Genomic DNA, 56,172 nt, shown 5'->3' with positions numbered 1-56,172 from the left:
CCGGAAAGGATATGCCCCGGACCGGGTCCGGCTCGCCCAAAGCCTCTCCCGATCCCGGCTTCATACATTCATGGATAATCTCTGCCGTCCCTGATCGGGCGGCATGGCTCCGAGAACCCAGAGCGACCTCCCTTTGCAGGCCACAACGCGTCCGGTTCCCTCAGATTTCGTGAAGAAGCGGCAGCGCCGGTCGGCTTCGCGCGGCCGGTTTTCCGTCATCCTGGGCCTGTTCGGCGTCGCATTCATCTTCCTCACCTTCGGCTACATCGCCTGGGAGCAGCGCAGCCGCCTGCTGCAGCGCCATGAGGAGGATACGAGGAGCAACGCCTTCTTCCTGGCGGACCACGCCGCGCGCCTCTTCGAAGTCACCGATCTGACCCTCAAGCAGACGGCAGCCCTGGTCGAGGACGAGAGCTGGTACACCATCGAGCCTTCGCGGAGGCTGTGGGAGCAGATCCGGGCGATCAAGGAAGCGCTCCCCTACATCGACAACATCTGGCTGAACGACGCGACCGGACGGTTGCGGATGACGTCGGCGCAGTTCCCGACGCCGGAATCCAACGTGGCGGACCGGGATGCGTTCTACGCCCAGTACGCCACGGACAAGGGACTGTTCGTGGGCGAGCCGATCATCGGGCGGGTCACGAAGGAGCCGACCTTCATGGTCAGCCGCCGCCTGCAATACCCGGCGGGCTCCTTCCGCGGCATCGTGTCGGTGACGGTGTCCCTGTCCTATTTCAGCAATTACTGGGGAACTCTGCGCCTGCCGAAGGGAAGCCGGATCACCCTGCTGCGCGGCGACGATTCGAAGGTTCTCGCCCAGTTCCCGGCCCCTAAGGATCTGGCATTCGTCGCCAGCGACAGGGAGGCATTCGAGAACGCGCTCGTCCGCAACAGCCGTGCGGGCACCTACACCTTCCTCAGCGAGGGGAGGGAGCGCATCGGCTCCTATCACCGGGTCGGGGATCTTCCGCTCTACATCCGGGTCAGCATTCCACAGGACGCCTACTGGGCGCCCTGGATCGCGCAGACGCGCCTTTACGGCGCCTTCGCGCTGATCGCCCTCCTGGCGCTTCTGGCGCTGACGGCCCTTGCCTCGCAGCAGTTCCGGGAGCAGGCGGCGAGCGCCGCCTTTCTGGAAAAGGAGGTGGCGGAGCGGACCCGGGACCTCCAGTCGGAGACCAACGCGCTCGAAATCCTCAACCGGACCGGTGCGGCCCTGTCGGCCGAGCTCGACCTCGACCGCGTGGTGCAGAGCATCACGGATGCGGGCGTGGTGCTGACCGGCGCCCAGTTCGGGGCGCTGTTCTACAACGTGGTCGATCCGGGCAACGACCGATATACGCTCTACGCCCTCTCCGGCGCGCCGCGCGAGAAGTTCTCGCAGTTTCCCATGCCGCGCAACACCAAGGTCTTCGGGCCCACCTTCGAAGGGTCCGGCATCGTGCGGTCCGACGACATCACGACGGATCCCCGCTACGGCCAGAACGAACCTCACAAGGGAATGCCCGAGGGGCATCTGCCGGTCAGGAGCTACCTCGCCATTCCGGTGGTCTCGCGCACGGGCGAGGTCTATGGCGGCCTCTTCTTCGGGCACGAGAAGCCGGGCGTCTTCACGGAGCGCGCCGAGCGTCTCATGGTGGGCCTTGCGGCCCAGGCCGCCATCGCCATCGACAACGGCCGCCTGTACCAGGCGGCGCAGCATGAGATCGAGGAGCGCAAGCAGGCCCAGACGCAGCAATCCCTTCTCATCCGCGAACTGCATCACCGGGTGAAGAACACCCTCGCGACCGTTCAGGCCGTGGTCGGCGCCACCGCCCGCTCGACCTCCAACATCGACGAGTTCTACGAGGCCTTCGTCGGCCGCATCATTTCCCTCGCCAACACCCATTCCCTCCTCACCGAGGCGGTGTGGCAGACCGCGTCCCTGCGGGAGATCCTTGAAAAGGAGCTCAGCCCCTACCGGCACGATTCGGGCGAACGCATCGTCCTGGAGGGGCCTGCCGTCGAGCTGCCGTCCGAGGCGGCCGTGCCCATCGGCATGGCGATTCACGAACTGACCACGAACGCCGCGAAATACGGCGCCCTGTCAGTGAGTTCCGGGCGCGTCACGGTGCGCTGGACGTCGGAGCCGCAGGCGGAGGGCGTGCGGTTGAAGCTCTGCTGGACCGAGAGCGGCGGTCCTCCCGTCCAGCCGCCGAAGCGCCAGGGTTTCGGCTCGCGTCTGCTGCACCGGGTGCTCACGACGCAGCTCAATGCCAAGGTCGATATGGAATTCGAGCAGGCCGGGCTGCGGGTGTCCATCGACACCATCCTCAAGGAAGCGACCCTTCTCGATCCGGCCGCGTGACGCCCGAAGATTTCCCATTGCCGTGACACGCCATCACGTTGGCGGAAACAAGCGAAACGATTATCTAGAAATCCTGCAATGAGCGCCGCCGGGTGTCCGGCCCGGCCAAGGGGTGTCCGATGAACGAAACAGTGAAGCTGGCCGATCTCCGGCAGGGCGTGCGCCCGGTGGATCATCCCACCGTCAAAACGGGGCGGGTCGGCGTGCTGCTTCTCAATCTCGGGACGCCCGAGGGGACCAGCTACTGGCCCATGCGGCGCTACCTGAAGGAGTTCCTCTCGGACCGGCGCGTCATCGAAACCCCGCGCCTCCTGTGGTGGCCGATCCTGAACCTGATCATCCTGACGAAGCGCCCCGGCCCCAAGGGCCGCGACTACGCGTCGATCTGGAACAACGAGCGCAACGAAGGCCCCCTCAAGACGATCACCCGAGGCCAAGCCGAGCAGCTCGCGGAGCATCTCAAGGGCATCGCCGGCGACAAGATCACGGTCGACTGGGCCATGCGCTACGGCAAGCCGGAGGTGCGCGAGCGCATTCAGGCCCTGCTCGACCAGGGCTGCGACCGCATTCTCCTCGTGCCGCTCTACCCGCAATACTCGGCCGCCACCTCGGCGACCGCCTGCGATCAGGCCTTCCGGGCCCTGATGGAGATGCGCTGGCAGCCGACCATCCGCGTCTCGCCGCCCTACTACGACGACCCGGTCTATATCGACGCGGTGGTCTCCTCGATGAAGCGGGATCTGGCGAAGCTGCCCTTCGAGCCGGAGGTGATCCTGGTCTCCTTCCACGGCGTGCCGAAGGAGTACCTGCTCAAGGGCGACCCCTACCACTGCCACTGCGTGAAGACCTGGCGCCTGATGCGCGAGGCTTTCGGCTGGCCGGCGGACAAGTTCCGCATGAGCTTCCAGTCCCGCTTCGGCACGGCCGAATGGCTGCAGCCCTACACCGACAAGACCGTGCAGGCGCTGGCCGAGAGCGGCGTGAAGCGCATGGCCATCGTGGCCCCCGGCTTCTCGGCCGACTGCCTGGAAACCCTGGAGGAGCTCGACGGCGAGAACCGCGAGATCTTCATGCATCACGGCGGTGAGGAATTCGCCTATCTGCCCTGCCTCAACGACAGCGAGGACGGGATGCGGGTGATCCGACACGTTGTGGAGCGGGAGCTGCAGGGCTGGCTCTAGCCCTAGGCGTCGCCGCGGCTTTCGGATAAATCTGGGCTTCGCGCAACAGGGTGGCGTTGCCCGGAGGCCTCATGCCGTTTGGTTTCGATCTTTTCGTGGTGGCCTTCGTGATCGTGGTGATCGTGACGGTCGCCATGGGTGTGAGGACCGTGCCGCAGGGCTATGCCTATACGGTCGAGCGGTTCGGGCGCTACTCGCGAACCCTCGGTCCCGGTCTCGGCCTGATCCTTCCCTATGTCGAGCAGATCGGCAAAAAGGTGAACGTCATGGAGCAGGTGCTCGACGTTCCGAGCCAGGAGGCCTTCACCCGCGACAATGCGGGCGTCACCATCGACGCGGTGGCGTTCTTCCAGGTGCTGGATGCCGCCCGCGCATCCTACGAGGTTTCGAACCTCAATCAGGCTCTCCTCACGCTGACCATGACCAATATCCGCACGGTGGTCGGCTCCATGGACCTCGACGAGCTTCTGTCCCACCGGGACGAGATCAACGAGCGCCTCCTGCGCGTCGTCGATGCAGCCGCGTCGCCCTGGGGCGCCAAGGTCACCCGGGTCGAGATCAAGGACATCGTCCCGCCGGCGGATCTGGCCGGTGCCATGGCGCGGCAGATGAAGGCGGAGCGCGAAAAACGCGCCGCCGTGCTGGAAGCCGAGGGGCTTCGTCAGGCCGAGATCCTGCGTGCCGAGGGTGAGAAGCAGTCCCAGATCCTGTCCGCCGAGGGGCGCAAGGAGGCGGCCTTCCGGGACGCCGAGGCTCGGGAGCGTCTGGCCGAAGCCGAGGCCAGGGCGACCGCGATGGTGAGCGAGGCCATCACCCGGGGCGACCTGGCGGCCGCCAACTTCATCGTGGCGGAGAAATACATCGACGCGATCCGCGCCCTGGCCTCGGCGCCGAACCAGAAGGTGGTGATCGTTCCCATAGAGGCCGCAGGCCTTGCCGGAACGCTCGGAGGCATTGCGGAGCTCACCAGATCGGTCTTCGGCGAGGGAGCGGCCTCCCCGAAACAACCGCGTAGCGTCCCGAGCGTCGCCGGCCCGTCGGAGCGCCCATGATCGCGGATGCCGTCGCCGGGCTCGGAGCCTGGATCTGGATCATTCTCGGGCTCGTCCTGATCGGCCTCGAGCTCCTGCTGCCGGCCAGCTTCTTTATCTGGCTCGGCCTTGCAGCCATCCTGACCGGGCTGCTCGATGCCGCCCTGTCCCTCTCCTGGCAGGCTTGCGCGCTGGTCTTTGCGGCCCTGTCCCTGGCGGCCGCCATCCTGGGGCGGATGATCATGCGTCCCGGCACTCAGCCCGACACGCAGGCGGACCGGCTCAACCAGCGGGGGCAGTCCCTCGTGGGGCAGGTCTTTACGCTGGAGACGCCGATCAAGGGCGGGGAGGGGCGCATCAGGGTCGGCGACAGTTCCTGGCGCGTTACCGGCGCTGACCGGTTCGCGGGCGCAAGGGTGCGCGTCGTCCGGATCGAGGGGACGACCCTCGTGGTGGACGATCCCTGATTGCAGCCGTCTTGAACACATGGTCGGGAAATTGCGAGACCCGGCGCAAGGGCTTGTATGTTCTTCGAAAATCGTCCCGGTTCGATGACCTTGCGTAACATCCCTTTAAGAATACTGGTCTAGTTCGGCCCACCAGCGGGATGCGCCGTCTTTCGCGGTACAAGGCATCTCATATGGGTGGGCGTAAAACATGAAATTTCTCCGGAATCTCTCGATTCGAACCAAACTCATCGGCGCCTTCGCGTTCCTGGCCCTGCTTCTTGCAGGGCTCGGCGGCCTCGGCCTGCGCGGGCTCCACCAGATCAACAAGCAGACGCACGAGATCGCCGACAACTGGCTCGTGGCCGTGCGGGAAATCGGTGCCCTCAACAACGAGGTGACGAAATTCCGCACGCTCATCCTCAGGCACGTGATCGCCTCGGCCGACGAGGCGACGGCGATCGAGGGGCAGATCGATGAAGGCCTCAAGACGATTGCGGAGGCAGAACGCGCCTACTCCAAAACCGTCGTTCAGGACGAGGACCGGAAGCAGGTCGAGCAGTTCGACGCCTTGTGGCAGGCCTACGTGAAGGAAGCCAAGGCGATCCTCGCCCTTTCCAGCAACGGCGAGACCGTCGCGGCGCGCGAGCTCATCTCCGGGAAGGCTGTCCCGCTGGCCCAGCAGATCGACGAGGTTCTGACCAGGCTCGTGAAGTGGAACAGCAGCGAGGCCGATGAAGCCCGGCAGAACGCAGCCAATGTCTATTCCTCGACCTGGAACCTGACGATCGGCGTTCTTGCCGCGGGCCTGGCGCTCACCGTCGCCCTTGCATTCCTGATCGTGCGCTCCGTGTCGAGCGGGATCTCGTCGGTTGTGGCGCCGATGCGGGCTCTGGCGGCGGGGGATCTGAGCACGGCTGTGCCGCACCGCGGCGAGCGCAACGAGATCGGCACCATTGCGGATGCGGTCCAGGTGTTCAAGGAGGCGATGATCGCCAAGCGCGAGGCCGACGAGGCGGCGGCGCTCGAAGCCGATGCCAAGATGCGCCGGGCGCAGCGCCTGGACGAGCTCACCAAGCGCTTCGAGGCCAATGTCTCCGCCCTGACGCAAGGGCTTGCCTCCGCCGCCACCGAGATGGAGGTGACCGCCCAGGGCATGACCGGCATCGCCGACCAGACCACCCGCCAGTCCGTGAGCGTGGCCTCGGCCGCCGAGCAGACCTCAGCCAACGTGCAGACGGTGGCGGCCGCCACCGAGGAGATGTCGATCTCGATCCGCGAGATCGCCGCCCAAGTGAACCAGTCGTCGCAGATCGCCGAGCGGGCGGTGCAGGGGGCGCAGCGCACCAATGCCACGGTTCAGGCCCTGGCCGGGACCGCCGAGAAGATCGGCAACGTGATCGCGCTCATCAACACCATTGCGGGCCAGACCAACCTGCTGGCGCTCAACGCCACCATTGAGGCGGCCCGCGCGGGCGAAGCCGGCAAGGGCTTTGCCGTGGTGGCGAGCGAGGTCAAGGAGCTGGCGACCCAGACCTCGAAGGCGACGGACGAGATCGGCAGCCAGATCGCCAGCGTCCAGCAGGCGACCCAGGAGGTGGTGGCGGCGATCCACGAGATCGCGCAGACCATCGGGGAGATGTCGCAGATCTCCACCACCATCGCGGCCGCGATGGAGGAGCAGGGGGCGGCGACGCAGGAGATCTCCCGCAATGTGCAGGAGGCGGCCCGCGGCACCGAGGCGGTGACGGGCAATATCGGCGAGGTGCGTCAGGGTGCGGGCGAGACCGGGGCCGCCGCATCCCAGGTTCTGGGAGCGGCGCAGGAACTGGCGCGCCACTCCGAGGAACTCGGCCACGAGGTCGCCAGCTTCCTCGCCGGCGTCAAGGCCGCCTGAACCCCACCAATCAGGCATGAAACGCGAGCGGCCGCCGGAGACACCCTCCGGCGGCCGCTCGTATTCCGGAGGCGGGGTTTCTTACGCCGCCCCGGCGCGCAGAAGGTCGAGATAGTGCACGAGGCCGATGGGCCGCCGGTTCTCGACCACGATCAGGGCGGTGATCTTCGAGGTTTCCTGGATTTCGAGCGCCGTCGCGACGAGTTCGTCCGGTGCGATGGTGCGCGGCGTGCGGGTCATGATGTCGGAGACGGGGAGCGTCCGCAGGTCGGGGCGCAGGTTGCGGCGCAGGTCGCCGTCCGTGACGATGCCGGCGAGGGTTCCGTCGGCATTGACGACGATCACCGAGCCGAAGCCTTTCCGGCCGATCTCGTCGATGGCCTCGTCCATGCGCGCGTCGATCCCGACGATCGGCAGGCGCTCGTTCTTGTGCATGATGTCGCGGACGAGCTTGAGCCGCGCCCCGAGCTTGCCGCCCGGATGGAAGACCCGGAAATGCTCCGCCGTGAAGCCCCGCTTCTCCAGAAGCGCGATGGCAAGGGCGTCGCCCAGGGCCAGCTGCATGGTGGTGGAGGTGGTGGGCGCCAGCCCGTTGGGGCAGGCCTCCTTCGCCTTGGGCAGGGTCAGGCACAGGTCGGCCGCATGGCCCAGGGTCGAATCGGCGTTCGACGTCAGGGCGATGAGGGGCACCCGGAAGCGCTTGGCATAGCCGATGAGGTCGGCGAGCTCCGCGGTCTCGCCCGACCAGGACAGGGCGATGATCACGTCGTCCGGCTGGACCATGCCGAGGTCCCCGTGGCTGGCTTCGGCCGGATGGACATAGTGCGAGGGGGTGCCGGTGGAGGCGAGGGTGGCCGCGATCTTGCGGGCCACATGGCCCGACTTGCCCATTCCGGAGACGATGATCCGGCCCGGGGCCGCGGCGATCCGGTCGACGGCGGCCGTGAAGACGGGCCCGAGGCCGTCGCCGATGGCGGCCATCAGGATGGTCAGCCCGTCCCGCTCGGTGGCGAGGGTCCGCAGGGCCGATGAGACGGCCTGGTCGGGGGAGGGGTTCGTCGGTTGTGCAAGTGCCATGGCCGCCCTCTAGCACAGAGCGGCGGCCACGCGGAACCCGGAAAACCGGCTTACTTCTGTCGCAGGAACGCCTCGAGCTCCTGGCGGAAGGCGGGGCCGAGGTCCTCGCGCTCCAGGGCATAGGCCACGTTCGCCATCAGGAAGCCCACCTTCGAGCCGGTGTCGTAGGTGCGGCCCTGGTACTTCATGCCGTAGAATTTCTGGTCCTTCATCAGGCGGATCATGGAATCCGTGAGCTGGATCTCGTTGCCGGCGCCGCGCTGCTGGTTGGACAAAAGATCGAAGATCTCGGGCTGGAGGATGTAGCGGCCGGAGATGATGTAGTTGGAGGGCGCGGTGCCCTTCGGGGGCTTTTCCACCATGCCGGTGATCTCGAAGGTCTGGCCGAATTCCTCGCCCACGGACACGATGCCGTATTGATGGGTCTGGTCCTCGGGGACCTCCTCGACCGCGATGACGTTGCCGCCATGCCTGTCGTAGGCGGCGATCATCTGTTCCATGGAGCCCCGGCTCAGCATGTCGGGGAGGAGAACCGCGAAGGGCTCGTCGCCCACGAGATCCCGGGCGCACCAGACCGCGTGGCCGAGCCCGAGGGGCTCCTGCTGGCGGGTGAAGCTGGTCTGGCCCGCCTGCGGCTGGTCCCTCATCAGGGATTCGAGCTCCTTCGTCTTGTTCCGCTCCGCCAGGGTGCGGTTCAATTCGTAGGCGATGTCGAAATGGTCCTCGATCACCGCCTTGTTGCGGCCGGTGACGAAGATGAAATGCTCGATTCCGGCGGCACGGGCCTCGTCCACCACATGCTGGACCACGGGACGGTCGACGACGCAGAGCATCTCCTTGGGAACGGCCTTGGTGGCCGGAAGAAACCGGGTCCCGAGACCGGCGACAGGAAGGACTGCTTTGCGGATGCGCTTCATTGAGGGAGCCATGGTGAGCAGGAACTTTGGATACTGAAGGAAGGTGGGGATGCAGAAACTGTCAAGGTTCGATCTCTATAACGCTCGAAGGCCGGCCTTGTTGCATTGCATCAGTCTCAACCTAGCGGGTATGGACCTGAATTGAAGCTGAAGCGTTGTGGTTAGCTGCTCGGAAGCGGCGGTTCAGGAGGACATGGGAAATGGCGGTACTGGTGACGGGTGGGGCTGGCTATATCGGCAGCCATATGGTTCTCGAACTCCTCGATGCCGGCGAGAAGGTGGTCGTCCTCGACGATCTGTCCACCGGGTTCCGCTGGTCGGTCCCGCCCGAGGCGACCCTGGTCGTAGGGGATGTGGGCGATCAGGCTCTCGTCTCCCGCATCGTCGACGAGCACGGGATCGAGAGCATCCTTCATTTCGCGGCCAAGATCGTCGTGCCGGAATCGGTTGCGGATCCGCTGACCTACTACCTGAACAATACCGTCAAATCCCGGGCCCTGATCGAGGCCGCGGTCACGACCGGTGTGAAGAACTTCATCTTCTCCTCCACGGCCGCCGTCTACGGCAACGCGGAGGCCGAGCTTCTGTCGGAGGACGTGCCCGTCTCCCCCATCAATCCCTACGGGCGCACGAAGCTGATGACCGAATGGATGCTGGAGGATGCTTCCCGGGCCCATGGCCTGCGCTATGCGGTCCTGCGCTACTTCAACGTGGCCGGCGCCGACCCGAAGGGCCGCTCGGGCCAGTCCACGCCCCAGGCCACGCACCTGATCAAGGTGGCGGCTCAGGCGGCCCTGGGCCAGCGCCCCCATCTCGAGGTGTTCGGGACGGATTACGACACGAAGGACGGCACCTGCGTGCGGGACTACATCCAGGTCACCGATCTCGCCCGCGCCCATCTGGCGGCCCTGCGTCATATCCGCCACGGCGGCGACTGCATCACCATGAATTGCGGCTACGGCCACGGCGCCTCCGTCCTCGACGTGATCAACGTGGTCAAGAAGGTCTCAGGAAGCGATTTCGAGGTCCGCTACAGCCCGCGCCGCCCGGGCGATCCCGCGGCCCTCGTGGCCAAGGTGAGCCGGATCCGCAGCCTCGGCTGGGAGCCGCAGCACGACGATCTCGAGGAAATCGTGGATCAGGCCCTGCGCTGGGAGCGGTCCCTGGCGGAACGGAAAGCCGCATAGACCCCCTCTATCAACGGCCTGTTAACCCTCTTAATGTCGCATGGCAGGACGAAAACCCTGTCCTGTCCATGAGCGACCCATATGCAGCAGCCGATTCGATTGGCGCGCAGCCTCTGCAGCGCCCTCATTCTTGGTCTGAGCCTCAATCTTGGTCTGGGTGCCGGCACTTCGCCCGCTCAGGCCCAGGGGACCTCCCAGGCCGACTTCCAAAGCTTCGTCCAGAGCCTCTGGCCGGCGGCCAAGGCGAGGGGGGTCTCGCGCGGAACCTTCGAGGAGGCGTTCCGCGGGGTCACTCCTGACCCGAAGATCATCGCCCTCACGAAGAAGCAGTCCGAATTCGTCCGGCCGATCTGGGATTACATCAACGGCGCCATCTCGGCCCAGAGGCTCGACCGGGGCCGGAAGATGGCGGCCGAATGGTCCAAGACCCTGGCGGCGGTGGAGCGCACCTACGGCGTTCCCCGCTCCATCGTGCTCGGGGTCTGGGGCATGGAGACGAATTTCGGCAGCTTCACCGGCTCGATCTATGCGGTCCGGGCGCTGGCGACCCTGGCCCATACGGGCTATCGGGGCGAATTCTTCCAGGAAGAGCTGCTGACGGCGCTGCAGATCCTGGAGCAGGAGCATGTGAGCCGCGACAAGATGCTCGGGTCCTGGGCCGGCGCCATGGGGCACACGCAGTTCATGCCGTCGAGCTACATGAAGCACGCGGTCGACGGCAACCGGGACGGGGTGCGCGACATCTGGACCTCGGTGCCGGACGCGCTGGCCTCGACGGCCAATTACCTGCGCCAGCACGGCTGGCAGCCCGGGCTTCCCTGGGGCTTCGAGGTCAAGATCCCGCAAGGGTTCGACTTCCGCAACCTGCGGCAGGGCTTCGCCAGCTGGCAGGGCCTGGGGCTGCGCCGCATGGACGGCAAACCCATGCCCCGCTCGGGAGAGGCGACCCTGTACCTGCCGGGCGGCGCCGGCGGACCGGCCTTCCTGGTCACGGACAACTACAACGTGATCAAGGCCTACAACTCGTCGGACGCCTATGCCATGGGCGTGGCCTATCTCGGCGACCGCCTCATGGGCGGGAGGCCGATTCAGGGTTCCTGGCCCAAGAACGAGCCCATGCTGGACAAGGACCAGCGGCAGGAGCTGCAGAAGCGGCTGGCGGGGCTCGGGTTCTACGACGGCGAGGCGGACGGGAAGTTCGGCTCCAAGACCCGCGAGGCGGTGAGGAACTTCCAGCTCAGGCGCGGCTTGATCCCGGACGGCTATGCCGATTTTGCGGTGCTGCGAGAATTGCGTTCAGCCCGCTGACTAAATTCCGGCACAACTCTATTGTAGGGCCAGTCGGGACGAAGTGGAGTTTCCCATGCGCTTGACGCTGATCCTACGCTCGCTCTTGTTGGCCTTGCTGTTCGTGGCAGGCGGCGGCGCCCCCGTGCTGGCGCAGCCGGGCTACTATCAGCAGCGGCCGCAATATGGCTATTCGCAGCCGCAGGGGTATCGCAATCCCCAGGCCTATCCGCCTGGCTACTATCCCGGAAAGCTGGTCCAGCCGGCGCAGCCGCAGCAGGGCTTCAGCATCCGCCGGTTCTTCGGCGCGCCGGAGGAGCCGCCGCCGCCGTCCCGCAAGCCGGTCGCCAAGCCGCGCAAGCGGGCTCCGCCGCCGGTGGCCACGGCCAAGCAGGAAAAGCCCAAGACGAACCCGACCGTCCACGTGGTCGTGTTCGGGGACGTGCTGGCCGACTTCGCCGGCCAGGGCCTCGACGACATGTTCTCCGATGATCCGGACGTCGCGGTCGTCCGCAAGGTCAAGGCGGAGGGCGGCCTTGCCCGGGGCGAGGCCGACGACTGGCCGGCCTTCATCAGGGAAACCCTCGACGGAGGCCAGAAGGCGACCGTGGCCGTGGTGATGTTCGGGGCCAACGACCGGCAGGCCATCAGGAACGGGGAGCAGAACCTCGAACTTCTCTCCGAACGGTGGAAGGACGCCTACCGGCAGCGGGTCGACGGCGTCCTGCGCACGCTCCAGGAGCGCGCCGTTCCCGTGGTCTGGATCGGCCTTCCGCCCATGAAGAACAGCAAGCTCACGGAAGACCTGCTCGCCATGAACGAGATCTACCGGGAGAGCGTGCAGCGCCACGGATCCGCCTATGTGGACGTCTGGCCCGGATTCGTGGACGAGGACAACCGCTACACCGCGACGGGACCGGACGTGGATGGGGAGCCTGCGAGGCTGCGGACGAACGACGGCGTCCTGTTCACCAAGGCGGGCGCCCGCAAGCTCGCCCATTTCGCCGGGACGGACATCAAGCGCATCATCGCGAACGGCCCGCCCGCCGTAGCAGCCCAGCCTCCGCCGGCGAACGGCGCCGTCGATCAGGCATCCATCGAGGCCGCGCTTCCGGCGCCGCCCGACCCGGCGACTCCGGCCTCGTTGCCGTCGAAGCCGCTGGTCGGGCCCGTGCTTCCGCTGACCCGGCCCGAGGTCGCGCCCGGAGGCGCGCTCGTATCCGGTACGCCGAAGCTGAGCGGCGACCATGCCTATCCGGTGCAGCGCGCCTACCGGGCCGGAATCGCGCCGAGCGCGAGGCCGGGACGGGCGGACGACTTCCGCTGGCCGGCGTCCCAGTCCCAGTAGGGCAGGGCGGCGCCGGTCAGACCGGCAGCGTGCTCGAGCCCATCAGGTAGGTGTCGATGGACCGGGCCGCCTGCCGGCCTTCGCGGATGGCCCAGACCACGAGGGACTGGCCGCGACGCATGTCGCCCGCCGCGAAGACCTTCTCGCTCGAAGCCCGGTAGTCCCTGTCGTTGGCGACCACGTTGCCGCGCCGGTCCATGGCGACGCCCGACTGCTCGAGCAGCCCTTCCTTCACCGAACCGGCGAACCCGATGGCGAGGAAGACGAGATCGGCCTTGAGCATGAATTCGGTGCCGGGGATGGGCTGGCGCCTCTCGTCGACCCGGGCGCATTGCACGCCCACGACGCGGCCCTTCTTGCCCTCGATGCCCAGGGTCGCGGCCTGGAACTCGCGCTCCGCACCCTCGGCCTGGCTCGACGACGTGCGCATCTTGGTCGGCCAGTACGGCCACACGGTGAGCTTGTCCTCCTGCTCCGGCGGCTTGGGCCGGATGTCGAGCTGGGTGACCGAGAGGGCGCCCTGGCGGAAGGCGGTGCCGACGCAGTCCGATGCGGTGTCGCCGCCGCCGATCACGACCACATGCTTGCCCCCGGCCAGGATCGGCTCGTCCGTCACCTCTTCGCTGCCGACGCGCTTGTTGGACTGGGTCAGATAGGGCATCGCGTAATGCACGCCGGCCAGATCCTGGCCCGGCAGGTTCGGATTGCGCGGGTCCTCCGCGCCGCCGGCGAAGAGCACGGCGTCGAACTCGTTGTGCAGGGACGCGAAGGACTTGGTCACGCCCACGTTGACCCCGCAATGGAAGGTGACGCCCTCGGCCTCCATCTGCTTCACGCGGCGGTCGATGTGGTACTTCTCCATCTTGAAGTCCGGGATGCCGTAGCGCAGCAGCCCGCCGGGCTTGGCCTGGCGCTCGAACACGTGCACCTCGTGGCCTACGCGGGCGAGCTGCTGGGCCGCCGCCATGCCGGCGGGGCCCGCCCCGATGATGGCGACGCGCTTGCCCGTGGTCACCGAGGCCGGTTCCGGCTTGACGAAGCCCATCTCCCAGGCCTTGTCGGCAATCGCCTGCTCGATGGTCTTGATGGTGACCGGCTGGTTCTCGAGGTTGAGCGTGCACGCCTCCTCGCACGGAGCCGGGCAGATGCGGCCGGTGAATTCCGGGAAATTGTTGGTGGAGTGCAGGTTGCGCGCCGCCTCCTCCCAATCGCCCTGCCAGACCAGATCGTTCCAGTCCGGAATCTGGTTGTGCACCGGACAGCCGGTCGGCCCGTGGCAGAAGGGGATGCCGCAATCCATGCAGCGCCCCGCCTGCTTCTTCAGGTCGTTGTCGTCGAGCGGCAGCGTGAACTCGCGGAAGTGGCGAACGCGTTCGCCCGCGAGCTGATACTTCTGCTCCTGGCGGTCGTATTCGAGAAAGCCTGTGACCTTGCCCATGGATCTGCCCCTTTGTCCTTACTCTGCCGCCTGCAGGGTTCTCAGGCGGTCCATTTCCTGGAGCGCCCGGCGATATTCGACCGGCATGACCTTCACGAACTTCGTCCTGTAGGCCGCCCAGTTGTCGAGGATCTCCTTGGCGCGCGTGGAACCCGTATAAGTGTGGTGGTTGGTGATGAGCTGCATCAGGCGCTCTTCATCGGGACCGGACATGTTGGCCAGGATGTCGATGCGGCCCTTGGTCTCCAAATCGCCGCCATGGTGGTGGAGGCGGCGCATCAGGTCCTCCTCCTCCTCGACGGGCTCCAGATCGACCATGGACAGGTTGCAGCGCTTGGCGAAGGTGCCGTCCTCGTCGAGCACGTAGGCGATGCCGCCCGACATGCCGGCCGCGAAGTTGCGGCCGGTCTGGCCGAGCACGACCACGAGGCCGCCGGTCATGTATTCGCAGCCGTGGTCGCCCGTGCCCTCGACGACCGCGATGGCGCCGGAATTGCGTACGGCGAAGCGCTCGCCCGCGACGCCGCGGAAATAGGCCTCGCCCGCGATGGCGCCGTACATCACCGTGTTGCCGACGACGATGGAATGCTCCGGAACGGCCCGGGAATCCGCCGACGGCCTGATGATGAGCTTGCCGCCCGACAGGCCCTTGCCGACATAGTCGTTGGCCTCGCCCTCGAGGGTGAGCGTCACGCCCGCGGCGAGCCATGCGCCGAAGCTCTGGCCGGCGGTGCCCTTCAGGTTCACCGTGATGGTGTCGTCGGGCAGGCCCTCGTGGCCGTAGCGCTTGGCGACCTCGCCGGAGAGCATCGCGCCCACCGTGCGGTCGGCGCTGCGCACCCCGGCCTCGATCGTGACCGGCTCGCCCTGCTCCAGGGCTGGTCCGGCCTGGGCGATCAGGGTGTGGTCGAGCACGTCCGCGATGGGATGGACCTGGCGCTCCACGTGGCGGACCGGCACGTCCGGACCGACCTCCGGCTTGTGGAACAGCTTGGTGAAGTCGAGTCCCTTGGCCTTCCAGTGGTCGATGGCCTCGTTCTTGTCGAGGAGCTGGGACTGGCCGATCATCTCGTCGATGGTCCGGAAGCCCATCAGGGCCATCATCTCGCGCACTTCCTCGGCGACGAAGAAGAAGTAGTTGATGACGTGCTCAGGGAGTCCCTTGAAGCGCTTGCGCAGCACCGGGTCCTGGGTCGCGACGCCGACCGGGCAGGTGTTCAGGTGGCACTTGCGCATCATGATGCAGCCGGCCGCGATCAGCGGAGCGGTTGAGAAGCCGAACTCGTCGGCGCCGAGCAGCGCCGCGATCACCACGTCGCGGCCGGTGCGCAGGCCACCGTCCGCCTGAAGAGCCACGCGGCCGCGCAGGCGGTTGAGCACCAGGGTCTGCTGGGTCTCGGCGAGGCCGAGCTCCCAGGGCGAGCCCGCATGCTTGAGGGACGTGAGCGGCGAAGCGCCCGTGCCGCCCTCGAAGCCGGAGATCGTGATGTGGTCCGCCCGCGCCTTGGCGACGCCCGCCGCGACGGTGCCGACGCCGACCTCGGAGACGAGCTTCACCGACACGTCGGCCGCCGGGTTCACGTTCTTGAGGTCGAAGATGAGCTGGGCCAGATCCTCGATGGAGTAGATGTCGTGGTGCGGCGGCGGCGAGATCAGGCCGACGCCGGGAGTCGAGTGGCGCACGCGCGCGATCTTCGCATCGACCTTGTGACCGGGCAGCTGGCCGCCCTCGCCGGGCTTGGCGCCCTGCGCGACCTTGATCTGCATCATGTCCGCGTTGACGAGGTACTCCGTCGTCACGCCGAAGCGGCCGGAAGCGACCTGCTTGATGGCGGAACGCTTGGAACGTCCGTCGGGGAGCGGCCGGAACCGGTCCGGCTCCTCGCCGCCCTCGCCGGTGTTCGACTTGCCGCCGATGGCGTTCATGGCGAGCGCCAGGGTCTCGTGCGCCTCGCGGGAGATCGAGCCGAAGGACATGGCGCCGGTCGAGAACCGCTTCACGATCTCGTTCGCCGGCTCCACCTCGTCCAGGGCGACCGGCGCGCGGCCGGCTTCCTCGGCGAGTTTGATGCGGAACATGCCGCGGATGGTCTTGAGCTCGTTCTCCTGGTCGTTCACGAGCCGGGCATATTCGCGGTAGCGCTCCTGGGCGTTGAGGCGCACCGCGTGCTGCAGGGTTGCGACCGTGTCCGGGTTCCAGGCATGGGCCTCGCCGCGCAGGCGGTAGGCATATTCGCCGCCCACGTCGAGTGCGGTGCGATAGACCGGCGCATCGCCGAAGGCGTCCCGGTGGCGGCGCACGGTCTCCTCGGCGACCTCGTCCATGCCGATGCCCTCGATGATCGTGGCGGTGCCGAAGAAGTCCCGGTTCACGAAGTCGGAGCGCAGGCCCACGGCGTCGAAGATCTGCGCGCCGCAATAGGATTGGTAGGTCGAGATGCCCATCTTCGACATGACCTTGAGCAGGCCCTTGCCGATGGACTTGATGTAGCGCTTGATCGCCTCGCCCTCGTCGACCTCGCCGGGCAGTTCGCCCGCCTCGTGCATGGCCGCGATGGTCTCGAAGGCGAGGTAGGGGTTGATCGCTTCCGCGCCGTAGCCGGCAAGGCACGCGAAATGGTGGATCTCACGCGGCTCGCCGGATTCCACCACGAGGCCGACCGAGGTGCGCAGCCCCTTGCGGATCAGGTAGTTGTGCACCGCCGCGGTGGCGAGCAGCGCCGGGATCGGGATGCGGTCCGGGCCGACCATGCGGTCGGACAGGATGATGATGTTGTAGCCGCCATGGACCGCCGCCTCGGCGCGGTCGCACAGGCGGTCGAGGGCGCCGTCGAGCGCCGCGGCGCCCAGCTCCGACGCATAGGTGATGTCGAGCGTCTTGGTGTCGAACCGGTCCTCGAAATGACCGATGCAGCGGATCTTCTCCAGGTCCTCGTTGGTGAGGATCGGCTGGCGCACCTCCAGGCGCTTGCGGCGCGAGGTGCCCTCCAAGTCGAGGATGTTCGGGCGCGGGCCGATGAACGACACCAGGCTCATGACGAGCTCCTCGCGGATCGGGTCGATCGGCGGGTTCGTCACCTGGGCGAAGTTCTGCTTGAAGTAGGTGTAGAGCAGCTTCGACTTGTCGGAGAGGGCCGAGATGGGGGTGTCGGAGCCCATGGAGCCGACCGCCTCCTGGCCCGTCACCGCCATGGGCTGCATGAGGAGCTTGAGGTCCTCGGCCGTGTAGCCGAAGGCCTGCTGGCGGTCGAGCAGGGACACATCGGTGCGGGACTCGCGCGCCTGGACGGGCTTGAGGTCCTCGAGCACGATCTGGGTGCGCTTGAGCCACTCCTTATAGGGGTGGGCCTGGGACAGCTGCTGCTTGATCTCGTCGTCGGAGACGATGCGGCCTTCCTCGAGGTCGATGAGGAGCATCTTGCCCGGCTGCAGGCGCCACTTCTCGACGATCCTCTCCTCCGGGATCGGCAGCACGCCCATCTCGGAGGCGAGCACCACGAGGCCGTCGTCGGTCACGAGGTAGCGGGCCGGGCGAAGGCCATTGCGGTCGAGGGTCGCGCCGATCTGCTTGCCGTCGGTGAAGCACACGGCCGCGGGGCCGTCCCACGGCTCCATGAGGGCGGCGTGATACTCGTAGAAGGCGCGCCGGTCCTCGTCCATGAGCGGGTTGCCCGCCCAGGCCTCGGGGATCAGCATCATCATGGCGTGCGAGAGCGTGTAGCCGCCGCGCACGAGGAATTCGAGGGCGTTGTCGAAGCAGGCGGTGTCGGACTGGCCTTCGTAGGAGATCGGCCAGATCTTCGAGATGTCGTTGCCGAAGAGCTCCGAATCCACGGAGGCCTGTCGCGCCGCCATCCAGTTCACGTTGCCGCGCAGCGTGTTGATCTCGCCGTTATGGGCGACCATGCGGTAGGGATGCGCGAGCTGCCAGGTCGGGAAGGTGTTGGTGGCGAAGCGCTGGTGAACGAGGGCGATGGCGCTCTCGAAGCGCGGGTCCTGGAGATCCTTGTAGTAGCCGCCGAGCTGGCCCACGAGGACCATGCCCTTGTAGACGACGGTGCGCGAGGACAGGCAGACCGGGTAATAGCCGGCCGTGCGCGGGTCCTTCATGTCGTAGACCGCGTTGGAGATGACCTTGCGGGCGAGGAACAGGCGACGCTCGAACGTCTCCTGGTCGTCCATGCCCTTACCCTTGCCGACGAAGATCTGCCGGTGCTGGGGCTCCGAGGCCTTCACGCTCTCGCCGAGGTCGCTCGAATCCACCGGCACGTCGCGCCAGCCGAGAAGCTGCAGGCCCTCGTCCGCGATGGCCTTCGTGACGATCTCCTCGACGAGGGCGAAACCCTCGGGATCGCGCGGCATGAAGAGGTGGCCGACGCCGTACTCGCCCTCGTTGGGGAGCCAGATGCCGAGCTTGGCGCATTCGGCGGCGAAGAACTTGTGCGGGATCTGGACCAGGATGCCGCAGCCGTCGCCGGTCTTCGGATCGGCGCCGACCGCGCCGCGATGGTCCAGGTTCAGGAGGATCTGCAGGCCCTGCTCGACGATGGCGTGGGTCTTGCGGTTCTTCATGTCGGCGATGAAGCCGACGCCACAGGAATCCTTCTCATGGGACGGATCGTAGAGGCCCTGAGGCGCGGGAAGGGCCGGATCGCGCACGATCCTCACCGTATCCGCCTTGGCGGCCGTGCGGGTCGAGGCTTCGATTTCCAGGCTCTTTTTCGACACGTCGCTCATGCCAGATCCTCACATCCATTCGAACACGTCATCAGGGTTCATTGAGGCGGCTTTTGGGTCCGCCGGATGATCGGATCGTCCGGATGCCCACCGCTTCTTGGTTTTTGAGGCTCGGGTCCTGTCGGGAGCCCGCTCCTCGCGGGCATCCTCGGCTGAAGTTCAGCCGCGATAAGCCCGCTCCGCCCACGTTTTGCGGGCAGGTTTTTTGGTATCTCGTTTCGTTCGCGTCTGGCGAAGCATCAAGAAAACCTCGGGCCGGGGGTGCGGGCACCCCAAATGGGACAGCATCGCTGTCCTAATGCGGGCAAACTGCCAGAGAATAGCTCCCCACACAAGGGGGATTAGAAAGATTTTAGACAAAAGTTTCACGGCGGAGCGTCCGTCGGCAACAAAGCTATGTTTTGCCGCAGCGGAGACGAAAGTCTTCTCCGATAGGTCAATGACCTTGACATGAGCGCTCCGGTCGGGAGGCTGCACGCCAAGGAGATGATTCATGAATTTTGCGAGCGACAACATCGTGGGCGCCAGCGCCCCGGTCCTGCAGGCCATCGTCGATGCCAACAACGGCGCGCTGCCGGCCTACGGCAACGACGAGATCACGAAGCGCATCAAGGCGCGCTTCGCGGAGATCTTCGAGCACGAGGTGTCGGTCTTTCTGGTGACGACCGGAACGGCCGCCAATGCGCTCGCGCTCTCGTCGGCGGTTCCCCCGTGGGGTCTGTGCGTGTGCCACCAGGAGGCCCACGTGATCGACGACGAGTGCGGCGCGCCGGAATTCTTCATGCACGGGGCCAAGCTCGCGGGTCTTCCGGGCGTGGGAGGCAAGCTCGTCGCGCAGGACGTTTCCGCCTATCTCCGCAGCCTGCCCAAGGCGGTGAAGCAGATGCCGCCCAAGGCGCTCTCGATCTCGCAGGTCACCGAGTGCGGCACGGTCTACAGCCTGGACGAGATCGCCTCCTTGAGCGCGGTCTGCCGCGAGCACGTCCTGTCGCTGCACATGGACGGGGCCCGCTTCGTGAACGCGCTCGTGTCCCTGGGTTGCACGCCCGCCGAGATGACCTGGAAGCAGGGCGTCGACATTCTCTCCTTCGGGGCCACCAAGAACGGCTGCCTGATGGCCGAAGCCATCGTGGTGTTCAAGCCGGAGCTCGCCGAGGCGCTGGACTACCGGGCGAAGCGCGCCGGGCAGATCATCTCCAAGGGGCGTCTCATCGCGGCGCAGCTCGAAGGCTACTTCGCCAATGACCATTGGTACGACAATGCCCGCCACGCCAATCGCATGGCGAAGCTTCTCTCGGAGGGGCTGCTGGGGCTTCCGGGCGTGCGGATGGCATGGCCGACCCAGGCCAACGAGGTCTTCCCGATCGTCCCGAAGGCCGTGGACCAGGCCCTGAAGGCGGCCGGGCTCCAGTACCTCCACTGGACGGAGGCGAGCCTTCCCGAGGGTGAGGCCGTCGGGCCGGACGAAGCCCTGATTCGCCTCGTCGTCTCCTTCGCCACGAAGGAAGAGGAGATCCGGCAGGCCCTGGAAATCGCCCGTTCGGCGCTGTCCCGGCAGGCGGCAGAGTGAAATTAGCGGCGGCTTTGCCCTATCCGTGCCGCATTCTCCCCCGATCTATCCCTCGAGACCGTTGACCAAAGGGGTGTCCTCCAAGCCCCCGCGGGACTTCAAGGGACCAGGTTTCAAACAATAAGAAAGCGCCCCGGACGAACCGGAGCGCTCTTTTTTTGCTCTCGAAGACGGGTTACGCGGCCTTCTTGGCCTCGATCGTCCGAGCGCTGTCGGTGGAAATCGGGATCAGCTTCGGCTTCTTCGTCTCCGGGATCTCGCGCACGAGGTCCACGTGGAGAAGGCCGTTCTCGAGGCTCGCGCCGACCACCTGGACACCGTCGGCGAGCTGGAAGCGACGTTCGAAGGTGCGCGCCGCGATGCCCTGATACAGGACGTCGGACTTGCGCTCTTCGGCATTCTGCTTCTCGCCGCGGACGGAGAGGGTGTTTTCCTTCACCTCGATGGTGAGATCACGGTCGGTAAAGCCGGCGACGGCGACGGAGATGCGATAGGCATTCTCGCCGGTGCGCTCGATGTTGTAGGGCGGGTAGCTGGGGGCCGCATCGACGCCGACGAACTGGTCGAGCATCGAGAAAAGGCGGTCGAAACCGACCGTATTGCGGTACAGGGGAGCAAGATCGTACTGACGCATGGCATATCCTCCGAGTGAAGCAACATGCAGAAGGTCCACCTCGACAGGCTGGACCGTTGGGTTCGTACCGCCGTCATGGCCGGTACCAACTTGATGTGGGAACGGGCATTTTTACTGTCAAGGGACGCATGGCAACGGCCGTGAATGCCCTATAAAGGGCATGAAGTCCGTTCGATCGAGATCCAGTTCCGTGCAGCTCTACGAGACCGCCGACAACCCCATCCCCGCCGAACCGACGCTCAAGAGCGTGACGACGGAGGACGGCCTGACCCTGCGGGCGGCCTACTGGCTGCCCGACGGCGAGACGCCGAAGGGCACCGTCTGCATCCTCCAGGGCCGGGCGGAGTTCATCGAGAAATATTTCGAGGTGGTCGGGGAGCTGCTCGGGCGCGGTTTTGCCGTGGTGGCCTTCGACTGGCGGGGGCAGGGCCTCTCCGGCCGGCAGGTACGCAACGCGCGCAAAGGGCATGTCCGGCGCTTCTCCGATTACCGGCGCGACCTGGATGCCATCCGCGACCAGATCCTCGTTCCGCACCTGCCGGAGCCCCATTTCGGCCTGGCCCATTCCATGGGCGGGGCCATCGCCCTGAGCGCGGCTCATGAAGGCTGGCTCCCGTTCAGGCGCCTCGTCACCACCACGCCCATGATCGGCCTGTGCATCGTCAAGCACTCGCTCGCCATCGTCGGGACTGTGCGGATCCTGAAATATCTCGGCTTCGGCAAGTCCTTCGTGCCGGGCGGCGGCGAGACCTCGATTTCGACCCTGCCCTTCAAGGGCAACCGGCTGACGAGCGATCCGGTGCGCTACGCGCGCAACGCCCAGGTCGCCCACACCATCGGGGAAGGGGCCGTCGGGGCGCCGACGGTGTCCTGGCTCGATTCCGCCTTCCGCTTCATGAAGCGCTTCACCGATCCGCGCTATGCGCTGAGGATCCGCCTGCCGACCCTGGTCCTCGCCGCCGGGGCGGACCCGGTCTGCGCGACGCCGGTCACCGAGCGCTTCGCGGCGCGCCTGAAGGCTGGGCACGCCATCGTCATCCCGGGCGCCCGCCACGAGATCCTGATGGAGACGGATGCGATCCGCGAGCAGTTCTGGGCCGCCTTCGACGCCTTCGTCCCCGGCAGCCCCGACCGGAGCCCCCGGGAGGAGCCGGAGGCCGCGAAGCCGGAATCAGCGGCTGAGCAGCTCGACGGCGGCGGCGTGGACACGGCGGTCGCCCGCAGCGACGATGCGCCCGCCCTCAGCGGCTGAACCGCCGTCCCAGGCGGTGACGATGCCGCCCGCTCCCTCGATGATCGGGATCAGGGCCACGATGTCGTAGGGCTTGAGGCCCGATTCGACGACGAGGTCGATATGGCCTGCGGCCAGCATGCAGTAGGCATAGCAGTCGCAGCCGTAGCGGGCGAGGCGGGCGACGCTCTCCACCCGGTCGTAGGCCCGCAGGTCCTCGCCGGCGAAAAGCTTCGGGCTCGTGGTGGAAATGACCGCATCCCTGAGGGAGGCGCAGCGGCGCGTCATGAGCTTGCGCTCGCCGCCGGGCCCCCTGTAAGTGGCGCTGCCGCCATCCCCGAAGAAGCGCTCGCCGGTGAAGGGCTGGTGCATCATGCCGAAGACGGGCCGGCCGTTGCGGGTCAGGCCGATGAGGGTGCCCCAGGTGGGAAGTCCGGCGATGAAGGCCCGGGTCCCGTCGATGGGATCGAGCACCCAGACATATTCCGCATCGGTCCGCTCGGACCCGAATTCCTCGCCGACGATGCCGTGGGTCGGGAAGGTGCGCTTGATGAGCTGGCGCATGGTCGCCTCGCCCGCGCGGTCCGCTTCCGTCACCGGATCGAAGGCGCCGCCGCGGGACTTGTCCTCGGTGGCGATGCTGGTGCGGAAGAAGGGGAGAATCGCCTGGCCCGACAGGGTCGCGAGCTCGTTGACGAAATGCTTGAAGTCGATGAGCCCCATACCGTCTGATATCCTCTGTCATTCTTGCGGGCGGTCTTGGCGACCCGTTCCCGATCCGCTTTTATCAACCGCTCTTCGCGCGGCAAGCGATTCCAGCACAAGACGCCGCTTTCGCCTGATCGGACATCGCACGGCATGAATTCTTCCTCCAGCGTCGCCCCGGCCCGCTCCGAAACCGCTCTCCTGCTGATCCTGGCGCTCATCGCGATCTATGCCGTGAGCCAGTTCCTTCGGAACTCCATCGGCGTGATCGCGCACGATCTGGCCCGGCAGCTCGACCTTACGGCAACCCAGATCGGCCTTCTCTCCAGCACCTTCTTCTTCTCCTTCGCCGCCGCCCAGATCCCCGTGGGCATCGCCATCGACCGCTACGGGCCGAAGCGGACGATGCTGGCGACGGCGGTCCTGGCGGTGGCCGGAACCGCGCTCTTCGCCATGGCGCCCTCCGCCGCCACGCTGATCGCCTCCCGGGCCGTCATGGGGCTCGGCTGCTCCACTTTCTTCATGGCGCCGCTCGTGATCTACGCCCGCCGCTTTCCGCCGGAGCGTTTCGCCGGGCTGACGAGCCTGCAGATGGGCTTCGCCAATATCGGCACCCTGTCCGCCACGGCGCCGCTCGCCGCCTCGGCCGCGTTCTTCGGCTGGCGCGCCTCCTTCCTCGGGGTCGCCGTCCTGACGGCCCTCGTGGCCCTGGCCATCGTCTGGGCTGTGCCGAAGGACACGGTTGCGGGCCGCGGCGAGCAGGAGACCTGGGCCTCGACCTTCCGCGGCGTGGGCAAGGCCCTCAGGGTGCGCTCGTTCTGGCCGGTCTTCTTCGTGCACCTGACGGCCTATTCTTGCTTCGCGACCATGGTCGGCCTGTGGGGCGGCCCGTGGCTGACGGACGTGCACGGGGCCGATCTCACGGCCCGGGGCAACATCCTCCTCATCGGCGCGGCGGCGCAGATGATCGGCCTCCTTCTGTGGGGCGTCATGGACCGCTATTGGGGAAGCTACAAGCGGCCCGTGCTGTTCGGCGGCGGCGCCACGGTGCTCCTGCTGGCCATCGTGACCCTTTTCCCCCTCGACAGGACGTCGGCCACGGTCTGGTTCGGTCTCTTCGGCCTGTTCGTGGCCTTCACGCCGATCCTGACCGCGCACGGCAAGTCCCTGTTCCCGCCGGAACTGACGGGGCGGGGCATCACGCTCATGAATATCGGCTCGATCGGCGGAGCCTTCCTGTCCCAGAGCGTGACCGGCCTTCTCATGGATGCGGTCGGCCGGGCGGAGAACGGGGTCTATCTGCCGGAGGGGTATCGCGTAGTCTTTGCCTCTTTGGGAGGCTGGCTGCTTCTCAGCCTGCTCTTCTACAGGGGCGCCATCGATCCACATCCGAGCAGGCATGCAGCGTGAGCATGACAAAAAGCCGGATTTACTGTTGCAAATTGTGCGGCGCGGTGTAATTGTTGCAGTGCGATATGGCGATGGCGTCGCCGTATCGCTGCCCTTCTTGGGCGTTTCCTCCCTAAACTTTGGGCCGCTGGCAACAGCGGCCTTTTTTCTTATCTAGGGCGCGACGGAACGTTTCAAAGTTACTCGGCGGCGATCTGGCGGGGCATGAGATCGCCGGAGAGTTCCGCGATCACCTGGGCGAAGGTCTCGGTCATGTCCGCCGCGACCGTAGCGAAGCGCGGCTTCTTCTGCAGGGTGCGCTCGTCCATGTAGATGGCCCGATTGATCTCGATCTGCAGCGCGTGCCGCCCCAGGGCCGGCTCTCCGTAATGCTCGGTGATGAAGCCGCCCGCATAGGGCTTGTTGCGCACCACCGTATAGCCGCGGCCGCGCAGGGCCGCCTCCACCAGATCGATCAGGATAACGGCGCAGCTGGTGCCGTAGCGGTCGCCGAGGACGATGTCGGCCTTGGCGCCGTCCTCGCGGCTCACGCTGCTCGAGGGCATGGAATGGCAGTCGATCAGGATGGCGTGGCCGAAGCTCTGCGAGGTCCGGCGGATCATCTGGCGCAGCACGCGATGATAGGGCTTGTACAGCCATTCGATGCGGTGCAGGGCCTCCTCGACCGGGAGGCGTCCGCGGTAGATCTCCTGTCCGTCCGCCACGATGCGCGGGATCGTCCCCAGTCCGCCGGCCACCCGCATGGAGCGGGTATTGGCGAAGGGCGGCAGCCTTCCATCGAACATGCGGGAATCGAGTTCGTAGGGTTCGCGGTTCAGGTCGAGATAGGCCCGCGGGAAGCGCGCCGTCATGAGAGGGGTCCCGAGCTCCACCGTGGAGGCGAACAGCTCGTCCACGAAGGCATCCTCGGAGCGGCGCAGCGCCATGGCGTCGAGGCGCGATTCCGCCAGGAAGGAGGCCGGGTAGACCGCGCCCGCATGGGGCACGTTGAACACGAAGGGAGCCGTCTGCCCCGAAGGCTCGACGACGATGTAGGGGGGATCGAACTCGTCAGCGATAACTGGCCGCATCAAGCTTCAAATTCTGCCGGAGAGTGGAAAACAAGAGACCGGAGCAGTGTAAGGCAGCCCTTGCGTGTGTCCATGACTATATCGCCTATAATCTGCGTCCTTCTTTCACGGCTTATTTACCGTATGGGCGCATGAAGTCTCACAGACATCCGCCACGATTCGGGGTTGGCAACCGATGAAGATTCTTCTCGCCGAAGACGACAACGACATGCGGCGCTTTCTTGTGAAGGCGCTGCAGAACGCAGGCTACGACGTGGCCTCGTTCGATAACGGCCTCTCGGCCTACAACCGCCTGCGGGAGGAACCGTTCGAGCTCCTGCTGACGGACATCGTCATGCCGGAGATGGACGGCATCGAGCTGGCCCGTCGGGCCACCGAGCTCGATCCGGACATCAAGGTGATGTTCATCACCGGCTTTGCCGCGGTTGCGCTGAACCCGGATTCGCAGGCCCCTCGCGACGCGAAGGTCCTGTCGAAGCCGTTCCACCTGCGCGATCTCGTCAACGAGGTCGAGAAAATGATGGCAGCCTGAAAAAGGTTGTCATCACGGCTTGCGTCCTGGGGCACTTGCCGGTATATCGCCCTCCACACCGAAGCGAGACCTCAAAAATCATCGTTTCTAGGGCGCGTAGCTCAGCGGGAGAGCACTACGTTGACATCGTAGGGGTCGCTGGTTCGATCCCAGCCGCGCCCACCATTTGCTTTTTTCCGGCCTTCCCGAAGGGCCGCAGGAGACCGGATATGAAGATCCGTAACTCGTTGAAGTCGATCCGCGGCCGTCACCGCGACAACCAGCTGGTTCGTCGCAAGGGCCGGGTCTACATCATCAACAAGACCCAGAAGCGCTACAAGGCTCGTCAGGGCTAAGTCGCGCTGCGGCAATGCCGCACACACTTTTATGAATTGACGCCGCATGCCGGGATCCTAGAATCCCGGCATGCGCTTTTTTGCGAGCCTTCTGACCGTATCGCTGAGCTTCGCCGCCGCGCTCCCCCTGGGGGCGCAGGAAAACGCGCAGCCCAAGGATCCCGCACCGTCCGCCCGTCCCGCACCGCGCGCGTCGAATCTGGACGATTTGTTCGACCGCCTGTCCAAGGCCGAGTCGGAAACGGAAGCCGAGGGCGTCGTTAGGCTCATCGAGCGCCGGCTCTCCCGCTCCGGGTCGGACACGGCCGACCTCCTCCTGAGCCGGGCGACGGAGGCTTTCCAGAAAAAGGATTATCCGCTCGCCGTCGAGCTTCTCGACCGCATCCTTGCGCTCGAGCCCAATTGGGCCGAGGCGTGGTATCGGCGGGCGACGCTGTTCTACCAGCTCGACGACCCGGTCGGCGCCATGGCCGACCTGCACCGCGCCCTGACCCTCGAACCCCGCCATTTCAGCGCCTGGACGGGCCTGGGCCACATTCTCATGTCGTCCGAGGACAAGCCGCGCGCCCTCGAAGCCTTCCGCCGGGCGCTCGCGATCAATCCGCAGATCTCCAAGCTTCAGACCATCGTCACCCGTCTCGACACCGAGGTCGGCGGGCAGGATCTCTGACGGGCCAAGCTTCCATTGATGCAAGGAAGACCGTTCGGGCCGGCGGCGTCGCCACCAGCCCGACGGGATGTCGTCACGCCTGTGCGGCGTGTTCCTGGTTCACGAAGGCGATGCGCACCATGTTGGTGGCCCCCGGCGTGCCGAAGGGAACGCCCGCCACGATGATGATGCGGTCGCTGACCTGGGAATAACCCTCGCGCACGGCGAACTTGCAGGCGCGGAACGCCATGTCGTCGAGGTCGCTGGCGTCCTTCGTGCGAATCGGATGCACGCCCCAGACGAGGGCGAGGCGCCGCGCCGTGTCCATGCTCGGCGTCAAGGCGATCACGGTCGAGTTCGGCCGCTCGCGGGCGATGCGGAAGGCGGTCGAGCCGGAGAAGGTCCAGGCGGCGATGGCCTTCAGGTTGAGCGTGTCGGCGATCTGGTGCGCGCCGGCCGCGATGGCGTCCGAGCCGGTGGCCTCCGGTTCAGCGTTCAGGGTCCGCATGATCGACCAGTAGCTCTGATCCTGCTCCACCTCTTCCGCGATCCGGTTCATGGTCGAGACCGCCTCCACCGGGTACTGGCCCGAGGCGCTCTCGGCCGAGAGCATCACCGCGTCGGCGCCGTCATAGACGGCGGTCGCCACGTCGGAGACCTCGGCCCGGGTCGGCACCGGCGAGGTGATCATGGATTCCAGCATCTGGGTCGCGACCACCACCGGCTTGCCGAGGCGGCGCGCCGCGCGGATGATGCGCTTCTGGATGCCCGGCACCTTTTCCAGCGGCATCTCCACGCCGAGGTCGCCGCGGGCGACCATGACCGCGTCCGAGATTTCCATGATCTCGTCGAGGCGGGTGATGGCCTGGGGCTTTTCCAGCTTCGCCATCACGAGGGCGCGGCCGCGCGCCACCTTCTTCACCTCGGCCACGTCCTCCGGACGCTGCACGAAGGAAAGGGCGATCCAGTCGACGCCGGCATCGAGCGCGGCTTCCAGGTCGGAGCGGTCCTTGTCGGTCATGGCCGCGACCGGGATCACGGTGTCCGGCAGGCTTACGCCCTTGCGGTTGGAGATCTTGCCCGCGACCTCGACCTCCGTGGTGGCCGAGCCCTTCTTCACGCTCTTGACGCGCAGCCGCAGCTTGCCGTCGTCGATGAGGACCGTATGGCCCGGCTCCAGGGAGGAGAGGATTTCCGGATGGGGCAGGTGGACGCGGTCGGTGCCGCCGGAAGCCTGATCCGCATCGAGGGTGAAGCTCTGCCCCTTCACCAGCATGGCGCTGTCGCCTTCGAACATGCCGACGCGCAGCTTCGGGCCCTGGAGATCCGCCAGGATGGCGATGGGGCGCTTGAACTTGGCCTCGACGGCGCGGATCATGTCGACGCGCTCCTTCAGCCGCTCCCGCGACAGGTGGCTCATGTTCAGCCGGAAGACGTCCGCGCCCGCCTGGAACAGCTTGGCGATCATCTCCGGATTTTCGGAGGCCGGACCTAAGGTTGCGAGGATCTTCGTGCGCCGTGCGCGTCTCATGGTGTCATTGCCCCCCTGGGCGGTTCGAATCGGTCAGCTGGATCGTCCAGCTCTTCTGTTCGCCTGTATCGACTTCGAAGAAGCCGCTGCGGTCGAAGCCGCGGGCCAGGCAATCCTCGGTCCCGCGAATCGTGAATTCGCGCTCGCGGGTGCACATGAAGGAGCGTCCGCTCCATTCTCCGCCCCGGTCGTAGTCGATCGCGTAGATATAATAGAAGCGACCCACGAGCTGGCCGGTGAGAAGCGTCTCGCAGCCGCGGGCGTTCAGGTTCCACCAGCCTTCCGTGACCCAGCCCTGCCCATCGCGGTAGCCGAGGGCGATGCCCACCCGGCTCGGGGTCATGTTGCACAGGCGCAGGTCCGCCCATGCGGGCGACGAGGACAGAAATCCTGCGCCGAGGACGGCGATTGCGAGCCCAAGGCTTCGCCGCCGGCTGGGAGCGGATAGGAAAGATACGGCCTTCATGGATGTTGGTTCGGGTCGATTCGGTATGAACGAGATCGCACAATGCTTCGAGAAGTATGTCGAATCGTTGTCGGCCAGAAGCGCCGCCGCATCAAGCCCCGGCTGCGGGATTGATGCGAATTTAGCCTGCTAAGGTTGCGTTTCCGTGGCGCGAAAAGACCTGTCGCGGGCGCTTTCCTGTCTGTTCAGGTAGGAAAACAAGGCTCGGGGTCCGCTATCCGATCGGCGCTTCCGGCTTGGGCCTCGCCGCCCAGATGCCGATCAGGATCAGCGCGCCGCCGAGGCTCTGGACGAGCGTGAGGGCCTCGTTGAGAATCAGCCAGCCGAACACGGCCGCGGCCACCGCTTCGAGAAAGATCACCAGGGACGAGAACACCGCGGGCAGGCGCCCGAGGGCAATCGCGAGGAGGCCTTGCCCGCCCGCCTGGCTGATGAAGGCCATGGCGGCCAGCGCCATGGCGCCCTCCCAGGTATGGGGCACCACCCGGCTGTCGAAGAGCACCGCGATGACGAGCAGCACGGCGCTGGTGACCACCCCGGCCTCGAACGTCACCTGGGCGGCGCCGGCCGTCTTCCGCGCCTCGCCCACGGTGAGGAAGTAAAGGCCGAAGAAGAAGGCGGTGACGACCCCGAAGAGGTCGCCCTGGATGCGGGCGGGATCGACCTGCAGGCTCTGCCCGATCAGGGCCGCGCCGCCGAGGAGGCAGAACAGCAGGCCGACGACGGTGCCCCGCGACACCCGCTGCTTCAGAACGAGCCAGGTGATCAGGATGACGAAGAGCGGTGCCATGGTCGCGAAGAAGGTGGCGTTGGCGACCGTCGTGCTGAGGATCGACAGGTGCCAGAAGAAGAGGTCTCCCGCGAAGGCGAGGCCCGCCAGGATGGAGGCCTTCCCGAAGGAGGAGCGGGGCGCGCCGGCCGGGGCCCTCGCAATCTCGACCCGCATCCAGGCATAGAGGATCGGCAGGGACAGGGCGACGCGCCAGAACGCGCTGGCGAAGGAGCCCACATCGGCGGCCGCGAAGCGCACGAAGATGGGCGAAATGCCCATGGCGACCGCTCCCAGGCAGAGCGCCGCGAAGGCCGAAGCGAAGCCCGTCTCCAGGCGCGCCGTTGTCGAAGGGGAGGACATGGATGTTGTACAATGTTGCGCGAATGGTCGCGTTGTCTTGCTTACGGGGCCAGTTTAAGGCTTTTCTTCAACTCTCCAACCATTCTCTTCCCAGCCCATGTCTCCTTCCGCCGCGCTGAAGCTCGCCGATCCCGCCCTTGAGCCCTGTCCCGTCGAAACCATCGACGGAGCCGTCGATTCCGGGGTGTTGATCCTGTGCGATCACGCCTCGAACGCGGTGCCGCCGGATCTCGGCGACCTCGGCCTGCCCGCGGCGGAATTCGAGCGTCACATCGCCTACGACATCGGCGCCGCGGCGGTCACGCGGTCGCTCGCCCGCCGCCTCGGAGCGCCGGCGATCCTGACCCGGTTCTCCCGGCTGATCATCGATCCGAACCGGGGCCGGGACGACCCGACCCTGGTGATGCGCCTCTCGGACGGCGCCGTGGTGCCGGGCAACGCCCATGTGGACGAGGCCGAGGTCGCCCGGCGCATCGAGCGTTTCTACGACCCCTACGACGCCGCCATCGCGGCCGCGATCGGGCGGGCCATGGCAGCCGGGCACCCGCCCGTCATCGTGACCGTCCACAGCTTCACCCCGATCTGGCGCGGCTGGCCGCGCCCGTGGCATGTGGGCATCCTGTGGGATGCGGACGCTCGCTTCGCGAAGCCGCTCCTCGAAGGGCTGCAGGCGGAGGAAGGACTCGTCGTCGGCGACAACGAACCCTATGATGGGGCGCTGGCCGGCGACACCATCGACCGCCACGCGACCGAGCGGGGGCTCGCCAACGCCCTGATCGAGATCCGGCAGGACCTGATCGCCTCGGACGAGGGCGCCGAGGAATGGGCGGAGCGCTTCGCCCGTCTCCTGAAGCCTCTCGCCGCCCGGGAGGGCCTCCGCACGCCCCAGGTCCACGCCTCGCGCACCCGCGACCGGCTGCGCCGCCACTGAGGAAGAAGGCCATGAACGATTTCGACGCCGCGACCCGGACCGAGCTGGAGGCCGCCGCCTTCCGCAGGCTCCTCGAACATCTGCGCCAGCGCACCGACGTGCAGAATATCGACCTGATGAACATGGCGGGCTTCTGCCGCAACTGCCTGTCGAACTGGCTCAAGGATGCCGCCGACGAGCGCGGCCTCGCGCTCTCGAAGGACGAGAGCCGGACATATGTCTACGGCATGCCCTACGAGGAGTGGAAGGCGCGCCACCAGCGCGAGGCCACCGCGTCGCAGCTCGAGAGCTTTGAGGAATCGAAGCCGTCGCATTAAAGCGGCCTCAACCAAATGGACGTAACCCTGGCTCCAATGCCACCAATCAAAGGCTAGTTTCATGGACGACGCAGCATTTCAAACCGAATCGGTCGCGGCCGACCAGCTCAAGGCCTTCATCGAGCGCATCGAGCGCCTGGAGGAGGAGAAGGCGGGAATCGCAGGCGACATCAAGGACGTCTACGCCGAGGCCAAGGGCAACGGCTTCGACACCAAGGTGCTCCGCAAGATCATCGCCCTGCGCAAGCGCGACTACGCCGAGCGCCAGGAGGAGGAGGCCATCCTCGAACTCTACATGCAGGCCCTGGGAATGGTCGGCTGATCCTTCGACGCCGCGCCGGAACCGCTCCGGCGCGGCGCTTTTCCGGGCGATTCCGCCCGAAAACACGCCTCGCTCCGGCATGAGGCCCGATAGTCCGGCTAGGATAGCGCCCGATCGTCCGCGCCCGCCGATACCGTCTCCCAGATTCTGCAAGAACGCCCGCCGTCTCCGCCTGACGCGCCGAAGGCGAGTTCCGCCATGGGCCCCGCGCCGACCTTGGAACTCGGTACGGTGGAGGTCCGGCCTTGTCCCAGGATAACGACAGCCGCTGTTTACCGCTGCGTGATGAGGCTCTAGGCTCCCGGCAAAGCAATTTGGAGAGTGGAGTTGTCGCGGCTGGTTGTGGTTTCTAATCGGGTAGCCGTTCCGGATCCTACGGGAAAAGGGGCTGCCGGTGGTTTGGCTGTTGCGTTGCGTGAGGCCTTCGAGGCCTATCGGGGCATCTGGTTCGGATGGAGCGGGAAGGTGGCGGCTCAGCCGTCCACCCAGCCGAAGATCGTGAACAGGGAGCGCGTGCAGTATGCGCTCATGGACCTGACGTCCCTCGACCGTCAGGAATACTACAACGGGTTCGCCAACCGGGCCCTCTGGCCCATCATGCATTACCGGATCGGCCTGTCGGAGTTCTCGCGGGCGGATTACGCGGGCTACCTGCGGGTCAACCGCAGTTTCGCCAATGCCCTCGCCCAGATGGTGCAGCCCGACGATCTCGTGTGGGTGCACGATTACCACCTCATTCCCCTGGCGGCGGAGCTGCGGGCCTTAGGGATCACCAACCGGATCGGGTATTTCCACCACATCCCCTGGCCCGCTCCCGAGGTGCTGGGCACCTTGCCGGGCAGCCGTGAACTCCTGCGGGCGATCACCGACTACAACCTCATCGGCGTGCAGACGGAGCGGGATGCCGACAATCTCAGGCGCTGCCTCGTGCAGGAACTCGGCGCCGTCCACCGCAAGGGCGACGTGGTGGAGCTCGGCAACCACCAGACCCGGGTGAAGGGTTTCCCCATCGGCATCGACGTCCGCGGATTCGAGCAGGCCGCCTTGCGCTCCAGCTCGCACCGGCTCGTGCGCCAGACGACGGCGGGGCTGGGCTCCCGCCGCCTCATCATCGGCGTGGACCGTCTGGACTACTCGAAGGGCATTCCCGAGCGCATGGAATCGTTCGAGCGCTTCCTCGTAGGCAATCCTGACCAGCGCGGGCAGGTCACCTATCTCCAGATCACTCCCACGAGCCGCAGCGAGGTGCCCGAATACGCCACCCTGAGCCGGGAGGTGAACGAAACCCTCGGACGGATCAACGGCTCCCTCGGCGAGCCCGGCTGGGTTCCGATCCACTACGTGAACAGCACCTATCCCCGGTCCGTCCTGGCCGGTCTCCACCGCCTGTCGCGGGTCGGCCTCGTCACGCCCATGCGCGACGGGATGAACCTCGTGGCCAAGGAATATGTCGCGGCCCAGAACCCGGACGATCCGGGCGTCCTCGTCCTGTCAAAGTTCGCCGGCGCCGCCGAGCAGCTCACCGATGCCCTTCTCGTCAACCCGAACGACAAGTTCGAAGTAGCCGAGGCCATCCGCGACGCCCTCTATATGGGCCGCGACGAGCGCATCCAGCGGTGGACGCGGATGATGGGCACCATCCGGCAGACCGACGTGTCGTGGTGGGCCTCCACGTTCCTGAAGGACCTGGCGGGCGGAAAGAACGCGGGCCGCCCCCGCATCCAGGTCGGCGTCTGACGGAAGGGTCCTCGGACCTGTCGAACGGCAAAAAGGCGGGGTCGAAGCCCCGCCTTTTCTCATCGCAGCACCCGGAGCGGCTTGACCGCAGGACCCGTGAAGCGGTTCGTCGCGAGGTCGCCCAAGGGCTTGTCGGAAAAGCCCATGCTCAGGCTCGGCTGCGCCGAAAGCAGGGCGCTCAAGGCCGTCACCGGCGGGTTCTTCGCCGCCTGGGGAGGCTTCTCCGCCGCCGCGGGCTGAGATTTCGGCTTTTCCGCCTTGGGCGGATTGCGGCCCGTCGATCCCGTGGTCACGGGGATGTCGACCGGGGCCGCCGCCGCGACCACGACCGGCTGCAGCTCCGGCCGCGGCGGAGGCAGCGGGTGGGGCGCCGGCGAGAGGCTCGCCACGTCGGTCGAGCCGCGCAGCTCCGGAATGCCGGGAATGGGGTTCGTCTCCGCGAGGATGCTCGGGCGGGCCGGCGGGAGGGGCGCATAGGCTAGCGCCGCCGTCTCCGCGACCACGTCCGCATCGGGCCGCGGCGGCGGCATCGGAGCGAACGCCACCTCCTTGCCGATGCCGAACTCCGACCGGGTCGGCATCTGGCCCGCCGGTCCCTGCTGCCAGTTGAGCGTCGGGCCGGTGGGGGTCTGGACCGTGCTCGGCAGGCCGGCGATCCGGGTCGGCGGAAGCGGGGGAGGGGAGAGGTCCTCACGCAGGGCCGGGGCAATGGAGGCGGGCACCGGCGGTGCGGGCTGCGGAATCGGCTCCGGCCGCGGCTGCACGACGGCGACCTGGCGCGCCACGGGCTGCGCCGGGACCTGGCCCGGGGCGGCCGTGCGCATGGCGGCATAGACCGAGGCGTTGGAGTCGCTCGCGTAGTAGTCGTTGGGCGCGCTCGGAGCGCGGCCGGCTGCGACGAGGCGCTGGCCGGGACGGGAGGCGACGCGGATCTCCTCCTCGTCCTCGTCCTCGTCGCTGCCTCCGAACAGGGTGGCCCACAGGCTCTTGCGGCGGCTCGGAGCGGCAGCGGCATCGTCCTCGCCATAGGCCACCGCCGTGTAGCCCGCCACGGTGCCGCCTTTGGCCAGGACCTCGGCCCGCGCCTCCTCGTACCGGGGGAGCGGACTGCCGTCGGCCGGAATGTGCACGGTCTTGCCGTCGGGGAAGATCCGGGCGAGCTGGTCGCGGGTCATGCGCGGCCAGGCGCGCACGCTGCCCACGTCGAGATGGACGAAGGGCGTGTAGGCGTTGGGATAATAGCCGACGCCGCCGTTCTGCAGGCGCATGCCGATGGCGCGCAGGCGCGCGGCCGGCACGTCGGGCAGATAGAAATCGAGCGCCTTGCCGAGCATGTGCTGGCTGTTCTTGGCCACCGCCCGCGAGCGGCGGCGGAGCATGGAATTGGTGTGGGGCGAGCGATAGGCCGAGTTCACGTGCACGGGCGCGCTCGATCCGACCTCGCGATAGACCTCCCACACCGTGTCGAAGAGGCGGGGATCCATGCGGGTCGCTTCGCCGCGCCGCCAGTCGCGCAGGAACCAGTTGAGCTGCTGCAGCGCCCCGGAATCGTACTGCCCGTTGCGCCGGAAGGTGACCGTGAGGCTCTCCTTCGTGTTGTTGTGGTAGAAGGTGAGGGTGCGCGTGTCGCCATTGGCGACGGCATCCTGCGTGCCGCGGGTTCCTCCGGCCATCACCGCCAGAAAAACCGCCAGGCCGAGGCCCGTGCGGCGAACGATGTTCGACGCGACCGCTGGGCGGTCCGAACGCAATACTCTCACTGTGATACTCGTCTCTAGCGTGCCGCCGACGTGAAAGCGGCATCCCGTATAGTGAAGGGATCTTTGCCGAAGACGGTTACTTCCGGGTTAAGTGAAAGCGAAAAAACGACAGGGAAAATGCGTCCGGAAAAGGTCAGGAATCCAAGCCCAGCGCGGCCTGGACCTTGCGGTCGACGCCGTAGATGTCATCGAACCGCTTCACCTCGCCGCCCTCGTCCACGACGACCGTGAAATAGGTCAGGTGCACGGGCAACGGGGTGTTCAGGTGGACGTAGCGCTCGCCCTTGCCGATGAGACCGCGCAGCCTCTTCTCGGTCCACTTTCCGTCTTTGCCGAAGATCTGCTCGGCCAGCTCGAAGGGCTGATCGACGCGCACGCAGCCGTGGCTGAAGGCGCGCTTGGCGGCCGAGAACAGTTTCCGGTTGGGCGTGTCGTGCAGATAGACCGCGTGCTGGTTCGGGAACATGAACTTCACGTAGCCGAGCGCATTGCGCTCTCCCGGCGGCTGCCGCACGGTGATGCTGTTCCCGCGGCGGATGACCTTGTAGCCCTTGCGCTCGGCGTAATACGGGTCGGCCGCCATCGCCGGGAGGATCTCCTTCTTCATGATCGACGGCGGAATCGTCCAGGACGGGTTCACCACGAGATATTTCATCTCGTCCGAGAAGATCGGCGTCTGGGACTTCTCCTTGCCGACGATGACCCGGGTCTGATGGATGACGTCGCCGTCCTCGAAGAAGCGCAGGCGGTATTCCGGCACGTTCACCATGATGTGGCGCGAGCCGAGATCGGACGGCAGCCAGCGCCAGCGCTCCATGTTGGCGATCAGCTCGGCCTGCATCCGGGCCACGGGCGGGCCGGAGAGGGCGGCCACCGTCTGGGGCGTCAGGGCGCCGTTGGTCGGCAGGCCCTTCTCCTTCTGGAAGGCCGCGACGGCGGAGGCCACGCGCTCGTCGTAGACGTTGCGGCGGTCCTTGTCCTCGCCCAGGTTGAAACGTGCGCGGATCAGCGGCACGCGCGGGTCCTGCATGCCCACGCGCAGGGTGCGCCCCTTGGGCACCCGCACGCTCGGCTGCGACGGGTGGTTCTCGCGCAACCGGGCGAGACGGGCCTTCAGGGCCTGGTAGCCCGGGTGCTGCGGGTTGTAGGCGGCAAGCGCCGCGCCGGCGTCCTTCGCGGCGGAGACGCGGGCCAAGACCTCGCCGGCCTCGGGCAGTTCGAGCTTCGGCGTGATGAGGGGCGACAGGCGTGCGAGATCGATCCGCCCGCCGCGCGCATCCCGCGCGTAGCGGATGACGGCGGCGCTGAGCTTCAGGTCGGCCTCGGCCCATTGCGCGGGCGCGGCGTCCCTGCGCAGGCCCGGATCGGGCAGGGGATAGTCGGCGGGGTCGAGTCCGTCCTCGTCCGCCGCCCTGATCTGCCCGATCACCGCGTGGGCTGCAGGAGTCCAGGCGCCGTCGCGCGCCCAGGCCAGCGGCTTCTCCGCTTGAGCGTAGAAGGCCGAGAGGGAGTCGCGCTCGGAGCGGCTCAGGCGCAGCTCGCGCAGGGCCGCCTCGTCGGCGAGGCGGCTCTCCATCGCGATGCGGAACCAGTCCGAGGCTGTGAGGGTGACCGCCGGCGCGTCCGGCAAGGGAATGTCGAGGGAGTCGGAGGGCTTCAGGTCGCCTGCCGTGATGGTGACCGGAGCGGCCGGTTCGGGTTCCGGCATCGCGATGCCCCGCGGCGCGGCGACGTCATGGAAGGAGGGCTCCGCCGCCACCGTGTCGACGATGACCGGTTGGACGGCATCCGGCGCCGGGCTGCGACTGTCTTCGGCCAGTGCGGGAAGAGGAAGGAGGGAAACGGACCCGATCAGACCCAGCCAGAGTGACGTCTTGCGCAAATTCCGCATGACCTATGTTCCTCTTCGCAATGGAGCGGGGAAGATCGAGAATCGTCCCCATTTTCATGAAAATGATCGGTGTGGCGCCGCACACCCGCTACGCTTAACGCACGAATGTGTCATGCGGCTGCATCGTCTAGGCCAAGTTCTTTCAATTTCCGGTAAAGAGTTGAACGGCCGATGCCGAGACGACGCGAAATCGCGGACAGATGGCCCTGGTAGTGAGCCAGCGCGAATCGAATCGCCTGAGCCTCCAGTTCGGCGAGGGTGCGCATCTCGCCGCTGTCGTTCATGAGCGGCAGGGCGTGCGGATCGCGCCGGCCGGGGGCCGGTGCCTCCTGCACGGGTGCGGGCGCCGTCGCCTGCGGGAGCCGCGGGATCTCGATGCGGAAGCCCTGAACATGCGCTGCGATCTGCGGAAATTCGGCAGGGGTCAGCACCGGCCCCTCGGCCAGGGCGACCGCGCGAAACACCGCGTTCTCGAGCTGACGCAGATTGCCGGGCCAGTCGTAGCGGGAAAGAAGCGTCGACGCATCGGGCGACAGGCCTCGGATGCGCTTGCCTTCGTCGGCGGCGAAGCGATGGAGGAACAGGCCCGCCAGATCCGCGATCTCGTCGCGGCGCGTCCTCAGAGGCCGAAGGGAAATCGGCATGACCTGGAGGCGGTAATAGAGATCCTCGCGGAAGCGGGCCCGGCGCACCTCGTCGGCGAGAGCGAAGCCCGTCGTCGCCATGATGCGGACATCGGGACGGGACGGGAGCCGGGTGCCGCGCGGCGCGGCATCCGGCGCCGCGATGATCTCGAACAGGCGGGCCTGCGCCGAGGAATTCAGGCGCTCCACATCCTGAACCAGGAGGGTGCCGCCATGCGCGTCCCGCAGGTGGCGGGCTAGGAATGCATCGGCATCGTCGCCCTCGTGCGGATCGCCCCCATGGATCCGGATGAAGGGCCGCTGCCGGCGCTCGCCGCCGTCATGGATGGCGCGGGCCAGGTCGTGCGCTCCGCTGCCGGGCTCGCTCTCGATCAGGACCGGAGCGGCGGACCGCGCCGCACGGTCGGCGAGGCGGGCGATCCTTTCCCTTTCGGAACCGAGGGACGGGTCGGGCGCGCCCCGTCGGAGGGCGCAGATGTCGTCCGTGAAGATCTTGGCGAGGAGCATGAAGAAGCTGAGAGCAGGGAACCGTGCGCCGCGATGCTCGGGGACAAGGGTAAATGCGCCCTTAACGCCGGTCCTTCCCCCGAAGGCTTATCCCCAGGCAGGTTCGGGTTGATCCGAGGAGCCAGGAAGCCAATATGTGGGATAGCTCTCTCACGAACCCTGCACCGGACATGCCACGCTCTTTTCCTCTTCAGAAAGCATCCCCCTTGCACCACACCGCATCCGCAGGCGCCGCACAGACCGAACTCGGCGCCTTGCCCGAGTGGAACCTGTCGGACCTCTATCCCGGCATCGACAGCGACGCGTTCAAGGCGGATCTCGCGAGAGCGGAGGAGGAGTGCAAGGCGATTGCGGAGACGTATCGCGGCAAGCTCGATGCGCTCGCCCGGGGCGACAGCCCGGCGGAGGCCCTGGGCGCGGCGGTCAGGCGCTACGAGGCGGTGGAGGATCTTCTCGGTCGCCTCATGTCCTATGCGGGACTCGTCTATTCCGGCGACACCACCGATCCGGTGCGCGCGAAATTCTACGGCGACACCCAGGAGCGGCTGACCGCGGCGTCGAGCGATCTCCTGTTCTTCGGGCTGGAGCTGAACCGCATCGAGGATTCGGTGCTCGACAAGGCCATGGGCGAGGAGCCGCTGGCCCATTACCGGCCCTGGATCGAGGATCTGCGCAAGGACAAGCCGTATCAGCTCGACGACAGGCTGGAGCAGCTCTTCCATGAGAAGTCGGTGACCGGGCGGGCCGCCTGGAACCGCCTGTTCGACGAGACCATCGCTTCCATACGCTTCAACGTGCGCGGCGAGGAGCTGCCGATCGAGCCGACCCTCAACAAGATGCAGGATCCGGACGAGACCGTCCGCAAGGACGCCTCCGACGCGCTGGCAAAGACCTTCAAGGAAAACCTCCGCACCTTCACCCTCATCACCAACACGCTCGCCAAGGACAAGGAGATCTCCGACCGCTGGCGCGGCTTCGAGGACGTGGCGGATTCGCGCCACCTCGCCAACCGGGTCGAGCGCGAGGTCGTGGAGGCGCTCGTTGCCGCCGTGCGCGAGGGCTATCCGCGCCTGTCGCACCGCTACTATGCCCTGAAGGCCAAGTGGTTCGGCAAGGACAAGCTCGACCATTGGGACCGCAATGCGCCCCTGCCGAAGGTCGAGCAGCGCACGATCCGCTGGGACGAGGCGAAGGAGACGGTTCTGGCCGCCTATTCCGCCTTCTCGCCCCGCATGGCCGACATCGCCCGGCGCTTCTTCGACGAGCGCTGGATCGACGCCCCGACCCGTCCCGGCAAGGCGCCCGGCGCCTTCGCCCATCCGACGGTGCCCTCGGCGCATCCCTATGTGCTCCTGAACTACCAGGGCAAGCCGCGGGACGTGATGACGCTCGCCCACGAGCTCGGGCACGGCGTCCACCAGGTTCTCGCCGCCCCCAACGGCGCCCTCATGGCCCCGACGCCCCTGACGCTCGCCGAGACGGCCAGCGTCTTCGGCGAGATGCTCACCTTCCGCCGCCTCCTCGACCAGACCACGGACCCCGTCCAGCGCAAGTCCATGCTGGCCGCGAAGGTCGAGGACATGATCAACACCGTGGTGCGCCAGATCGCGTTCTACTCCTTCGAGCGCAAGGTGCATCTGGAGCGGCGCAACGGCGAGCTGACGGCCGACAAGCTGTGCGAGCTCTGGATGTCGGTGCAGGACGAGTCCCTCGGCCCGGCGATCCGGCTCGGCCCGGGCTACGAGAGCTTCTGGACCTACATCCCCCACTTCATCCACTCGCCGTTCTACGTCTACGCCTACGCCTTCGGCGACTGCCTCGTGAACTCGCTCTACGGCAAGTACGAGACCGCCAACGAGGGCTTCGTGGACCGCTATTTCGCGCTGCTCTCGGCGGGCGGCACCAAGCATTATTCCGAGCTTCTCGCGCCCTTCGGCCTGGATGCCCGCGATCCGTCCTTCTGGCAGATCGGGCTGTCCATGATCGAGCGTCTGATCGACGAGCTCGAGGCGATGGAGGCGGAGAGTCGCTAACGGAAGTGCGGGCAGGGGAGGTCGGTCTTCTCTGCCCTCACAGCCGCTTTTCGAACCAGTGGTGGGCGTAGGGCTCGATGTTGAAGGGGGCGACCTCGTGGTAGCCCTCCCGCCGATAGAGCGCCTGGGCTTCGGTGAGAGCCCGGTTCGTCTCCAGGCGGAGCGTCCTCAGGCCGATCTCGCGCGCCTTCGCCTCGAGCATCCGCAGCACCCGCCGCGCGATCCCGAGGCCGCGCGCGGACGGCGCCGTCCACATCCGCTTGATTTCGCCCGTGATCCCGTCTCCGACCTTGAGCGCCCCGCAGCCCGCAGGCTCTCCGTCGAGCCAGGCCAGGACGAAGAAGCCGGCCGGCGGCGTCATCTCCTCGTCGCTCGCGGAATTGCTCCGGGCCGGGTCGAAGCCGAGTTCGAACCGCTCGGCCAGCTCTTGGAAATACCGCTCCAGACACCGGCGTGCCGCCGGGCCGGCGGGCCCCTCGAAACGCAGCTCGACCTCCCCCATCCGGAGCAGGCGCTCGACCTCCGCCATGGCCTTCACCAGGCGTTCGCGCTGGTCCGGGTCGAGAGGCGCCAGGAACGACCGGGCGAGATCGTCGGAGAGCTCGTCGTAGGTCGCGCGCTCGGCGCGTCCCTTCTCCGTCAGGACGACGCGCCGGATCCGGCGGTCCGATGTCTGAGCCTCGGTCCGGACGAGGCCCTGGGCTTCCAGCGACCGCAGCAGGCGGCTGACATAGCCGGAATCGAGCCTGAGCCGCTCGCGCAGAACCCGCACGTCGATGCCGTCAGACCCGGCCTCGTGGAGCAGGCGCGCCTGTCCGAGCGGACGGCCGCGCCGGAGATAGCTGTCCTCCAGGGCGCCGACATGCTGCGTGACGATGCGGTTGAAGCGCCGGACCTGCCGGATCTGATCCTCGTGCATTCTCTGACTTTAGTCAGGCATTTCCTGGCAGGCAAGAGGCGCAGCCGCCAGGGGCCGTGGCGGCGGTGGCCCCGAGGACGCTTGGGCGCAGCCGCTTGCCCTGGCGTTTGCCGCAAGGGACCATATCTAAGGCTCTCCACAGATCCACGAGAGATCCCGAGCCATGGCCGACTCCGACAGCGAAGCCAACCGCTTCTCCGCGCGCGCCGCCCGCTACGCCCGCGTGGGCGCCAACATGGGCGGGGTCGCGGCCCGCATGGCGGGGTCGCGGCTCTTCGGCGGCGAGGGACGCGACGCCTCCAACGCCGCGGTGCTGGCCCAGGCCCTCGGCGGCCTCAAGGGGCCGATCATGAAGGTGGCGCAGCTTCTCGCCACCATTCCCGATCTCGTGCCGCCCGAATACGCCGCCGAACTGCAGAAGCTGCAGAGCGAGGCGCCTCCCATGGGCGCGGCCTTCGTGAAGCGGCGGATGCAGGCGGAGCTCGGCGCGAACTGGCAGAGCCGGTTCGGCTCCTTCGACCTGAATCCGGCGGCGGCGGCCTCCCTCGGGCAGGTGCATCGGGCCACCACCAAGGAGGGCGCTCCGCTCGCCTGCAAGCTGCAATATCCCGACATGCAATCGGCCGTGGAGGCGGACCTGCGCCAGCTGGAACTGGTCTTCGCCGTCCATCGCCGCATGGATCCTGCCATCGACACCCGCGAGATCGCACAGGAGATCGGCGCGAGGGTGCGGGAGGAGCTCGATTACGAGCGCGAGGCGAAGCACGCGGCGCTCTATGCCATGACCCTGTCCGACGTGGACGAGGTCCGGGTTCCGGACGTTCACCCGGAGCTGTCGACCAAGCGGCTTCTCTCCCTCGCCTGGCTCGAAGGCGAGAAGATCCTGACGTTCACGGAAAGCCCGACCGAGATCCGCAACCGGCTGGCGATTGCCATGTTCAAGGCCTGGTGGCACCCCTTCAGCCATGCGGCCGTCATTCACGGCGACCCGCATCTGGGCAACTACACGGTCTTCTCCGAGGGCGGAGAGGCGAGGGGGATCAACCTTCTCGACTACGGCTGCATCCGCATCTTCCATCCCCGCTTCGTCGGCGGCGTGGTCGATCTCTATCGCGGGCTCCAGCAGGACGACCGGGCGCGCATCGTGCACGCCTACGAGACCTGGGGCTTCAAGAACCTGTCGAACGAGCTCATCGACATCCTCAACATCTGGGCGCGCTTCATCTATGCGCCGCTCCTCGACAACCGCATCCGCACGGTGGCCGACGGGGTGAAGCCCGGCGAATACGGCCGCCGCCAGGCCTTCGAGGTGCACAAGGCCCTCAAGGAGAAGGGGCCGGTGACGGTGCCGCGCGAATTCGTCTTCATGGACCGCGCCGCGGTGGGCCTCGGCGCCGTCTTCCTCCACCTCAAGGCGGAGCTGAACTACCACGAGCTGTTCGAGGCCGAGATCGAGAGGTTCTCCCTCGAAGGGCTCGCCTCCCGGCAGAAGGAGGTTCTGACCGCCGCAGGCCTGCCGCTGCCGACGTAACGAAGTTGCGTGGCGCCCCGACTGACCCTAAAGCCTCACGGCAGGTCAGGGGGCAGCCATGAAGATCCTTTTCGTCCACCAGAATTTTCCGGGCCAGTTCGGGCGTCTGGCCGCGACCTTCGCCCAGGAAGGGCACGAGGTGGCGGCTTTGGGCATGGTCAAGTCCTGCGCCCTGCCGGGCGTGACCTACCATCCCTACGCGGCCGTGCCCGGTCCCGAAGACGCCCCCTTCAAGAACCGGTACTCCCCGGTCGTTCCCCGCCTGCGGCGGGCCTACGGCGTGGCCCACAAGGCCAGGTCCCTGGCCGATGCGGGCTTCCGGCCGGACGTGGTGGTGGTCAATACGGGCTGGGGCGAGAACCTGTTCCTGAAGGACATCTGGCCCGAGGCCCGGCACGTGGCCTATTTCGAATACTACTACGCGGCCAAGGGCCAGGATCTCGACTTCGATCCGGAATACTCGTCCTTCGACGACGAGACGATCTGGAAGCTCCGCATCAAGAACGCCATGCAGCTCGGCGCCCTCGACGCGGCCGACGTGGCGGTCGCGCCCACCCGCTACCAGCGCGATACGTTCCCGCCCTACCTGCGCGACCGGTTGGCGGTCATCCACGACGGCATCGACGCCCAGCGGCTGAGGCCGGATCCGGAGATCTCGATCCAGCTCGGCGAAAACGGCCCCAGGCTCGACCGCAACACCCCGGTCGTGACCTACGTCACCCGCAACATAGAGCCCATGCGCGGCTCGCATATCGTGCAACGCAGCCTGCCGGACCTCCTCGACATCGACCCGAACCTGCGGGTGATCGTCGTCGGAGGCAAGGGGACGAGCTATTCCGGCAGCGCGCCCGGCGGCAAGTCCTGGCTCGACGTGTTCCGCGCCACCATCGAGCGCCCGGTGGACTGGTCGCGGGTCCATTTCGTCGGAAATCTGCCCTACGACCAGTTCGTGAAGGTGCTGCAGGTCTCCTCGGCCCATCTCTACCTGACCTATCCCTTCGTCCTGTCCTGGTCCCTGATCGAGTCCATGGCCCTGGGCTGCCGGATCGTGGCCTCCGCCACCCCGCCGGTGCAGGAGGTCATCGAGGAGGGCGTGACCGGCCGCCTCTTTCCCTTCTTCGACCGGCAGGCCCTGGTGGAGCGGGTGCGGGAGACCCTGGCCGAGAAGGATCGCTCGGCGGCCATGGCCGAGGAGGCCCGCCGCTTCGCCCTGGCGAACTACGACTTCCAGACGGTCTGCCTTCCGCAATGGCGGGAGTTTCTGGGAATAAGATAACCTTGGCCTTTGCTTCACAAAGTTATCGTCAAGTCCATCCGAAAGATTGCGGCTGCTCACCGCATGGGTTAAACGCAGCGTTCAAGAACTGATGCTGAACAGGGCATTGATCATGGCCGATACAAAACACGCGCCACACGGGGGCTATAGTCCGGATATGGACTCTCGCGCTCACGAGGCGACCTACAACGGATTCGTCCGCTTCGCCGAAATCGGAACCGCCGTCGTCATCTGCCACGTGCTGGCACTGGCCGTCGGCGGCATCAAGCACGCCTGGCTCACGGCCATCTTCGGCGTCATCCTCTCGCTGGTCGCCGGGGCCGTCGGGGCCTTTTCGCCCTCGATCGGAGTTCGCGCGCCGGTGGGCGTCGCCATCCTGCTCGTCCTGGCGCTCATCCTCTATTGATAAGCTTCGCGGCCCGGCTAAGAATGGGAAGACCTGAAGGCGCTTAAACTACCGACGCGGGGTTATGCATGCGGATCGCCGTTCTCTCCGAAACCGATAGAGCGGAGACACGCGTCGCCGCAACGCCTGAAACGGTCAAGAAATACAAGAGCCTGGGCGCCGACGTGGTCGTCCAGGCGGGAGCCGGCCTGCAGGCCGGCCTCTCCGACGCCGATTTCGAAGCGGCCGGAGCCACGGTCGCCGGGAGCGCCGCCGATGCCGCGAAGGACGCCGACATCGTCCTCAAGGTGCGGCGCCCCGCCGAGAGCGAGCTCACCGGCCTCAAGCCCGGCGCGCTCCTCATCGCCATCATGGACCCCTACGGCCAGGAGGCCGCCCTCAAGGCGCTCGCCGAGGCGAAGGTGGCTGCCTTCTCCATGGAGCTGATGCCCCGCATCACCCGAGCGCAGGTGATGGACGTCCTGTCGTCCCAGGCCAATCTGGCGGGCTACCGCGCGGTCGTCGACGCCGCGGCGGAATACGGCCGCGCCATTCCCATGATGATGACGGCCGCCGGCACCGTGCCGGCTGCGCGCATCTTCGTCATGGGCGCGGGCGTCGCCGGCCTTCAGGCCATCGCCACGGCCCGCCGCCTGGGGGGCATCGTCACCGCCACCGATGTCCGTCCCGCCGCCAAGGAGCAGGTGGAAAGCCTGGGCGCCAAGTTCGTCGCGGTCGAGGACGAGGAGTTCAGGCAGGCCGAGACCGCCGGCGGATACGCCAAGGAAATGTCGGCGGAATACCGGGCCAAGCAGGCGGAACTGGTCGCCTCCCACATCGCCAAGCAGGACATCGTCGTCACCACGGCGCTCATTCCGGGGCGTCCGGCTCCCAGGCTGCTGACCCGGGAGATGGTGGAATCCATGAAGCCGGGCTCCGTGATCGTCGATCTGGCGGTGGAGCGCGGCGGCAATTGCGAGGTCTCCAAGCCGGGCGAGGTGGTGGAGCACAACGGCGTGAAGATCATCGGCCACCTCAACGTGCCGGGGCGTCTCGCGGCGACCGCATCGAACCTCTACGCGAAGAATCTCTACGCTTTCGTCGAGACGCTGATCGACAAGGAAGCCAAGACCGTCGCCGTGAAGTGGGACGACGAGCTCGTGAAGGCGACCTGCCTCACCCGCGACGGCGTGATCGTCCACACGGCCTTCCAGCCGACGGCCTGACCAGGGGGAAAACATGGCAACGGTACTCACGCCCGAACAGGCTGTCGAACAATCCCGCGCCGCGGCCGAAGCCGCCCAGCGCGCGGCCGACGTGGCCCAGGCCATCGCCGATCAGGTGGCGGTCGCGGCGGCCACCGTCACCCACGGCGCGGTCGACCCGACGGTCTTCCGCCTCGCCATCTTCGTGCTCGCCATCTTCGTGGGCTACTACGTGGTCTGGCAGGTGACGCCGGCGCTCCACACGCCGCTGATGTCGGTCACCAACGCGATTTCCTCGGTCATCGTGGTCGGCGCGCTCCTGGCGGTCGGCGTCAGCGTCGCGCCCGGCCTCGGCGAGGGGCCGATCTGGGCGCGGGTGCTCGGCTTCATCGGCCTGATCCTCGCCTCGATCAACATCTTCGGCGGCTTCCTGGTGACCCAGCGCATGCTCGCCATGTACCGGAAGAAGGGTTGAGGCCATGTCGGCGAATCTTGCCTCGATCCTCTATCTCGTCTCGGGCGTCCTCTTCATCCTGGCCCTGAGGGGCCTTTCCCATCCGACCACCTCCCGGCAGGGCAACCTCTTCGGCATGGTGGGCATGGGGATCGCGATCCTCACGACCCTGTTCGTGCAGCCGCCGGACGGATTCGGCGGCTGGCTGCTGGTGATCCTCGGCCTCGGCATCGGCGGCGGCATCGGCGCCGTGGTCGCCAAGCGAGTGCCGATGACGGCCATGCCCCAGCTGGTCGCGGCCTTCCACTCCCTGGTCGGCCTCGCGGCGGTCCTGGTGGCGGCGGGCGCGCTCTATGCGCCGCAGGCCTTCGGCATCGGGACGGTCGGTACGATCCACGGCGGCTCGCTGTTCGAGATGTCGCTGGGCGCCGCCATCGGCGCCATCACCTTCACGGGCTCGGTCATCGCCTTCCTGAAGCTCGATGGACGCATGTCCGGCAAGCCGATCATCCTGCCGCAGCGTCACCTGCTCAATATCGGCCTGGCCGTCCTGCTCCTGGTGCTGATCGCCACCTTCATGAGCACCGAGAGCCACGCCGCATTCTGGCTCATCGTGCTGGTGTCCTTCGTGCTGGGCGTGACGCTGATCATCCCCATCGGCGGCGCCGACATGCCGGTCGTGGTGTCGATGCTCAACTCCTATTCCGGCTGGGCGGCGGCCGGCATCGGCTTCACCCTGGGCAATCTCGCGCTCATCATCACCGGCGCGCTGGTCGGTTCCTCGGGCGCGATCCTGTCCTACATCATGTGCAAGGGCATGAACCGCTCCTTCATCTCGGTCATTCTCGGCGGGTTCGGCGGCGAAACCGCCGGCGCGGGCGCGGGCGCGGTCGAGGCCCGGCCCGTCAAGCAGGGCTCGGCGGACGACGCGGCCTTCATCATGAAGAACGCCTCCAAGGTCATCATCGTGCCGGGCTACGGCATGGCGGTGGCTCAGGCGCAGCACGCTCTGCGCGAAATGGCGGACGAGCTTAAAGCCGAGGGCGTCGAGGTGAAATACGCCATTCACCCGGTGGCGGGCCGCATGCCCGGCCACATGAACGTGCTGCTCGCGGAAGCCAACGTGCCCTATGACGAGGTGTTCGAGCTCGAGGACATCAACGGCGAGTTCGCGCAGGCCGACGTGGCCTTCGTGATCGGCGCCAACGACGTGACCAACCCGGCCGCGAAGACCGACCCGCAATCGCCGATCTACGGGATGCCGATCCTCGACGTGGAGCGGGCCAAGACCGTGCTCTTCATCAAGCGCGGCATGGGCTCGGGCTATGCGGGCGTGGAGAACGAGCTGTTCTTCAAGGACAACACCATGATGCTCTTCGGCGACGCCAAGAAGATGGTGGACGAGATCCTGAAGAACCTCTGATCCGCCGACGCAGCACACATTCCTTCGGTGGGTGAGGCCGGTTTCGAACCGGCCTTATTTTTCGTGGAGTTTCCCATGGCCGTCACATTGCGCACCGCTCTGCCGTCCGACCGGGACGCGGTCATCGAGCTGATCCATCGCCTCAACCTGTTCGAGGCGGACCTCGTCAGCGACCGGCGGCGGGACTACGCCGCCGCCGTCGCCTATTACGACGAGCTGCTTCAGCGCCTCGCCAAGCGGGAGGGGCGCATCGTCCTGGCGGAGGAGGGCGGCGTGGTGGTCGGCGCCATGGGCTATTCCCGCGACGAGGACGCCGCTTACGTGGTGGACGGCGTGCGCCGCCACGGCACGGTCACGGACCTGATCGTCCACGAGGAATGGCGCGGTCGCGGCATCGGGCAGATGCTGCTGAAGGAGGCCGAGCGCCTGACCCGGGAAGGGGGCATGACGCGCCTCTTCATCGGCGCACTCGTCGCCAACGAACCCGCGTGCCGCATCTACGAGACGTTCGGTTTCGAGCCCTACGTGTCGATCATGGTGAAGGATCTTTGACGGCTCCCTGAAATCGCGGGGATTTATTGCTTGCCTCCAGTCAATGAAATAGAGTTTCATTTAAGTGACTTTTCTTCAATGGAGTCGGCATGGCAACCGTCAATCGACGTGCGAGTCTTTCCATGTGTCTCGCTCTGGCGGTGCTGCTGGGTTTCGGATCGTCAAGCTCCGGCTTGCAGGCCAGGACTGCCTCTCGCTTCCCCTCCGATGAGCGGGTCCAGGAACTGCTGGAACTGGCTCTTCGATTCATCTCACGCGCGCGCTGTGAAAACGACCAGCCTTGTAAGCCCGCGACAGAGCAGGAGATGAGAACGCCTCCCGTTGCCATGAGTCACGCGCGGGAGGCTGTTCGAACAGGTTTCCTGTCAGCTGTGGCTGAAAAATGTGGGCTCGACTACGGAGAAAAGTTCTTCCTGCCCATGATGTCCCATTTCCGTCGTTCGGTTGGGCTCAATGAGCGTCAACTTGCTATTCTGGGTCTGATGCACGGCATAGAACTTGGCTCTTCATCGAAGAGCCTTCCGAAAGATGCCTGCTCGCCTGAGATGAAGCGCCTCTTGTCGCAAGGGCGGCCCGCACTCCGGTAGGCCTGGGAGGCCCTGTCCAGGTAACGCTCACGGATAAGGACCATCGCGAGTGGGAAGGACGGTCAGCTTCGGCCAGCGGGACAGCCAGTCCTTGGCGGCCAGACGCTTCCGATAGACATCCATCTTGTGCCGGAAAGCAGGCGTTGGGCGAAGGACGAGGTCGAGAAGGTCGTCCACGCCCCAGGGGGCGAGGATCTCGACCCGGCCGTGGACGAGGCGCGCCGCCACGGCGGTGGCCGTCTCGGGCCAATGGGCGATGGCGTCGAGGGTGTCGCGATAGGGCCGGTCGCCGTTGCGCAGGTGCATCCGGGCCTGGTTCTTGACCGACCAGGCGGGCGCGGCATCGAGACGGCGGAGGCGGTGCTCCAGGGCCGTGTCGCGGTCCCTGGCGGGATCGGCGGGATCGAAGAAGATCACGTCGATGTCGTCGAGGCGCCCCAGGTCGGGCCTGCGCCCGTGCAGGGCGTCCCAGACGGCGTTACGGACGAACCCCGCGCCGATCCAGGCATCGGGGAGGGCGAGGCTCTCGACGAGGCCGAGGGCATGCCGAAATCCGGCTTCGCCCGCGAGAAGGTCCGCGATGTCCGCGGGCCCTCTCATGGATGTTCTCAGGCGATCAGCGGAACAGGCCCGCGACGCCGCCGCCGCCCTGGAGGCGCGACTGGCCCTGGCGGGCCGTGGCGTTCGCGTTGTCGATGGCCAGCGCGCGCTGATAGCTCTCCACGGCCTGCTGGCGGTCGCCCTTGCGCTCGAACGCGACGCCGCGCCAGGCCCAGGAATCGGCATCCTGCGCATTCACGTTGAGGGCGGCGTTGAAGTCCTCGATCGCCTTGTCGAACTCGCCCGTCGCCACGAGGCTCTGGCCGCGCGCGGCGTAGGGCGCGCCCACGAAGGGGTTGCGGTCGATGGTGGCGTCGAAGTCCAGGATCGCCTGGGCGTGCTGGCCCTGGCGCTGATAGAGCAGGCCGCGGGCATGGAGCGCCTCGGCGGATTCCGGCAGGAGGCGGATGGCCACGCTCAGGTCGTTGAGGGCTTCCTGATACTGGTTCTGGACCCGCAGGAGATTGCCGCGGCCGATATAGGCCGGGCCGTAATTGGGATCGGCCTGGATGGCGCGGGTGAAGTCGGCCAGGGCCTGGTCGTTCCGGTTCGTCTGGCGCAGGGCCAGCGCCCGGTTGGTGTAGGCCGGGGCATAGTTCGGGTCGATCTGCACCGCCTTGGTGAAGTCGGCGATGGCGCTGCTGTAGTTCCCGACGCGCGCATAGGCGGCGCCGCGGGTGTTGTAGGCGCTCGGATCGTTCGGGTTGCGTTCGATCACACTCGACAGGGAGGCGATGTTCACTTTGCTCGTGCCCTGGGTGTCCTCCTCCACCACGGCGATGCGCTGGGCGACGCCGCGGCTCGTGGTCTCGCAGCCGGCGAGGCCGAGGGCGACAAGGGTCAGACTCAGGGGGGCAAATCGGCGAATCGATGGGGCGAACACCTTCGTCTCCAATTCTCAGGGGGAAAGGCTACTCTGCCGAGAAAACCTTAATAGCCATGAAACAGGCGGTCGGGGATCGGCCGTCAAACGAAAACAGCGCCCCGCTTGCGCAGACGGGCGCTGAATTCACAACCGATAGGCCAAACTATTTTAAGCTCAGGGCTTAGCGGGTCGGACGGGGCTTCGAAGGCAGAAGGCCTTCGCGCTGCATCCGCTTGCGGATGAGCTTGCGGGCGCGGCGGACGGCTTCCGCCTTCTCGCGGGCCTTCTTCTCAGACGGCTTCTCGTAGTGCCCGCGGAGCTTCATCTCGCGGAAGATACCCTCGCGCTGCATCTTCTTCTTGAGAGCGCGGAGCGCCTGATCGACATTGTTATCCCGGACAAGAACCTGCACGCCAATTCCTCGTGTTTGAGCCGTTTCGATTGTTGCAAAAAACAAAGGAGGCGCGTCTCGCGCACCTCTATCTGGCCGGCGGGATTATCAGAAGAAGCCTTGCCTGTCCAGGGTCTTCCGAACAAAAGCGCCAGTCGGCTAAGTCAACGGTTCAGGTTGGAAAAGGTTTCAGGCTTTTTCCGAAAAAACACGGGTCACGTGGCCCATCTTGCGGCCGGCCCTGGCTTCCGCCTTGCCATAGAGATGGAGGTGGGCCCCCGGCTCCGCCAGGATGCGGTCCCAGGCCTCCACGTCGCGGCCGATCAGGTTCTGCATCTCGACCCGCCCGAGCCGGGTCGTTTCGCCCAGGGGCCAGCCGCAGACGGCCCGCACATGCTGCTCGAACTGCGACGTCACGGCCCCGCCGAGGGTCCAGTGTCCCGAATTGTGCACCCGGGGCGCGATCTCGTTGACCACGAGGCGCTCGCCCCCGTCGCCCGTGACGAGGAACATCTCGACGGCCAGGACCCCGACATAATCCAGGGCGTCCGCGATGGTCCGGGCGATGTCGACCGCCTGCTGCTCCGTGGCCGCCGAGACGCCGGCCGGGACCCGGGTCGTGTCGAGAATGTGGTGGCGGTGCTCGTTGGCGCACAGGTCGTAGGCCGCGAACTCGCCGGAGGCGGTCCGGGCCGCGACGACCGAGACCTCGCGCTCGAACGGCACGAAGCCCTCGAGGATCGACGGCGCCCGCCCCACGGCCGCCCAGGCGGCGGCGGGATCGGTCTCCGGACGGATCATGGTCTGCCCCTTGCCGTCATAGCCGAAGCGCCGGGTCTTGAGCACGGCGGGCGCGCCGATGGTCTTCAGGGCGTCGACGAGCTGCGCCTCGCCGGAGACCTCCGCAAAGGGGGCGACCGGAATGCCGAGCCCGGCGATGAACGTCTTCTCCTCCAGGCGGTCCTGGGAAACCGCGAGGGAGCGGGCATTGGGGGCGATCGGGGTATGGGCCCCGAGGATTGCGGCGGTGGCGCCGGGCACGTTCTCGAATTCGTAGGTGACCACGTCCACGGCCTTGGCGAAGCGGATCAGGGCCGTTTCGTCCTCATAGGCGGCGATGGTGTGCTCGGTGCAGACGTCGAAGGCGGGGCTGTCCTCGTCGGGGGAATAGACATGGGTGCGCAGCCCGAGCTGGGCCGCCGCCATGGCGATCATGCGGCCGAGCTGGCCGCCGCCGAGGATGCCGAGGGTGCTGCCGGGACGGATCATGGGCTCAGGCCTCCGCCGCGGGGCGCTCGGCCACGCTCTCGGTCTGGCGGGTACGCCAGGCGTCGAGGCGCTGCGCGAGGGCCTCGTCGTGCAGGGCGAGAACCGCGGCGGCGAGCAGGGCCGCGTTCACGGCGCCCGCCCGGCCGATGGCGAGGGTGCCCACGGGAATGCCGGCCGGCATCTGCACGATGGAGAGCAGGCTGTCCTGGCCGGAGAGGGATTTCGACTCGACCGGCACCCCGAAGACGGGCAGGGGGGTCATGGAGGCGGTCATGCCCGGGAGGTGGGCGGCGCCGCCGGCTCCCGCGATGATGACCTGGAAGCCCTCGGCCTTCGCGCCCTTGGCGAAGGCCACCAGCCGGTCCGGGGTCCGGTGCGCCGACACGATGCGGGCGTCGTGGGGAATGCCCAGAGCCTCCAGGGTCTCGGCGGCATGCCTCATGGTGGCCCAGTCGGACTGGCTGCCCATGATGATGGCAACGGGGGCTCCCGCCATGGTGTGGCTCCGGCTCGAGAAATACGCTCAAGGCGGCATAGCGAAGGCGGCAGGGCCAAGCAAGGCCGTTGCCGCCTCGAAGGCCGGTCTTTCTCAGGCGATGATGTCGGGAGTGAGCTGGTCTTCCAGCCGGCTGATCTGGTCCTTGAGGACGAGCTTGCGCTTCTTGAGGCGCTGCACCTGCAGCTGATCGCCGGCGATGATCCCCTCCAGGGCATCGATGGCGGTGTCCAGATCGCGGTGCTCCTGCTTCAAGCGAGCCAATTCCGCTTCCAGTTCGAGCTTATCGTTCATTGGGAAATCCAGATTGCCTGTCCGCCTCCCGGCGGTCCGGCGAGATGGCGAAATTATGCTCTGAGGCATGGCCGAGAGCAAGGTGAATCCCAGCCGTTCGATACTGCGTTGCAGCATGGAATTTAGTCGGCTCTGCCTTCCGCTCGCCACACTCTGTAGGGCACAATGTCGCTGTCGGAAGATCGAATAGGAGGGACCGACATGGCCTTGCAGAACCACTTGGTGGAGCTCGAGCGCAAGCATCGGGCGCTTGAGCGCGAAATTCAGGATGCGCTGAACCATCCATCGATGGACGACACGAGACTGGTGGAACTCAAACGCAGGAAACTTCATCTCAAGGACGAAATCGCCAGGTTGCGCGACACGCGCTCGGTGGCGCACTGACCCGGAATCCTCTCCGAAACTCTCCCATCCGAAGCCGCCGTCTTCGTCCCGAAGCGGCGGCTTTTCCATGCCGGAGGCCGATCAGAGGAGCGGCATGACCCCGTCGTAGATCAGCTTGGCGCCGACCAGCACCAGCAGGACGTAGACGATGGTGTAGAACCGCTCGCCCGACACGTAGCGCACGAGCCGCACGCCCGCCCAGGTCGACGCGATGGCCAGCGGGAACAGGGCCGCGGCGGTCGAGAGGTTCTCGCCGGTGAGCTGGCCCAGGGCGAAATAGGGCGGCACCTTCATCCAGTTGTTGACCGCGAAGAAGATCGCGCCCGTGCCGACGAACACGTCCCGCGGCAGCCGCTGCGGCATCACGTAGATCTGGAAGGGCGGGCCGCCCGCATGGGCGATCATGCTGGTGAAGCCGGTGATCCAGCCCCAGAACACGCCCCGCGGCAGGTCGGCTTTCGTCGGTACGGGCGGCGTCTTGCGCCGCTCCACGACGATCCGGCGCAGGGCGAAGCTGACGGCGATCAGCCCGACCGCGAGCCTCACCACCGAATCGGAGACCTGCGCCGCCAGGAGATAGCCGGTGACCGTGCCGAGGATGGCGCTGGGCACCAGGATCAGCACGTTGCGCCGGTCCCAGGCGCGGCGGTAGGCCCAGACCGACACCACGTCCTGCACCAGCAGGATCGGCAGGATGATCGCGGCCGCCTGCACCGGCGACAGGACGAGGGACATGAGCGGAAGCGAGAGAAGCCCGAGCCCGGAGAAGCCGCCCTTGGCGAGGCCCAGAAGCGTGACCGCCGGAACGGCGGCGGCATAGAAAAGCGGGTCGGTGACCATGAAAACTCGCCGAAAGTCGCCGCTGACCGCGGCTTTCATGCCTGCTACCACGACAGGACATGCAAGTCTCATGCGGTGACGACAACGGGGAAACGCCATGACATCAACCCAAAGCCGCTACCACGACGCCTATGCGCAGTGGAAATCCGATCCGGTCGGCTTCTGGGAGGAGGCCGCGCGCGAGATCGACTGGATCAGGCCGGCGGACAGGATCTTCGACGCGGAGGCCGGGACCTACGGCCGTTGGTTCGCGGGCGCGCTCTGCAACACCTGCTACAACGCCGTCGACCGGCACGTGGCGACGCGGGGCGACCAGGCCGCGATCATCTACGACAGCCCCGTCACGGGAACGAAGCGGATCCTCACCTACCGGGACCTGCAGGAGGAGGTGGCGATCCTTGCCGCGGTGCTCCAGGACATGGGCGTCGCCAAGGGGGACCGGGTCGTCCTCTACATGCCGATGATCCCCGAGGCCTCCATCGGGATGCTGGCCTGCGCCCGAATCGGCGCGGTCCATTCCGTGGTCTTCGGCGGCTTCGCGCCCAAGGAGCTCGCGACCCGCATCGACGATGCGCGGCCGAAGGTCGTCCTCACCGCCTCGTGCGGCATCGAGGGAGCCCGCGTGCTGCCCTACAAGCCGCTTCTCGACGAGGCGATTTCTCTGTCGGCCGCCAAGCCGGAGTCCTGCCTCGTGGTCCAGCGCCCGCAATGCGAGGCCTCGCTGGTCGAGGGCCGCGACCGCGACTGGCAGGAGGAGGTGGCGAAGGCCCGGGCGGCGGGCCGCAAGGCCGATTGCGTGCCGGTGGCCGCCACCGATCCCCTCTACGTCCTCTACACCTCGGGCACGACCGGAAAGCCCAAGGGGGTGGTGCGCGACAACGGCGGCCACATGGTCGCGCTCAAATGGACGATGCGGAACTTCTACGGCGTCGAGCCGGGGGAGGTGTTCTGGGCCGCGTCCGACGTCGGCTGGGTCGTGGGCCATTCCTACATCGTCTACGGGCCGCTGCTGCATGGCGCCACGGCCATTCTCTACGAGGGCAAGCCCGTCGGCACGCCGGATGCCGGCGCCTATTGGCGCGTCATCGCCGAGCACGGGGTCGTCACCCTGTTCACGGCGCCCACTGCCTTCCGGGCGATCAAGAAGGAGGACCCGAATGCGGAACTCCTCGAGGGCCACGATCTGTCGCGCTTTCGCGCCCTGTTCCTGGCCGGGGAGCGCGCCGATCCCGACACGATCCAGTGGGCGGAGAGGATCCTGGACGTGCCGGTGATCGACCATTGGTGGCAGACGGAGACGGGCTGGCCCGTGGCGGGCAACCCGATCGGGCTCGGGCTCCTGCCGGTCAAGTACGGCTCGCCGACGGTGCCCATGCCGGGCTATGTCCTGGAGGTGCTCGACGAGGGCGGAAAGCCGGTCCCGCCGGACACGATGGGCTCCATCGTGATCAAGCTGCCGCTGCCCCCCGGCTGCCTGCCGACCCTGTGGAACGCGGACGAGCGCTTCCGGGAGGCGTATCTCTCCGTCTATCCCGGCTATTACAGCACCTCGGATGCGGGCTACCTCGACAAGGACGGATACGTCTGGGTCATGGGCCGCACGGACGACATCATCAACGTGGCCGGTCACCGGCTGTCGACCGGCGGCATGGAGGAGGTCCTCGCCTCCCACCCGGCCGTGGCCGAATGCGCCGTGATCGGGGTCAAGGACTCGCTCAAGGGCGAGGTGCCGTGCGGTTTCGTCGTCCTGAAGGCGGGGGTCGCGAAGGCGCCGCACGAGGTCGAGACGGAGCTCGTGTCCCTGGTGCGGGAGAAGATCGGCCCCGTGGCGGCCTTCAAGCTTGCGATCACGGTCGGGCGCCTGCCCAAGACCCGCTCGGGCAAGATCCTGCGCGGCACCATGAAGAAGATCGCCGACGGCGAGTCCTGGTCCATGCCGGCCACCATCGACGATCCGGTGATCCTCGACGAGATCGGGGAAGCGTTGAAGCAGAGGGGGCTGGCGGGATGAGGTTCTCCGACCTCCGGCAAGGAGACGGCGCCCGCTTTCGGGAGCAAGGATGAAAGCCGCCGAGTCCGGGCGAGGGGGCGCCTTCGCCGTGCGAGACGCGGTTTTTCCCTCCCCTTGCGGGGAGGGATAGCTGCTTCAGCAGCCTGGGGGGCGCAAGGTCGGAGCCCGACGCATCCTTCAGGAGACCGGGAGGCCGAGACGGAGCCGGTTCGGATGACCCCTCACCCGGTCATCCCACCCCCACCTCCAACTCCTCCCCGCAAGGGGGATACTGCTGGCGAATCCATCATGCACCTGTTGGAAGCGTCATGAGCCTTGTGAATGCTGACTGACGCGTTCGCGCGAGCGGTGTGCCCGCGAACCAAGCCCCTAGCCGGATGAGGTTCA

The 56,172-nt window shown here is 66.9% G+C and carries 50 protein-coding genes and 1 tRNA gene; 30 read left to right on the top strand and 21 right to left on the bottom strand.

The genetic code is table 11. The annotated features are described in order from the left end of the window. The first annotated feature begins 169 nt into the window (after window positions 1–169). From ACFOYU_RS22180 to ACFOYU_RS22160, 5 genes are all read left to right on the top strand, one after another. A complete protein-coding gene (locus ACFOYU_RS22180) occupies window positions 170–2,350 on the top strand; it encodes a sensor histidine kinase (protein ID WP_377035259.1) in 2,181 nt (726 codons plus the stop codon). A gap of 119 nt (window positions 2,351–2,469) precedes the next feature. Continuing rightward, the gene (gene hemH, locus ACFOYU_RS22175; RefSeq protein WP_377035258.1) at window positions 2,470–3,531 is read left to right on the top strand and encodes a ferrochelatase; all 1,062 of its coding nucleotides are present in this window, start codon (window positions 2,470–2,472) and stop codon (window positions 3,529–3,531) included. A 71-nt stretch (window positions 3,532–3,602) separates the two neighbouring features. Next, window positions 3,603–4,583 (top strand): SPFH domain-containing protein, encoded by a 981-nt coding sequence (locus ACFOYU_RS22170; RefSeq protein WP_377035257.1) that lies wholly within the window; start codon window positions 3,603–3,605, stop codon window positions 4,581–4,583. Then, on the top strand, window positions 4,580–5,029 hold the full coding sequence (locus tag ACFOYU_RS22165; protein ID WP_226742314.1) for an NfeD family protein: 450 nt from the start codon (window positions 4,580–4,582) through the stop codon (window positions 5,027–5,029). The genes ACFOYU_RS22170 and ACFOYU_RS22165 overlap by 4 nt, the downstream gene beginning before the upstream one ends. 190 nt (window positions 5,030–5,219) lie before the next feature. Continuing rightward, complete coding sequence (locus tag ACFOYU_RS22160) at window positions 5,220–6,905, top strand: methyl-accepting chemotaxis protein (protein ID WP_377035256.1); 1,686 nt, start codon at window positions 5,220–5,222, stop codon at window positions 6,903–6,905. An 81-nt stretch (window positions 6,906–6,986) separates the two neighbouring features. On the opposite strand, the gene ACFOYU_RS22155 is transcribed toward ACFOYU_RS22160, so the two are convergent. Together ACFOYU_RS22155 and galU are read right to left on the bottom strand one after the other, a co-directional pair. Beyond that, window positions 6,987–7,982 carry an SIS domain-containing protein gene (locus tag ACFOYU_RS22155; protein ID WP_226742312.1) on the bottom strand — a complete coding sequence of 332 codons (996 nt, stop codon included), beginning with the start codon at window positions 7,980–7,982 and terminating at the stop codon, window positions 6,987–6,989. Between the two features lie 50 nt (window positions 7,983–8,032). Continuing rightward, complete coding sequence (gene galU / locus ACFOYU_RS22150; RefSeq protein WP_377035255.1) at window positions 8,033–8,899, bottom strand: UTP--glucose-1-phosphate uridylyltransferase GalU; 867 nt, start codon at window positions 8,897–8,899, stop codon at window positions 8,033–8,035. A gap of 200 nt (window positions 8,900–9,099) precedes the next feature. Here galU and galE point away from each other — a divergent pair, with 200 nt between their 5' ends. The 3 genes from galE to ACFOYU_RS22135 all read left to right on the top strand — a co-directional run bounded on the left by galE (window position 9,100) and on the right by ACFOYU_RS22135 (window position 12,721). After that, window positions 9,100–10,086 carry a UDP-glucose 4-epimerase GalE gene (gene galE / locus ACFOYU_RS22145; protein WP_226742310.1) on the top strand — a complete coding sequence of 329 codons (987 nt, stop codon included), beginning with the start codon at window positions 9,100–9,102 and terminating at the stop codon, window positions 10,084–10,086. A gap of 81 nt (window positions 10,087–10,167) precedes the next feature. After that, a complete protein-coding gene (locus ACFOYU_RS22140; RefSeq protein WP_377035254.1) occupies window positions 10,168–11,394 on the top strand; it encodes a lytic murein transglycosylase in 1,227 nt (408 codons plus the stop codon). Window positions 11,395–11,449: 55 nt separating this feature from the next. Next, complete coding sequence (locus ACFOYU_RS22135; protein ID WP_377035253.1) at window positions 11,450–12,721, top strand: DUF459 domain-containing protein; 1,272 nt, start codon at window positions 11,450–11,452, stop codon at window positions 12,719–12,721. A gap of 16 nt (window positions 12,722–12,737) precedes the next feature. Here the strand turns inward: ACFOYU_RS22135 and ACFOYU_RS22130 are convergent, their stop codons facing one another. After that, window positions 12,738–14,159, bottom strand: a complete 1,422-nt coding sequence (locus tag ACFOYU_RS22130; protein ID WP_377035252.1) for a glutamate synthase subunit beta — start codon at window positions 14,157–14,159, stop codon at window positions 12,738–12,740. A gap of 18 nt (window positions 14,160–14,177) precedes the next feature. After that, the gene (gene gltB, locus ACFOYU_RS22125; protein WP_377035251.1) at window positions 14,178–18,896 is read right to left on the bottom strand and encodes a glutamate synthase large subunit; all 4,719 of its coding nucleotides are present in this window, start codon (window positions 18,894–18,896) and stop codon (window positions 14,178–14,180) included. A 493-nt stretch (window positions 18,897–19,389) separates the two neighbouring features. Between gltB and ACFOYU_RS22120 the strand changes: the two genes are divergently transcribed. Further along, the gene (locus ACFOYU_RS22120; protein ID WP_377035250.1) at window positions 19,390–20,466 is read left to right on the top strand and encodes a threonine aldolase family protein; all 1,077 of its coding nucleotides are present in this window, start codon (window positions 19,390–19,392) and stop codon (window positions 20,464–20,466) included. 175 nt (window positions 20,467–20,641) lie between these two features. On the opposite strand, the gene ACFOYU_RS22115 is transcribed toward ACFOYU_RS22120, so the two are convergent. Continuing rightward, complete coding sequence (locus ACFOYU_RS22115; RefSeq protein WP_226742304.1) at window positions 20,642–21,100, bottom strand: Hsp20 family protein; 459 nt, start codon at window positions 21,098–21,100, stop codon at window positions 20,642–20,644. A gap of 160 nt (window positions 21,101–21,260) precedes the next feature. Between ACFOYU_RS22115 and ACFOYU_RS22110 the strand changes: the two genes are divergently transcribed. Then, window positions 21,261–22,352, top strand: coding sequence for an alpha/beta fold hydrolase (locus tag ACFOYU_RS22110; protein WP_377035249.1), 1,092 nt, complete (start codon window positions 21,261–21,263; stop codon window positions 22,350–22,352). Here ACFOYU_RS22110 and hisN read toward each other — a convergent pair. Beyond that, complete coding sequence (gene hisN / locus ACFOYU_RS22105; protein ID WP_226742302.1) at window positions 22,272–23,054, bottom strand: histidinol-phosphatase; 783 nt, start codon at window positions 23,052–23,054, stop codon at window positions 22,272–22,274. The two genes, ACFOYU_RS22110 and hisN, sit on opposite strands and share 81 nt — an antisense overlap. 135 nt (window positions 23,055–23,189) lie before the next feature. On the opposite strand from hisN, the gene ACFOYU_RS22100 reads away from it, so the two are divergent. Beyond that, entirely contained in the window at window positions 23,190–24,446 is a 1,257-nt protein-coding gene (locus ACFOYU_RS22100; RefSeq protein ID WP_377035248.1) for an MFS transporter, read from the top strand. Between the two features lie 179 nt (window positions 24,447–24,625). Here the strand turns inward: ACFOYU_RS22100 and ACFOYU_RS22095 are convergent, their stop codons facing one another. Next, the gene (locus ACFOYU_RS22095; RefSeq protein WP_377035294.1) at window positions 24,626–25,516 is read right to left on the bottom strand and encodes an N-formylglutamate amidohydrolase; all 891 of its coding nucleotides are present in this window, start codon (window positions 25,514–25,516) and stop codon (window positions 24,626–24,628) included. 175 nt (window positions 25,517–25,691) lie between these two features. Here ACFOYU_RS22095 and cpdR point away from each other — a divergent pair, with 175 nt between their 5' ends. The 4 genes from cpdR (at window position 25,692) to ACFOYU_RS22075 (ending at window position 27,053) form a co-directional block, all read left to right on the top strand. Beyond that, window positions 25,692–26,048, top strand: coding sequence for a cell cycle two-component system response regulator CpdR (cpdR, locus tag ACFOYU_RS22090; RefSeq protein ID WP_114771384.1), 357 nt, complete (start codon window positions 25,692–25,694; stop codon window positions 26,046–26,048). A gap of 90 nt (window positions 26,049–26,138) precedes the next feature. Beyond that, window positions 26,139–26,213, top strand: a tRNA-Val gene (locus tag ACFOYU_RS22085). A gap of 44 nt (window positions 26,214–26,257) precedes the next feature. Next, window positions 26,258–26,383, top strand: a complete 126-nt coding sequence (gene ykgO / locus ACFOYU_RS22080) for a type B 50S ribosomal protein L36 (protein ID WP_009763379.1) — start codon at window positions 26,258–26,260, stop codon at window positions 26,381–26,383. Between the two features lie 70 nt (window positions 26,384–26,453). Next, window positions 26,454–27,053 (top strand): tetratricopeptide repeat protein, encoded by a 600-nt coding sequence (locus tag ACFOYU_RS22075; protein WP_377035247.1) that lies wholly within the window; start codon window positions 26,454–26,456, stop codon window positions 27,051–27,053. Between the two features lie 73 nt (window positions 27,054–27,126). On the opposite strand, the gene pyk is transcribed toward ACFOYU_RS22075, so the two are convergent. From pyk to ACFOYU_RS22060, 3 genes are all read right to left on the bottom strand, one after another. Next, window positions 27,127–28,563 (bottom strand): pyruvate kinase, encoded by a 1,437-nt coding sequence (pyk, locus tag ACFOYU_RS22070; RefSeq protein ID WP_226742299.1) that lies wholly within the window; start codon window positions 28,561–28,563, stop codon window positions 27,127–27,129. Window positions 28,564–28,567: 4 nt separating this feature from the next. After that, window positions 28,568–29,029, bottom strand: coding sequence for a DUF1036 domain-containing protein (locus ACFOYU_RS22065; RefSeq protein ID WP_377035246.1), 462 nt, complete (start codon window positions 29,027–29,029; stop codon window positions 28,568–28,570). A gap of 214 nt (window positions 29,030–29,243) precedes the next feature. Then, window positions 29,244–30,161, bottom strand: coding sequence for a DMT family transporter (locus ACFOYU_RS22060; protein ID WP_377035245.1), 918 nt, complete (start codon window positions 30,159–30,161; stop codon window positions 29,244–29,246). A gap of 97 nt (window positions 30,162–30,258) precedes the next feature. Here ACFOYU_RS22060 and ACFOYU_RS22055 point away from each other — a divergent pair, with 97 nt between their 5' ends. The 4 genes from ACFOYU_RS22055 (at window position 30,259) to otsA (ending at window position 33,468) form a co-directional block, all read left to right on the top strand. Then, window positions 30,259–31,092, top strand: a complete 834-nt coding sequence (locus tag ACFOYU_RS22055; protein WP_226742296.1) for an N-formylglutamate amidohydrolase — start codon at window positions 30,259–30,261, stop codon at window positions 31,090–31,092. Between the two features lie 11 nt (window positions 31,093–31,103). Further along, window positions 31,104–31,409: a DUF1244 domain-containing protein gene (locus ACFOYU_RS22050; RefSeq protein WP_226742295.1), complete on the top strand. Its 306-nt coding sequence runs from the start codon at window positions 31,104–31,106 to the stop codon at window positions 31,407–31,409. Window positions 31,410–31,470: 61 nt separating this feature from the next. Beyond that, window positions 31,471–31,731, top strand: coding sequence for a DUF2312 domain-containing protein (locus ACFOYU_RS22045; RefSeq protein WP_114184860.1), 261 nt, complete (start codon window positions 31,471–31,473; stop codon window positions 31,729–31,731). Between the two features lie 327 nt (window positions 31,732–32,058). Continuing rightward, window positions 32,059–33,468 (top strand): alpha,alpha-trehalose-phosphate synthase (UDP-forming), encoded by a 1,410-nt coding sequence (gene otsA / locus ACFOYU_RS22040; RefSeq protein ID WP_377035244.1) that lies wholly within the window; start codon window positions 32,059–32,061, stop codon window positions 33,466–33,468. Window positions 33,469–33,527: 59 nt separating this feature from the next. Here otsA and ACFOYU_RS22035 read toward each other — a convergent pair whose 3' ends face one another. The 3 genes from ACFOYU_RS22035 to ACFOYU_RS22025 form a co-directional block, all read right to left on the bottom strand. Further along, complete coding sequence (locus ACFOYU_RS22035) at window positions 33,528–35,228, bottom strand: DUF882 domain-containing protein (RefSeq protein ID WP_377035243.1); 1,701 nt, start codon at window positions 35,226–35,228, stop codon at window positions 33,528–33,530. 133 nt (window positions 35,229–35,361) lie between these two features. Next, a complete protein-coding gene (locus ACFOYU_RS22030; protein ID WP_377035242.1) occupies window positions 35,362–37,119 on the bottom strand; it encodes a murein L,D-transpeptidase in 1,758 nt (585 codons plus the stop codon). Window positions 37,120–37,229: 110 nt separating this feature from the next. Further along, window positions 37,230–38,270: a sigma-54-dependent transcriptional regulator gene (locus ACFOYU_RS22025; protein ID WP_377035241.1), complete on the bottom strand. Its 1,041-nt coding sequence runs from the start codon at window positions 38,268–38,270 to the stop codon at window positions 37,230–37,232. A 170-nt stretch (window positions 38,271–38,440) separates the two neighbouring features. Between ACFOYU_RS22025 and ACFOYU_RS22020 the strand changes: the two genes are divergently transcribed. Next, window positions 38,441–40,303, top strand: coding sequence for a M3 family oligoendopeptidase (locus ACFOYU_RS22020; RefSeq protein ID WP_377035240.1), 1,863 nt, complete (start codon window positions 38,441–38,443; stop codon window positions 40,301–40,303). A gap of 37 nt (window positions 40,304–40,340) precedes the next feature. Here the strand turns inward: ACFOYU_RS22020 and ACFOYU_RS22015 are convergent, their stop codons facing one another. Continuing rightward, window positions 40,341–41,222 carry a GNAT family N-acetyltransferase gene (locus ACFOYU_RS22015; RefSeq protein ID WP_377035239.1) on the bottom strand — a complete coding sequence of 294 codons (882 nt, stop codon included), beginning with the start codon at window positions 41,220–41,222 and terminating at the stop codon, window positions 40,341–40,343. Between the two features lie 163 nt (window positions 41,223–41,385). On the opposite strand from ACFOYU_RS22015, the gene ACFOYU_RS22010 reads away from it, so the two are divergent. The 8 genes from ACFOYU_RS22010 to ACFOYU_RS21975 all read left to right on the top strand — a co-directional run bounded on the left by ACFOYU_RS22010 (window position 41,386) and on the right by ACFOYU_RS21975 (window position 48,635). Beyond that, on the top strand, window positions 41,386–42,753 hold the full coding sequence (locus tag ACFOYU_RS22010) for an AarF/ABC1/UbiB kinase family protein (protein WP_226742289.1): 1,368 nt from the start codon (window positions 41,386–41,388) through the stop codon (window positions 42,751–42,753). Window positions 42,754–42,811: 58 nt separating this feature from the next. Continuing rightward, window positions 42,812–44,029, top strand: a complete 1,218-nt coding sequence (locus ACFOYU_RS22005) for a glycosyltransferase (RefSeq protein ID WP_377035238.1) — start codon at window positions 42,812–42,814, stop codon at window positions 44,027–44,029. Between the two features lie 112 nt (window positions 44,030–44,141). Then, window positions 44,142–44,435, top strand: coding sequence for an aa3-type cytochrome c oxidase subunit IV (locus ACFOYU_RS22000; protein WP_226742287.1), 294 nt, complete (start codon window positions 44,142–44,144; stop codon window positions 44,433–44,435). 68 nt (window positions 44,436–44,503) lie between these two features. Beyond that, window positions 44,504–45,640 carry a Re/Si-specific NAD(P)(+) transhydrogenase subunit alpha gene (locus ACFOYU_RS21995; protein ID WP_377035237.1) on the top strand — a complete coding sequence of 379 codons (1,137 nt, stop codon included), beginning with the start codon at window positions 44,504–44,506 and terminating at the stop codon, window positions 45,638–45,640. A gap of 13 nt (window positions 45,641–45,653) precedes the next feature. Further along, window positions 45,654–46,094: a proton-translocating transhydrogenase family protein gene (locus ACFOYU_RS21990; RefSeq protein ID WP_226742285.1), complete on the top strand. Its 441-nt coding sequence runs from the start codon at window positions 45,654–45,656 to the stop codon at window positions 46,092–46,094. 4 nt (window positions 46,095–46,098) lie between these two features. Next, window positions 46,099–47,496, top strand: a complete 1,398-nt coding sequence (locus ACFOYU_RS21985; protein ID WP_377035236.1) for an NAD(P)(+) transhydrogenase (Re/Si-specific) subunit beta — start codon at window positions 46,099–46,101, stop codon at window positions 47,494–47,496. A 75-nt stretch (window positions 47,497–47,571) separates the two neighbouring features. Continuing rightward, window positions 47,572–48,048: a GNAT family N-acetyltransferase gene (locus tag ACFOYU_RS21980; RefSeq protein ID WP_377035235.1), complete on the top strand. Its 477-nt coding sequence runs from the start codon at window positions 47,572–47,574 to the stop codon at window positions 48,046–48,048. Between the two features lie 89 nt (window positions 48,049–48,137). Next, on the top strand, window positions 48,138–48,635 hold the full coding sequence (locus tag ACFOYU_RS21975; protein WP_377035234.1) for a hypothetical protein: 498 nt from the start codon (window positions 48,138–48,140) through the stop codon (window positions 48,633–48,635). A 27-nt stretch (window positions 48,636–48,662) separates the two neighbouring features. On the opposite strand, the gene ACFOYU_RS21970 is transcribed toward ACFOYU_RS21975, so the two are convergent. The 6 genes from ACFOYU_RS21970 to ACFOYU_RS21945 all read right to left on the bottom strand — a co-directional run bounded on the left by ACFOYU_RS21970 (window position 48,663) and on the right by ACFOYU_RS21945 (window position 52,550). After that, the gene (locus tag ACFOYU_RS21970; RefSeq protein ID WP_377035233.1) at window positions 48,663–49,235 is read right to left on the bottom strand and encodes a nucleotidyltransferase family protein; all 573 of its coding nucleotides are present in this window, start codon (window positions 49,233–49,235) and stop codon (window positions 48,663–48,665) included. A 16-nt stretch (window positions 49,236–49,251) separates the two neighbouring features. Beyond that, the gene (locus ACFOYU_RS21965; RefSeq protein WP_377035232.1) at window positions 49,252–50,118 is read right to left on the bottom strand and encodes a tetratricopeptide repeat protein; all 867 of its coding nucleotides are present in this window, start codon (window positions 50,116–50,118) and stop codon (window positions 49,252–49,254) included. Between the two features lie 163 nt (window positions 50,119–50,281). Further along, the gene (gene rpsU / locus ACFOYU_RS21960) at window positions 50,282–50,512 is read right to left on the bottom strand and encodes a 30S ribosomal protein S21 (protein WP_009763401.1); all 231 of its coding nucleotides are present in this window, start codon (window positions 50,510–50,512) and stop codon (window positions 50,282–50,284) included. A 168-nt stretch (window positions 50,513–50,680) separates the two neighbouring features. Further along, complete coding sequence (locus tag ACFOYU_RS21955) at window positions 50,681–51,760, bottom strand: 5-(carboxyamino)imidazole ribonucleotide synthase (RefSeq protein WP_377035231.1); 1,080 nt, start codon at window positions 51,758–51,760, stop codon at window positions 50,681–50,683. 4 nt (window positions 51,761–51,764) lie between these two features. After that, window positions 51,765–52,256, bottom strand: a complete 492-nt coding sequence (purE, locus tag ACFOYU_RS21950; RefSeq protein WP_226742278.1) for a 5-(carboxyamino)imidazole ribonucleotide mutase — start codon at window positions 52,254–52,256, stop codon at window positions 51,765–51,767. Window positions 52,257–52,349: 93 nt separating this feature from the next. Then, a complete protein-coding gene (locus ACFOYU_RS21945) occupies window positions 52,350–52,550 on the bottom strand; it encodes a YdcH family protein (protein ID WP_226742277.1) in 201 nt (66 codons plus the stop codon). Window positions 52,551–52,751: 201 nt separating this feature from the next. Between ACFOYU_RS21945 and ACFOYU_RS21940 the strand changes: the two genes are divergently transcribed. Continuing rightward, window positions 52,752–52,934, top strand: coding sequence for a YdcH family protein (locus tag ACFOYU_RS21940; protein WP_226742276.1), 183 nt, complete (start codon window positions 52,752–52,754; stop codon window positions 52,932–52,934). Between the two features lie 81 nt (window positions 52,935–53,015). On the opposite strand, the gene ACFOYU_RS21935 is transcribed toward ACFOYU_RS21940, so the two are convergent. Next, complete coding sequence (locus ACFOYU_RS21935; protein ID WP_226742275.1) at window positions 53,016–53,774, bottom strand: sulfite exporter TauE/SafE family protein; 759 nt, start codon at window positions 53,772–53,774, stop codon at window positions 53,016–53,018. Window positions 53,775–53,871: 97 nt separating this feature from the next. Between ACFOYU_RS21935 and ACFOYU_RS21930 the strand changes: the two genes are divergently transcribed. Next, a complete protein-coding gene (locus tag ACFOYU_RS21930) occupies window positions 53,872–55,785 on the top strand; it encodes a propionyl-CoA synthetase (protein WP_377035230.1) in 1,914 nt (637 codons plus the stop codon). The last annotated feature ends 387 nt before the right edge of the window (window positions 55,786–56,172 follow it).

This window comes from Microvirga sp. GCM10011540, assembly GCF_042650665.1.
Lineage (GTDB): Bacteria > Pseudomonadota > Alphaproteobacteria > Rhizobiales > Beijerinckiaceae > Microvirga > Microvirga lenta.
This window is presented reverse-complemented; position numbering and strand designations above follow the sequence as displayed.

Coding starts and splice junctions, on each gene's coding strand:
- ACFOYU_RS22130 (WP_377035252.1), bottom strand. CDS start 14,159: ATGGGCAAGGTCACAGGCTTTCTCGAATACGACCGCCAGGAGCAGAAG.
- galE (WP_226742310.1), top strand. CDS start 9,100: ATGGCGGTACTGGTGACGGGTGGGGCTGGCTATATCGGCAGCCATATG.
- ACFOYU_RS22110 (WP_377035249.1), top strand. CDS start 21,261: ATGAAGTCCGTTCGATCGAGATCCAGTTCCGTGCAGCTCTACGAGACC.
- ACFOYU_RS22135 (WP_377035253.1), top strand. CDS start 11,450: ATGCGCTTGACGCTGATCCTACGCTCGCTCTTGTTGGCCTTGCTGTTC.
- ACFOYU_RS22065 (WP_377035246.1), bottom strand. CDS start 29,029: ATGAAGGCCGTATCTTTCCTATCCGCTCCCAGCCGGCGGCGAAGCCTT.
- ACFOYU_RS22025 (WP_377035241.1), bottom strand. CDS start 38,270: ATGCTCCTCGCCAAGATCTTCACGGACGACATCTGCGCCCTCCGACGG.
- ACFOYU_RS22165 (WP_226742314.1), top strand. CDS start 4,580: ATGATCGCGGATGCCGTCGCCGGGCTCGGAGCCTGGATCTGGATCATT.
- ACFOYU_RS21970 (WP_377035233.1), bottom strand. CDS start 49,235: ATGAGAGGGCCCGCGGACATCGCGGACCTTCTCGCGGGCGAAGCCGGA.
- galU (WP_377035255.1), bottom strand. CDS start 8,899: ATGAAGCGCATCCGCAAAGCAGTCCTTCCTGTCGCCGGTCTCGGGACC.
- ACFOYU_RS22120 (WP_377035250.1), top strand. CDS start 19,390: ATGAATTTTGCGAGCGACAACATCGTGGGCGCCAGCGCCCCGGTCCTG.
- purE (WP_226742278.1), bottom strand. CDS start 52,256: ATGGCGGGAGCCCCCGTTGCCATCATCATGGGCAGCCAGTCCGACTGG.
- ACFOYU_RS22045 (WP_114184860.1), top strand. CDS start 31,471: ATGGACGACGCAGCATTTCAAACCGAATCGGTCGCGGCCGACCAGCTC.
- ACFOYU_RS22030 (WP_377035242.1), bottom strand. CDS start 37,119: ATGCGGAATTTGCGCAAGACGTCACTCTGGCTGGGTCTGATCGGGTCC.
- hisN (WP_226742302.1), bottom strand. CDS start 23,054: ATGGGGCTCATCGACTTCAAGCATTTCGTCAACGAGCTCGCGACCCTG.
- cpdR (WP_114771384.1), top strand. CDS start 25,692: ATGAAGATTCTTCTCGCCGAAGACGACAACGACATGCGGCGCTTTCTT.
- pyk (WP_226742299.1), bottom strand. CDS start 28,563: ATGAGACGCGCACGGCGCACGAAGATCCTCGCAACCTTAGGTCCGGCC.
- ACFOYU_RS21995 (WP_377035237.1), top strand. CDS start 44,504: ATGCGGATCGCCGTTCTCTCCGAAACCGATAGAGCGGAGACACGCGTC.
- ACFOYU_RS21940 (WP_226742276.1), top strand. CDS start 52,752: ATGGCCTTGCAGAACCACTTGGTGGAGCTCGAGCGCAAGCATCGGGCG.
- ACFOYU_RS21975 (WP_377035234.1), top strand. CDS start 48,138: ATGGCAACCGTCAATCGACGTGCGAGTCTTTCCATGTGTCTCGCTCTG.
- ACFOYU_RS22015 (WP_377035239.1), bottom strand. CDS start 41,222: ATGCACGAGGATCAGATCCGGCAGGTCCGGCGCTTCAACCGCATCGTC.
- ACFOYU_RS22010 (WP_226742289.1), top strand. CDS start 41,386: ATGGCCGACTCCGACAGCGAAGCCAACCGCTTCTCCGCGCGCGCCGCC.
- ykgO (WP_009763379.1), top strand. CDS start 26,258: ATGAAGATCCGTAACTCGTTGAAGTCGATCCGCGGCCGTCACCGCGAC.
- ACFOYU_RS22075 (WP_377035247.1), top strand. CDS start 26,454: ATGCGCTTTTTTGCGAGCCTTCTGACCGTATCGCTGAGCTTCGCCGCC.
- ACFOYU_RS21985 (WP_377035236.1), top strand. CDS start 46,099: ATGTCGGCGAATCTTGCCTCGATCCTCTATCTCGTCTCGGGCGTCCTC.
- hemH (WP_377035258.1), top strand. CDS start 2,470: ATGAACGAAACAGTGAAGCTGGCCGATCTCCGGCAGGGCGTGCGCCCG.
- ACFOYU_RS22140 (WP_377035254.1), top strand. CDS start 10,168: ATGCAGCAGCCGATTCGATTGGCGCGCAGCCTCTGCAGCGCCCTCATT.
- ACFOYU_RS22155 (WP_226742312.1), bottom strand. CDS start 7,982: ATGGCACTTGCACAACCGACGAACCCCTCCCCCGACCAGGCCGTCTCA.
- ACFOYU_RS22000 (WP_226742287.1), top strand. CDS start 44,142: ATGGCCGATACAAAACACGCGCCACACGGGGGCTATAGTCCGGATATG.
- ACFOYU_RS22060 (WP_377035245.1), bottom strand. CDS start 30,161: ATGTCCTCCCCTTCGACAACGGCGCGCCTGGAGACGGGCTTCGCTTCG.
- ACFOYU_RS21990 (WP_226742285.1), top strand. CDS start 45,654: ATGGCAACGGTACTCACGCCCGAACAGGCTGTCGAACAATCCCGCGCC.
- ACFOYU_RS22170 (WP_377035257.1), top strand. CDS start 3,603: ATGCCGTTTGGTTTCGATCTTTTCGTGGTGGCCTTCGTGATCGTGGTG.
- ACFOYU_RS21955 (WP_377035231.1), bottom strand. CDS start 51,760: ATGATCCGTCCCGGCAGCACCCTCGGCATCCTCGGCGGCGGCCAGCTC.
- ACFOYU_RS22050 (WP_226742295.1), top strand. CDS start 31,104: ATGAACGATTTCGACGCCGCGACCCGGACCGAGCTGGAGGCCGCCGCC.
- ACFOYU_RS21935 (WP_226742275.1), bottom strand. CDS start 53,774: ATGGTCACCGACCCGCTTTTCTATGCCGCCGCCGTTCCGGCGGTCACG.
- ACFOYU_RS21945 (WP_226742277.1), bottom strand. CDS start 52,550: ATGAACGATAAGCTCGAACTGGAAGCGGAATTGGCTCGCTTGAAGCAG.
- ACFOYU_RS22115 (WP_226742304.1), bottom strand. CDS start 21,100: ATGCGTCAGTACGATCTTGCTCCCCTGTACCGCAATACGGTCGGTTTC.
- ACFOYU_RS21980 (WP_377035235.1), top strand. CDS start 47,572: ATGGCCGTCACATTGCGCACCGCTCTGCCGTCCGACCGGGACGCGGTC.
- ACFOYU_RS22100 (WP_377035248.1), top strand. CDS start 23,190: ATGAATTCTTCCTCCAGCGTCGCCCCGGCCCGCTCCGAAACCGCTCTC.
- ACFOYU_RS22020 (WP_377035240.1), top strand. CDS start 38,441: ATGCCACGCTCTTTTCCTCTTCAGAAAGCATCCCCCTTGCACCACACC.
- ACFOYU_RS22095 (WP_377035294.1), bottom strand. CDS start 25,516: ATGCGGCCAGTTATCGCTGACGAGTTCGATCCCCCCTACATCGTCGTC.
- ACFOYU_RS22005 (WP_377035238.1), top strand. CDS start 42,812: ATGAAGATCCTTTTCGTCCACCAGAATTTTCCGGGCCAGTTCGGGCGT.
- ACFOYU_RS22160 (WP_377035256.1), top strand. CDS start 5,220: ATGAAATTTCTCCGGAATCTCTCGATTCGAACCAAACTCATCGGCGCC.
- ACFOYU_RS21930 (WP_377035230.1), top strand. CDS start 53,872: ATGACATCAACCCAAAGCCGCTACCACGACGCCTATGCGCAGTGGAAA.
- ACFOYU_RS22055 (WP_226742296.1), top strand. CDS start 30,259: ATGTCTCCTTCCGCCGCGCTGAAGCTCGCCGATCCCGCCCTTGAGCCC.
- gltB (WP_377035251.1), bottom strand. CDS start 18,896: ATGAGCGACGTGTCGAAAAAGAGCCTGGAAATCGAAGCCTCGACCCGC.